The organism is Pseudomonas sp. B2021, from assembly GCF_018135665.1.
In the GTDB taxonomy this organism is placed as follows: domain Bacteria; phylum Pseudomonadota; class Gammaproteobacteria; order Pseudomonadales; family Pseudomonadaceae; genus Aquipseudomonas; species Aquipseudomonas lactis.
In genome coordinates this window covers 1,587,608-1,645,278 of record NZ_SMOF01000001.1, presented here as the reverse complement: position 1 = coordinate 1,645,278, position 57,671 = coordinate 1,587,608, and the positions used below count along the sequence as shown (strand labels likewise).

The following is a 57,671-nucleotide window of genomic DNA, read 5'->3' as shown; positions in this document are numbered from 1 at the left end:
CCGCCCCCGGCGAAGGTATCCTGCGCTGGCGCCTGGGCCAGGACATCAACCTGCAAACCCTGGCCTACGGCGAACGGTTGGTGCATCACGGCGTGACCTTAAGTTTTCATCCGGCCGGGCATGTACTGGGTTCGGCCCAGGTACGCCTGGAATACCAGGGCGAAGTCTGGGTGGCGTCCGGCGACTACAAGGTCGAACCCGATGGCACCTGCGCGCCCTTCGAACCGGTGCCCTGCCACACCTTTATCACCGAATCCACCTTCGGCCTGCCGATTTACCGCTGGCAGCCCCAGGCGCAGATTTTTGCCGGGATCAATGACTGGTGGCAGGCCAATATCGCCAGCGGCAAAGCCAGCGTGTTGTTCTGCTACTCCTTCGGCAAGGCCCAACGCATCCTCCATGGGCTGGACGCCAGCATCGGCCCGATCCTCAGCCACGGCGCCGTCGAGCCGTTGAACCGGGTGTACCGCGAAGCGGGCATCTACATCCCCGAGACGCTGTATGCCGGCGACTTCAAAAAGACCGACCCACTGCTGCGCCAAGCCCTGATCATCGCCCCGCCCTCTGCCGGTGGCAGTACCTGGATGCGCCGCTTTGGCGACTACAGCGACGCCTTCGCCAGCGGCTGGATGCGCCTGCGCGGTACACGGCGGCGGCGCGGTGTGGACCGTGGTTTCGTGCTTTCGGACCACGCCGACTGGCCTGGCTTGTTGTGGGCCATCGAACAAACCGGCGCACACCGGGTGATGGTCACCCATGGTTCGGTGGGTGTGTTGGTACGTCACCTGCGGGAAAAGGGCTTGGATGCCCAAGGCTTCAGCACCGAATACGGCGATGACGAAGAAGAGGTCACGGCATGAAAGCCTTCGCCGAGCTGTACGCCAACCTCGACGCCACCACTTCCAGCAATGCCAAGCTCGCCGCCCTGCAAGCCTACTTCCTGCAGGCGCCGCCGGCCGATGCGGCCTGGGCTGTGTACTTTCTTAGCGGCGGGCGGCCCCGGCAATTGGTGCCGACACGTCTGCTACGGGACATGGCCACCGAAGCGGCCGGTATCGAACCCTGGCTGTTCGAAGAGAGCTACCAGTCGGTGGGAGATCTGGCCGAGACCATCTCCCTGCTCCTGCCAGAATCCCCCTACACTTCCGAAGACGGCTTGGCCGTATGGCTGGAAGAAAAACTCCTGCCCCTGCGCGGTCTGCCGCCCATGGACCTGGCAGACCGGCTGCCAGCGCTGTGGGCGCAACTGGACCAACCGAGCCTGATGGTGTGCATCAAATTGATCACCGGCAGCTTCCGCGTCGGGGTGTCCAAACTGCTGGTGACCCGCGCCCTCGCTGCCATGGCCGACCTCGACAGCAAGCGCGTGGCGCAGCGGCTGGTGGGCTACACCGACCTGTCGAACCGTCCGACAGCCGAAGGCTACCTCAAGCTGATCGCCGCCGAATCATCCGACGAACACGCGCAACGTGGCGGGCAGCCCTATCCGTTTTTTCTGGCTCACGGGCTGGCGCAACCGGTGGAGCAATTCGACACCCTGCTCGGTTCGCCCGCCGACTGGCAGGTGGAATGGAAGTTTGATGGCATTCGCGCACAACTGGTCAAGCGCGAGGGGCGCCTGTGGGTCTGGTCTCGCGGTGAAGAGTTGCTGACTGAACGTTTCCCTGAACTCCACAGCCTGGTCAGTGGCCTGCCCGACGGTACGGTGATTGATGGCGAAATCGTGGTGTGGAAAGACTCGGTGCAACCCTTCGCGCTGCTGCAACAGCGCATTGGCCGCAAAACCTTGAGTAAAAAAGTGCTAGAGGATGCGCCAGTGGCGGTGCTCGCCTACGACCTGCTGGAATATCAGGGCGACGACTGGCGCAACCACACCCAGGCCGAACGTCGTACCCAATTGGAACAGGTGATCGCGGGGTGCAACCAACCGGTGTTATTGCCCTCGCCCTTGCTGGAAGGCAAGACCTGGGCAGCCTTGGCCGCGCAGCGCGAAGCCTCTCGCAGCCTGGGGGTGGAAGGCATGATGCTCAAGGATCGCAAGGGCCTCTACGGCGTGGGCCGCACCAAAGACATGGGCCTGTGGTGGAAGTGGAAGGTCGACCCCTTCAGCGTCGACGCCGTGTTGATCTACGCCCAGCGCGGCCATGGTCGGCGCGCCAGCCTCTACAGTGACTACACCTTCGCCGTATGGGACGGCCCGCCGGGCAGCGAGCGCACCCTGGTGCCGTTCGCCAAGGCGTATTCCGGGCTGACCGACGAGGAAATGCGCAAGGTCGACGCCATTGTGCGCAAAACCACGGTGGAGAAGTTCGGCCCGGTCAGCAGCGTGACGCCGAGCATGGTGTTTGAGCTGGGTTTCGAAGGAATTGCCCTGTCCAAGCGGCACAAGAGCGGGATTGCGGTGCGGTTTCCGCGGATGCTGCGCTGGCGCCAGGATAAGGCCGTGGAGGAAGCGGACAACCTGGCCACGCTACAAGACCTGCTGACCTGATCCAGCCCCTTGTAGGAGCTGGCTTGCCTGCGATGACGGTGAGTCAGCTACCCCATGTAACAACTGACCCACGCTATCGCAGGCAAGCCAGCTCCCACCTTTTGATCAGCGACAGTTCCACAATGGTGCGCTGGAAATTCCATGCCCACTTTCGGGCACCGCCTACACTTGAAACGGCCTTATCCCACCTTTTAAAAAGCCCATCCGGAACTATGGTGCAGAAATTGCTACTTGTGATGGGTCTGACACCGTTCAGTAACAGTCCTAATCGCGCCACAAGCGCTTATCTTGGTTTCCAGGGATTACCTAATGAAAAAAGCATTGCTGACCCTTTCTGCACTGGCTCTGTGCATGGCTGCTGGTGTTGCTACAGCCAAGGAATACAAGGAATTGCGTTTTGGTGTCGACCCTTCCTACGCACCGTTCGAATCCAAGGCCGCCGACGGCAGCCTGGTGGGCTTCGATATCGACCTGGGCAATGCGATCTGCGCGGAGCTGAAGGTCAAGTGCAAGTGGGTCGAAAGTGACTTCGACGGCATGATCCCGGGCCTGAAAGCCAATAAATTCGATGGCGTGATTTCGTCGATGACCGTGACCCCAGTGCGCGAGAAGGCCATCGACTTCTCCTCCGAGCTGTTCTCCGGCCCGACTTCACTGGTGTTCAAGAAAGGCGCTGGCTATTCGACGCCAGACTCTCTCAAGGGCAAATCCGTCGGCTACGAGCAAGGCACCATCCAGGAAGCCTACGCCAAGGCTGTGCTGGATAAAGCCGGGGTGACCACCAAGGCTTACGCCAACCAGGACCAGGTGTACGCCGACCTGACCTCCGGGCGCCTTGACGCTTCCGTGCAGGACATGCTGCAAGCCGAACTGGGCTTTCTCAAGTCGCCAGCCGGTGCCGGCTATGAAGTGAGCGCCGCGATTGACGACCCGCTGCTGCCGTCGAAAACCGCGGTCGGTATCAAAAAAGGTAACACCGAACTCAAGGCGCTTTTGGATAAAGGTATCAAAGCGTTACACGATGATGGCACCTACGCCACTATCCAGAAGAAACACTTTGGCGATCTGAACCTGTACAGCGGCAAATAATGCCTGGGGCGCCCTGCTTCGGGCGGGGCGCTTTTTTATCGCCATAGGTCCTGATTTATGTTCGAAGATCTGTTGCAAACCCTCGGGCTGAGCGCATTCAGCCTAAAGGGTTTCGGCCCGCTGTTGCTGCAAGGTACCTGGATGACCATCAAGTTGTCGGTGCTGTCCCTGGCCGTCAGCGTCTTGCTGGGCCTGCTCGGCGCCAGCGCCAAACTGTCCAGCCTGGCCATTGTGCGTATCCCCGCCCAGCTCTACACCACCCTGATTCGCGGGGTACCGGACCTGGTGCTGATGCTGCTGATTTTCTACAGCCTGCAAACCTGGCTCAGCGGCTTTACCGACTTTATGGAATGGGAATACATCGAGATCGACCCGTTCAGCGCCGGGGTGATCACCCTGGGCTTTATCTACGGGGCGTATTTCACCGAAACCTTTCGCGGCGCGATTCTCGCCGTGCCCCGCGGCCAACTCGAAGCCGCCACCGCTTACGGGCTCAAGCGCGGGCAGCGGTTTCGCTACGTGACCTTCCCGCAGATGATGCGCTTTGCGCTGCCGGGCATCGGCAATAACTGGATGGTGATGCTCAAGGCCACCGCACTGGTGTCGATCATCGGCCTGGCAGACCTGGTAAAAGCCGCCCAGGACGCTGGCAAGAGCACCTATCAACTGTTTTATTTCCTGGTGCTGGCGGCGCTGATCTACCTGTTGATCACCAGCGCCTCAAACTTTGTCTTGCGCCGACTTGAACGTCGCTACTCCGCAGGCGCCCGGGAGGCAGTGCGATGATCGAGCTATTGCAGGAATACTGGCGCCCCTTTCTTTATAGCGACGGCCAGCACATCACCGGCCTGGCCATGACCTTGTGGTTGCTCAGTGCCTCGCTGGTGATCGGCTTTCTGGTGTCGATCCCACTGTCCATCGCCCGCGTTTCGCGCAAGCGCCTGGTGCGTTGGCCCGTGCAGTTCTACACCTACCTGTTTCGCGGTACGCCGCTCTATATCCAATTGCTGATCTGCTACACCGGCATCTACAGCCTTGCCGCCGTGCGGGCACAACCGGTGCTGGATGCGTTCTTTCGCGATGCGATGAACTGCACCCTGCTCGCCTTCGCCCTCAACACCTGCGCCTACACCACGGAGATCTTCGCCGGGGCGATCCGCAGCATGGCCCACGGCGAAGTCGAGGCGGCCAAGGCTTACGGCCTCAGCGGCTGGAAGCTGTACGCCTATGTGATCATGCCTTCGGCGTTGCGACGCTCGTTGCCCTACTACAGCAACGAAGTGATCCTGATGCTGCACTCAACCACGGTGGCCTTTACCGCAACGATCCCGGACATCCTCAAGGTTGCGCGGGACGCCAACTCCGCCACCTTCATGACCTTCCAGTCATTCGGCATTGCCGCACTGATCTATCTGACGGTGACCTTCGCCCTGGTCGGTCTGTTTCGCCTGGCGGAACGTCGTTGGCTGGCCTTTCTCGGGCCGAGCCACTAAGGAGTTTGCATGCGCCATCAGCTACATGACCTGATCGCGCCGGTGCCCGGCACGGCGCGGCAGATCCACAGTTTTCACTTCGGCCCGCAGCAGCCCGAAGGCAAGGTGTACATCCAGTCCTCCCTGCATGCCGATGAATTGCCGGGCATGCTGGTGGCCTGGCACCTGAAGGCACGCCTGGCAGAACTTGAAACGGCCGGGCGCTTGCGCAGCGAAATCGTGCTGGTGCCGGTCGCCAACCCGGTGGGCCTGGAACAGGTGTTGATGGACATCCCCTTGGGCCGCTACGAACTGGAAAGCGGGCAGAACTTCAATCGCCTGTTCGTCGATCTCAGCGAAGACGTCGGCAACCAGGTCGAAGACCTGCTGGGCGATGATCCCCAGCGCAATGCCCAATTGATCCGCAGCGCACTGTCCCACGCCTTGGCCGCGCACACCGCTCAGACCCAGTTGCACTCCCAACGCCTGGTGTTGCAACGCCTGGCCTGTGATGCCGACGTGGTGCTGGACCTGCATTGCGACTTCGAAGCCGTGGCGCACCTGTACACCACGCCCGAAGCCTGGCCACAGGTAGAGCCGTTGGCGCGCTACCTGGGCTCGGAGGCCAACCTGTTGGCTACCGATTCCGGCGGGCAGTCTTTTGACGAATGTTTCACCCTGGTGTGGTGGCAATTGCAGCAACGCTTCGGCGAACGCTACCCGATCCCCATGGGCAGCTTGTCAGTGACCGTCGAATTGCGCGGCCAGGGCGATGTCAATCACGGCCTCGCCGCGCTGGACTGCCAGGCCATCATTGATTATTTGATCCACTTCGGCGCCATTCACGGCGATGCAGCCCCCTTGCCTGCCCTGGCCTACCCGGCTACGCCGCTGGCGGCGGTGGAGCCGGTGACTACCCCGGTGGGTGGCTTGCTGGTATTCAACGCTCTGCCAGGCGAATACCTGGAGGCCGGGCAATGGGTCGCCGACATCATCGACCCCATTACAGACCGCGTAACGCCTGTGCACTGCCAGCACGCCGGGCTGCTTTACGCCCGCTCGCTACGCCGCATGACCACGGCCGGCATGGTGATCTGCCATGTCGCCGGCACACAGGTCTACCGCAGCGGTTATCTACTTTCGCCTTGAGGATGCACGCCCCATGTACAAACTGACCGTTGAAGGCCTGCACAAAAGCTATGGCGACAATCAAGTGCTCAAAGGTGTGTCGCTCAAGGCCAAGACCGGTGATGTGATCAGCTTGATCGGCGCCAGTGGCTCAGGCAAGAGTACCTTCCTGCGCTGTATCAACTTTTTGGAAACCCCCAACGATGGCGCCATGACCCTGGACGGCCAAGCGATCCGCATGGTCAGCGACCGCCAGGGTATGCGCGTGGCCGACGATGCCGAGCTGCAACGCCTGCGCACGCGGCTGGCGATGGTGTTCCAGCACTTCAACTTGTGGAGCCACATGAGCGTGCTGGAAAACATCACCATGGCCCCTCGGCGTGTGCTGGGTTGCAGCAAAAAGGACGCTGAGGACCGCGCCCGCCGCTACCTGGACAAAGTCGGGCTGCCGGCGCGCGTGGCCGATCAATACCCGGCGTTCCTGTCAGGTGGCCAGCAACAACGCGTCGCCATCGCCCGCGCCCTGGCGATGGAGCCGGAGGTGATGCTGTTCGATGAACCCACATCAGCCCTGGACCCGGAGCTGGTGGGCGAAGTGTTGAAGGTGATCCAAGGCCTGGCCGAGGAAGGCCGCACCATGATCATGGTGACCCACGAGATGAGCTTTGCGCGCAAGGTCTCAAGCCAGGTGCTGTTCCTGCATCAGGGCCGGGTGGAGGAGCAAGGCCTGCCAGAGGATGTGCTGGGCAATCCGAAGAGCGAACGCCTGCAACAATTTTTGAGCGGCAACTTGAAGTAGGAGCGAGCTTGCTCGCGAAAATCGTCAACGATAACGCCGGCAACCTGGAGAAACACGGTGCCTGGGCCTTTTTCGCGGGCTAGCCCGCTCCTACAGTTGAACGTCGGCGGTGCCTGAAGGGTCTTTGAACTAACCCCTCCAGAGCGTCCGCTGCCGCATGGCAAAAAACCCCGACTTCGCCAAGCAATGGTTTGCCACCCAAGGGTGGAAGCCATTCGCCTTTCAGAAAGAGGTATGGGCCGCGGTCAAGGCCGGCCAGTCGGGGTTACTGCATGCCAGCACTGGGGCGGGTAAAACCTATGCCCTCTGGTTTGCCGCCCTCAATCGTTTCGCCATCACCCGCCCGCCCGTCACAGGCAAACGCAAACCGCCTGCCGAGCCGCTGACCGTGCTGTGGATCACGCCGATGCGCGCCTTGGCCGCCGACTCCGCACGCGCCCTGCAAGCCCCACTGGAGGCGTTGCAGATTCCCTGGAGCGTGGGCCTGCGCACCGGTGATACCAGCAGCAGTGAACGCGCGCGCCAGACCCGTCGCCAACCCACCGCCCTGGTCACCACCCCGGAAAGCCTCACGTTGATGCTGGCCCGCGCCGACAGTGAGACCAGCCTGGCGCACCTGCGCATGGTCATCGTGGATGAATGGCATGAACTGATCGGCAATAAGCGTGGCGTGCAGTTGCAACTGGCGCTGGCACGCTTGCGGCGCTGGCACCCTGAGTTGATGGTGTGGGGTATTTCCGCGACGCTGGGTAATCAGGCCCACGCTTTGGAAGTACTGGTCCCACAGGGCGACGGCATTAATGTACAGGGGCAAACGGCCAAGGCACTGAAGGTCGACACCTTGCTGCCGCCCGTCACCGAGCGCTTTCCTTGGGCCGGGCATATCGGTTTGAAGATGTTGCCGCAGGTGGTCGCCGAGGTAGAGGCCAGCAGCAGTTGCCTGGTATTTACCAATACTCGGGCGCAATCGGAGATCTGGTACCAGGCGATTCTGGACGCGCGTCCGGACTGGGCCGGCTTGATTGCCCTGCACCACGGTTCGTTATCGCGCGAGACCCGCGACTGGGTGGAGCGGGCGTTGAAAGACGGGCAACTCAAGGCGGTGGTGTGCACCTCCAGCCTCGACCTGGGCGTGGACTTCCTGCCGGTGGAACGGGTGCTGCAAATTGGTTCCGCCAAGGGCGTAGCGCGGTTGATGCAACGCGCCGGGCGTTCCGGCCACGCGCCAGGGCGGCCCTCACGGGTAACGCTGGTGCCCACCCACAGCCTGGAGTTGGTGGAAGCCGCGGCCGCCCAGGATGCGATCGCCCAACGGCACATCGAAGCGCGGGAATCACCTTACAAGCCGCTGGATGTGCTGGTCCAACACTTGGTCAGCATGGCCTTGGGCGGCGGGTTTACTCCGGCAGCACTGTTGGACGAAGTGCGCGGCGCCTGGGCCTATCGCGACCTCACCGAAGCGGATTGGGCCTGGACCCTGGGGTTTGTGCGCCATGGTGGCCTGTCACTCACCGCTTATCCGGATTACCGCCGCGTGGAGCCCGATGAGCACGGCATCTGGCGTGTCCCGGATGCACGCCTCGCACGCCGCCATCGCATGAGCGTCGGCACCATCGTCAGTGATGCCAGTATCCAGCTCAAGTTCTGGAGCAAGGGCGGCGGCGGCAAGAACCTGGGCAGTGTCGAGGAAGGGTTTATTGCAAGGCTCAAGCCGGGGGATGGGTTTCTGTTCGCCGGACGCTTGCTGGAACTGGTGCGCGTGGAAACCATGACCGCCTATGTACGTCGCAGCACCGCGAAAAAAGCCGCCGTGCCACGCTGGAATGGCGGGCGCATGCCCCTTTCCAACGAACTGGCCCAGGCGGTAGTCGAGCGTTTTGATGCCGCCGCCCATGGGCAGTTCGACGGCCCGGAGATGCAGGCGGTGCAACCGTTGCTGCACACCCAATTGCGCTGGTCCGGCCTGCCGACCCGTGAGCATTTGCTGGCTGAAACCCTGCGTTCGCGGGAAGGCTGGCACCTGTTTCTGTACCCCTTCGCTGGCCGCCAGGTACACCTGGGCTTGGCCAGTTTGCTGGCCTGGCGGGTCAGCCAACAGCAGCCGCTGACCTTCTCGATTGCGGTGAATGATTATGGCCTGGAGCTGTTGAGCGCCACCGAGGTGCAGTGGCCCCAGCTGTTGAACGCTACGTTGCTGAGCCCCCAAGACCTGCTGGCTGACGTGATCGCCAGCCTCAATGCCGGCGAACTGGCCCTGCGCCGCTTTCGCGAGATTGCGCGAATCGCCGGGCTGGTATTTGCCGGGTATCCCGGCGCGCCGAAAAGCACGCGACAAGTGCAGGCTTCCAGCGGCTTGTTCTTTGAGGTGTTCAAGCAATATGACCCGCAGAACCTGCTGCTGGCCCAGGCCGGTGAAGAAGTTCTGCGTGATGAATTGGATATTCGCCGGCTGGAACACACGCTGAATCATCTGTCGACGCTGAGGCTGGACCTGCACACGATCCAGCGGCCCACACCCCTGGCCTTCCCGCTGCTGGTAGAACGGATGCGCGAAAGCATGAGTTCGGAAAAGCTTTCGGAGCGCATCGCGCGGATGGTCAAGGACCTGGAAAAAGTCGCCGACAAAGGGCAAGGCTGATGCATTACCCACTGATGCTGGAAGGCGAAGAGCTATGGCTATTGCCGGACAAGGCCGTGTATTGGCCCGCACGTCGATGCCTATTGATTGCCGACGCGCATTTTGGCAAGGCGTCGGCCTATCGCAGCCTGGGGCAGCCGGTGCCACAGGGCACGACTACGGCCAACCTGGAACGCCTGGACAAGCTGTTATCGGCCCTGCCGTGCGCGCAGTTGATCTTTCTCGGCGATTTCCTGCACGGCCCTGGCTCTCACGCCAGCGGCACCCTGAACGCCATCAGGGCCTGGCGTGAGCGCAATCGCCCACTGGCCTTGACCTTGATTCGCGGAAATCACGACAAACGCGCCGGCGACCCACCGCTGGATTTGGCCATTGAGGTGGTCCCCGAGCCCCTGCTAATGGGCCCTTTCGCCTTGCAGCATGAGCCAGAGGCACACGTCAGCCACCATGTACTGGCGGGGCATGTGCATCCGGTGTACCACCTGCGAGGCAAAGGGCGCCAACGGCTGCGCTTGCCGTGCTTCCAGATCGGCGCTCAGGTTAGCCTGCTGCCAGCCTTTGGCGCGTTTACAGGGGGTTATGCCGTGGAGCAGGCCCAAGACCAGCGAATCTTTGTGATCGGCGATCACCAAGTCTGGCCGATTCAATGAATCGATAAGGCCCGCTCAGGTATCAGGCAACAGGCGCGGGTGGTGGCTCGTCCGGTAAGGTCGGCTCACCCGGCTCGGTAGGCTGCGGGTAATCAGGTTCAGGTTGACCGGGGATGCCGCCCCCGTGCGCGGGGTTGGCCATCAGGGACCAGGCCAGAACACCAATCTGGTTGGGTTCAAGCCGGGCGAGTTCTGCGCTGATTCGCGGGTCGATCTTCATAGGGTACTCCTCAAGTATGGCCCGGCGCGTTTCACACGCGCCGAAGCAGTACACCTAGATAGAGTCACTTTCTGCAGACAAATTCCCTTTGCCCGTAGGAGCTTTAGATCAAGCGCGTGGGAGAGTGACGCCGCGTTGGCCCTGATACTTGCCCGCACGGTCTTTGTAGGACACTTCACAGGCCTCGTCGGACTGCAAGAACAGCATTTGTGCCACGCCTTCGTTGGCGTAGATTTTCGCCGGCAAAGTGGTGGTGTTGGAGAATTCCAGGGTCACGTGGCCTTCCCACTCAGGCTCAAGCGGCGTGACGTTGACGATAATGCCGCAGCGGGCGTAGGTGCTTTTACCCAGGCAGATGGTCAGCACGTCGCGAGGAATACGGAAGAACTCCACGGTGCGCGCCAGGGCGAAAGAGTTGGGCGGGATGATGCACACGTCGCTCTTGACGTCGACGAAGCTCTTTTCGTCGAAGTTTTTCGGATCGACGATCGCCGAATTGATGTTGGTGAACACCTTGAATTCATCGGCGCAACGCACGTCGTAGCCATAGCTGGAAACGCCGTACGAAATCACGCGCTCGTCGCCTTCGCCACGAATCTGGCGTTCGACGAACGGCTCGATCATGCCGTGTTCCTGCGCCATGCGGCGAATCCACTTGTCCGATTTGATGCTCATGGCGGTGTCCTGAATAGCGAGGCGAAAAAAATCTGTGGGCCATCTTACCGGGGCCGGCGTTGGGGTTCAAAGGCCGCACGGGTTTTCTTGATGAATGCACCGCCAGCTATAAGCCGCAGCCAGCGTAGCCGGGGCCCGGATGGCCGGCATCAATGACTGTAAATACCACCGCCAGTCACGAAAATAGAGAAACCTTCGGAAATACCATTGGCACGTTCCGGAAAAAGGGTTAAGGTGGCGCCACTGTGCTGCTTGTGTCACTGAGAATCTCTACACGATATGTTGAATTTCGATCCAACCATCTCCAAGAATTTTTCCTGCTCTTTGCACTCAGTCTCGGCCAGGGCTTTTCCTGAGTCGCAGTTAACTTTGTCCAAGGAGATACACCATGTCTAATCGCCAAACTGGTACCGTTAAGTGGTTCAACGATGAAAAAGGCTTCGGCTTCATCACTCCACAATCCGGTGACGACCTGTTCGTTCACTTCAAAGCTATCCAATCCGACGGCTTCAAAAGCCTGAAAGAAGGCCAACAGGTTTCTTTCATCGCTACCCGCGGTCAGAAAGGCATGCAAGCTGAAGAAGTTCAAGTTATCTAACTTGTACTGACTTAGTCGAAAAAACCCCGCCCTTAAAAGCGGGGTTTTTTTATGCCTGGATTTCGGGATGCCTGATCGTTCCCGCGCTCTGCGTGGGAACGCCTCTTGTGACGCTCGGCGTCGCGCTTTGGGACGCCGAGCGTCCAGGGCTGCATTCCCACGCAGAGCATGGGAACGATCAGGGCACAGCAAAACGCCCGGTGCATTCACATGCATCGGGCGTTTTGTCATCGCTGCCCTACCAATCGTTATTGGAACAACGACTCACTCGACAAGCCATTCTTCTCCAGGATCTCGCGCAAGCGCTTGAGGCCCTCTACCTGGATCTGCCGCACCCGCTCACGGGTCAGGCCAATCTCCAGGCCCACATCCTCCAGGGTGCTGCTCTCATGGCCGCGCAGGCCGAAGCGGCGAATCACCACTTCACGCTGCTTGTCCGTGAGCTCTGACAGCCACTGGTCAATACTTTGGGAAAGATCATCGTCCTGCAACAGCTCGCAAGGATCCGTCGGACGGTCATCGGTCAGGGTGTCCAGCAGGGTTTTATCCGAATCCGGCCCCAGCGAGACATCCACCGAAGACACACGCTCGTTAAGGCCTAGCATGCGCTTGACCTCCCCTACCGGTTTTTCCAGCAGGTTGGCGATCTCTTCAGGCGAAGGTTCATGATCGAGTTTTTGCGTCAGCTCACGCGCTGCCCGCAGGTAGACGTTGAGCTCCTTGACCACATGGATCGGCAACCGGATCGTGCGGGTCTGATTCATGATCGCCCGTTCGATGGTCTGGCGAATCCACCAGGTGGCATAGGTAGAGAAACGGAAGCCCCGCTCAGGGTCGAACTTCTCCACAGCCCGGATCAAGCCCAGGTTGCCCTCCTCGATCAGGTCCAGCAGGGACAGCCCACGATTGACATAGCGTCGGGCGATTTTCACCACCAGGCGCAGGTTGCTTTCAATCATGCGCTTACGCCCAGCCGGATCGCCCTTCTGCGACAGACGCGCAAAATGGACTTCTTCTTCGGGGGTCAATAGAGGGGAAAAGCCGATTTCATTGAGGTACAGCTGGGTCGCGTCGAGCGCCCGCGTGTAGTCAACGTACTTGTGCTGCTTCAATGCGGCAGCATTCTTGGATTTGGTGCGAACTGAAGGTGGTGATACCCCTTCATTATCTGACATCGTTTCCAAATCGATACCGGCCTCCATAAGGAGAACCTCATCGTCGATGTCAAACTCCGGCACTTCTTTACTGAGAGCCATTGTTATAGTCCTTTGGTGAGTTCGACCTCAAGCTCAAGCGACGCCTCTATCCTTGGCAACGCTGGAGCCTGTTCCTTCTACGTGAGGGAACAGGCTGTGCAACACATCAACGACGGGGCAGGAATTGCAGCGGATCTACAGGCTTCCCTTGGCGGCGAATCTCAAAGTGCAGTTTCACCCGGTCTGTGCCCGTTGACCCCATTTCGGCAATCGTCTGTCCGACCTTGACCTGCTGCCCCTCCCGAACCAACAACCTGCGGTTATGACCGTAGGCACTGACGTAGGTATCGCTGTGTTTGATGATGACCAGCTCGCCGTAGCCCCGCAAACCACTCCCGGCGTACACCACTGTCCCATCAGACGCAGCTAAAACAGGCTGTCCCAAATCCCCGGCGATATCAATGCCTTTATTCAAACTACCGTTTGAAGAGAATTTTCCAATCAACACTCCGTTTGAGGGCCATCCCCAACCGGTCGGCGCAGGCCCGGCAGGTGGCAACGGCGCGGGTGCCGGCTTGCTCGCAACCGTAGGCGTGGCGCTGCCTGCAGGCCGAGTGATGATGGTGGTCTTGCTCGAGGACGATGGCGAAGAACCCGACTTTGTCACAACTGCCGTAGGTGCAGAACCTGAGCGACCATCGAAACGAATGGTCTGCCCTGGATGGATCGTATACGGCACAGGAATGTTGTTACGGGCGGCCAGCGCCTTGTAGTCCCAGCCATAACGAAAGGCAATCGAAAACAGGGTGTCGCCTTTGCGCACCACGTATTGACCGGTGGTCACCGTGGGCCTTTGGGGGGTTGCGTTGGTACGGTCAACGACCCGCGCACCGCCGGATGGCGTGCTCGAGCAGGCTGCCAATAAGGAACTCAAGACAAGGCCAAGCACCAGTCGCTGAAAGCTTGTTTTACTCATTCGCTGCGCAGGACCTGTGAGACTCACCCGCCGCTCCCTTTGTGGTGGCTGAACGTTAACGCCTGGATCAGGCTTGAAATATGACGCAAGTATAACTGGGCATTGGCTTTTTACTGGCACATGACTGAAAGGAAAAATTCATCATGTTTAATCGTGGCTGCCAGGCATGTTGATTCAATAGACCCCGCCGTAAGACACATCCCCGCTTACAGAATTCACTGCGCGCGAATAAATGATCAGGCCAGCGGGCCGTTGAGCAAGGGTACGAAACGCACGGCACCGAGTACATGCCGGGAAAAGCCTTCGTCCTCACGGATAATAAGCATCAACTGTTGCACTTCGCCGGAGCCCACCGGGATGACCAGCCGCCCGCCAGGTGCCAATTGATCCAGCAAGGCTTGCGGCACATCGGTGGCCACGGCGGTGACGATGATACCGTTGTAGGGCGCCAGCGCCGGCCAGCCCTCCCAGCCATCGCCCCAGCGAAATACCACGTTGCGCAGGTTCAGCTCCACCAGACGCTCTTTGGCCCGGTCCTGCAGCACCTTGATGCGCTCGACCGAAAACACCCGCTCTACCAATTGCGACAGCACGGCCGTCTGGTAGCCGGAGCCGGTGCCAATCTCCAGCACCTTGTCCAAAGGCCCCGCCGCCAGCAGCAGCTCGCTCATGCGCGCGACCATGTAAGGCTGAGAGATGGTCTGGTTGTGACCGATGGGCAACGCCGTGTCTTCATAGGCACGATGCGCCAGGGCTTCATCGACAAACAGGTGCCGCGGCGTGCGCCGGATCACTTCCAGCACCTGCGCGTTGGACAAGCCTTCTTCATACAGGCGCTGGATCAACCGCTCCCGGGTGCGCTGGGAGGTCATCCCGATGCCACGGCGCAACAGGTCGTCTTGTTCACGAGCCATCAACGCAGTCCCTCCAGCCAGCCATCAAGGCCACTGAAGGCATCACTGAAGGTGCGATCAAACAGCAACGGGGTAACGGAGACATAGCCTTGCATCACCGCATGAAAGTCCGTGCCCTCGCCGCCATCTTCGGCGTCGCCGGCCGCGGCGATCCAATAGCCTTCCTTGCCGCGTGGGTCGACCAGCTTCAAGGGCGCCGCCGCACGGGCGCGATGGCCCAGGCGCGTGAGTTGGATGCCGCGAATATGGTCGAGGGGCAGGTTGGGGATATTGACGTTGAGTACCGTACGCGGCGGCAGGTCCAGGGAAGCATGGGCCTCCACCAACTTGCGCGCGTAGTAGGCCGCCGTCGCCAGGTTATCCAGTTGCCGCGAAGCAAAGGAAAAGGCAAAGCCGGTTCGGCCCAGGAAGCGCCCTTCGAGGGCCGCCGCCACGGTGCCGGAATACAGCACGTCATCGCCCAGGTTGGCGCCCAGGTTGATCCCCGAGACCACCAGGTCTGGCTGGTGCTCCAGCAAACTGTTGATTGCCAGGTGCACGCAGTCGGTGGGGGTTCCGTTGACGCTGATAAAGCCATTGGCCAGGACCCGCGGGTGCAGCGGACGGTCGAGCGTCAGCGAACTGCTGGCGCCGCTCTTGTCCTGGTCGGGGGCAACCACCACGCACTCGGCGTAATCCTGCAGCGCAGCATGGAGCGCGGCAAGACCGGGTGCGGTGGCACCGTCATCGTTTGATATCAGAATACGCATGGGCTGTCCGTCTGCCCCACCGGCACCAGATCAACAAGCTCGCGCACCAAGACAGTGGCGAAGCATCCGGCCGGCAGGACGAATTCCAATTGCAGAATGTCAGGCCCGGGATAATGCCACGTCAACCCGCCAATGGGCAGTCGCAGAATGCGACGTTCCTGGCTCATTCCCGCCTTCACCAGCCAATCACGTAGGTCTGCTTCGCCAGCGACGACAGATTGTTCCAGCTCGTACGTAAGACCTTTCGCCGGCGAATCACCTTCGCCCCACTGCGGGCCGGTGGGATGCAGGTCCAGGATCGCCAGGCGCGGGTCACTGCACTCAGCTTCCCCGGCCGGAAAAAAACTGCGACTGTCGGTAAACGCCAGCAGATCGCCGACTTGGGCTCGCTGCCATGAACCGTCGGCGACGCGGGCCGCCAACACTTTGTTGAACAGGTAACTGCGAGCCGTGGACAGCAAGCGCGAGCGCACGTTGCGCTGCTCGGGCAGGGCCTTGCGGGCAGCCCACTCGCGAGCATCCACCACGTTGCCGCCGTTGTGGCCAAAACGCTGGGTGCCGAAGTAATTGGGGATGCCGTGCCGCGCAATCAACTGCAGACGTGCGTCGATGGCAGCGGTGTCGCCGGCCAGTTGGGTCAGGCGCAAGGTGAAGCCGTTGGCCGAATGGGCACCGCGCTGCAACTTGCGTTTGTGACGCGCAGTTTTCAGGATCTTGAGGGTGTCGTTTTCTGCGCCGCTCATGTCCGGGTCGGCCTTGCCGGGCAATTGCACGCTGAACCACTGACGGGTCAGGGCTTGACGGTCCTTGAGCCCGGCATAGCTGACGGTGCGCAACGGTACGCCAGCAGCCTTGGCGATACGCCGTGCGGCCTCCTCGGTGTTCAAGCCGCGTTTTTCCACCCACAGCCACAGGTGCTCGCCGTCGCCGGTCAGCGGGATGTCCAGCACCTCATCAACCTGGAAGTCTTCGGCCGTGGCCTTCAGTACCGCGCTGCCCAGGGCCTCGCCATAGGCCCGCGGGCCCAGCAGTTGCAGGTCGTTCATGCGCGCAGCAACAAGGCGACGGAGTGCACTGCGATGCCCTCTTCACGACCGGTAAACCCGAGCTTTTCGGTGGTGGTGGCTTTCACGTTGACTTGATCCAATTCAATTTGCAGGTCTGCGGCGATCGCTGTGCGCATCGCTTCGATATGGGGGGCCATTTTTGGCGCCTGGGCGACGATGGTGTTATCGACGTTGCCGACCTTCCAGCCCTTGGCGTGGATCAGGCCGACCACATGGCGCAGCAACACACGACTGTCCGCGCCCTTGAAGGTGGGATCGGTGTCCGGAAAGTGCTTGCCGATATCGCCCAATGCCGCCGCGCCGAGCAAAGCATCGCTCAAGGCGTGCAAGACCACGTCGCCGTCGGAATGAGCCAGCAACCCATGGTGGTGTGCAATGCGCACACCGCCCAGGGTGATGAAATCGCCTTCAGCGAAACGGTGCACATCGTAGCCGTGGCCAATACGCATAAAAAAACGCCCCGATTTAATTCAGGGCGTGATTCTACCTACTTTTGCCTCGGATTAACCGAGCAAAGCACGACCATGATGGCGCAAATGGTCTTCGATGAAGCTGGCGATGAAGAAGTAGCTGTGGTCGTAGCCAGGCTGCAGGCGCAGTTCCAGCGGATGGTTGGCTGCTTTGGCCGCTTGCTGCAAGGCTTCGGGCTTGAGCTGAACCGCGAGGAAATCGTCGCGATCGCCTTGGTCCACCAAGAGCGGCAACTTTTCCGAGGCTTCGCTGATGAGCACGCAGGCATCCCATTCGCGCCATTTCGAACGCTCTTCCCCCAAATAACGGGAAAAGGCTTTCTGGCCCCACGGGCAGTCCATCGGGTTGTTGATCGGCGAAAACGCCGACACCGACAGGTAACGTCCAGGGTTGCGCAATGCGCAGACCAGCGCACCGTGACCGCCCATGGAGTGGCCGCTGATACCGCGCTTATCGGAGGCAGGGAAATGCGCCTCTACCAATGCCGGCAATTCCTGCACCACGTAGTCATGCATCCGATAGTGCTTGGCCCAGGGTTCCTGGGTGGCATTGAGGTAGAAGCCCGCGCCGAGGCCGAAGTCCCAGGCATTGTCCGGGTCGCCCGGCACGCCGAGGCCGCGGGGGCTGGTGTCCGGCGCGACGATGATCAAGCCCAGTTCGGCGGCCATGCGCTGGGCGCCGGCCTTCTGCATGAAGTTTTCGTCAGTACAGGTCAACCCGGACAGCCAATACAGCACCGGCAGCTTGCCGCCCTGCTCTGCTTGCGGCGGCAGGTAGACGGCAAAGGTCATGTCGCAACCCAGCACATCGGAATGATGCTTGTAACGTTTATGCCAGCCGCCGAAGCTCTTCTGGCATGACAGGTTTTCCAGACTCATGGCCGACCTCAGAAGTGAATGACGGTACGAATGCTCTTGCCTTCATGCATCAGGTCAAACGCTTTGTTGATATCTTCCAGGCCCATGGTGTGGGTGATGAAGGTATCCAGCGGAATTTCGCCGGTCTGGGCCATTTCCACGTAGCTTGGCAATTCGGTACGACCGCGCACGCCACCAAACGCTGAACCACGCCAGACGCGCCCGGTGACAAGTTGGAACGGACGTGTAGCGATCTCCTGGCCAGCACCGGCCACACCGATGATCACCGATTCGCCCCAGCCTTTGTGGCAGCACTCAAGAGCCGCACGCATCAGTTGCACATTGCCAATGCACTCGAAGGAAAAGTCCACGCCGCCATCAGTCAGGTCGACAATCACGTCCTGGATCGGGCGATCGTAGTCTTTCGGGTTGATGCAATCAGTGGCGCCCAGTTGCTTGGCGATTTCGAACTTGGCCGGGTTGATATCAATGGCGATGATGCGACCGGCCTTGGCCTTGACCGCGCCGATAATCGCCGACAGCCCAATGCCGCCCAGGCCGAAGACGGCCACGGTATCGCCCGGCTTGACCTTGGCGGTGTTGATCACCGCACCGATGCCGGTGGTGACACCGCAACCGAGCAGGCAGACTTTTTCCAGCGGCGCTTCTTTAGGAATCTTGGCCACGGAGATTTCCGGCAGCACGGTGTACTCGGAGAACGTCGAGGTGCCCATGTAGTGGAAAATCGGCTGGCCCTTGTAGGAGAAACGCGTGGTGCCATCCGGCATCAAGCCCTTGCCCTGAGTCGCGCGAATGGCCTGGCACAGGTTGGTCTTGCCACTCAGGCAGAACTTGCACTTGCCGCATTCCGGGGTGTACAGCGGGATCACGTGATCGCCCACAGCGACCGAGGTCACGCCCTCGCCGATGGCTTCCACCACTGCGCCGCCTTCATGGCCCAGGATCGACGGGAAAATGCCTTCCGGGTCTGCACCCGACAAGGTGTAGGCGTCGGTGTGGCACACGCCGGACGCGACCACCCGCAGCAGCACCTCGCCAGCCTTGGGCATGGCGACATCCACTTCAACAATCTCAAGGGGCTTCTTGGCTTCGAAGGCTACGGCGGCGCGGGACTTGATCATCCGGGTTTCTCCATCGGGTTAAAAACTGAGGCCGTGAGTGTAAAACATCGCCCATTGATGAATAATCCAGGCAAAAGCAAAACATTATTGCCATATAGGGACAATCAGCATGCTGGAGAACCGCTGGGAAGGCATTGACGAGTTTGTCGCGGTGGCCGAATGCAGCCAGTTCACGGCGGCGGCCGAGCGACTGGGGGTATCGTCCTCCCACGTCAGCCGGCAAGTGGCGCGTCTGGAAGAACGCCTGCAAACCCGATTGCTGTACCGCAGCACACGCAAGGTGACGCTGACCGAAGCCGGCCAGACCTTCCTGCAACACTGCCAACGTCTGCAGGACGGTCGCGAGGAAGCGCTGCGGGCGGTGGGCGACCTGACCAGCGAACCCAAGGGCATGTTGCGCATGACCTGCGCCGTGGCTTATGGCGAGCGTTTTATCGTGCCGCTGGTGACACGCTTTATGGCGCACTATCCGCAACTGCGCGTGGACATCGAGTTGACCAATCGCTCACTGGACCTGGTCCACGAAGGCCTCGACCTGGCCATCCGCCTGGGACGTTTGCAAGACTCACGCATGGTTGCCAGCCGCCTGGCACCTCGACGCATGTACCTGTGTGCGTCGCCCTCCTACCTCAAACGGTACGGTCGGCCACACAGCTTGTCGGAGTTGAGCCGGCATAACTGCCTGATTGGCAGTTCGGATATCTGGCAAATGGCCCAAGACGGGCGGGAATTTTCCCAGCGCGTGCAAGGCAATTGGCGCTGCAACAGTGGGCAAGCAGTGCTGGATGCGGCGTTGCAAGGCATGGGCTTGTGCCAGTTGCCGGATTACTACGTCCTGGAGCATCTGCACAGTGGGGCGTTGGTGTCGTTGCTGGAGGCTCATCAACCGCCGAATACTGCGGTGTGGGCGCTGTATCCGCAGCAGCGGCATTTGTCGCCGAAGGTGAGGAAGCTGGTGGATTTCTTGAAGGTGGGGCTGGCTGAGAGGCCGGAGTACAAGCATTGAATTGAGGTGGTCTGCACCGGCCTCATCGCGGCATAGGTATCTACACAACTTCGAGGCGACGCTGGACCTGTGGCGAGGGAGCTTGCTCCCGTGACGGCCTGACAGCCGAAGCTGATCTAGCTGACGCACCGCGATCCAAATGTGGGAGCTGGCTTGCCTGCGATGAAGCGGTTACCGCCGGTTAGCCCAGCGCAACTTCAACCACTCCAGATCTTCCGGCCGAGTCACCTTGATATTGTCCGAACGCCCTTCAACCAGACGCGGCGCCTGCCCGGACCACTCCATGGCCGAGGCTTCATCGGTGATCAGCGCATCGGCCACCAAGCTGTCCGCCAAGGCGCGATGCAAGGCGCCCAGTCGGAACATCTGTGGTGTGTAGGCCTGCCAGATCAGGCTGCGATCAATGGTGTCCACCACACGGCCATGCCTGTCAACACGCTTGAGGGTATCGCGCGCGGGCACTGCCAGCAGGCCGCCTACCGGATCATCGGCCAGTTCCGCCAGGAGCTTGTCGAGGTCATCACGGCTCAAATTAGGCCGCGCAGCGTCATGCACCAACACCCAGTCTTCATCACTGGCGCCCAGGGCATTGAGTTGCAGCAGCGCATTGAGAACCGAGCCGGAACGTTCCGAGCCGCCGTCGGCACGCTGGATACGCCGGTCATTGGCGCATGCCAAGCTGGGCCAATAAGGATCGTCAATTGCAAGACTGACCACCAGGCCCTTGAGGCATGGATGGTCGAGAAAACAGCCGAGGCTGTGTTCAAGAATAGTGCGCCCGCCCAGTTGCAGGTATTGCTTGGGACGGTCCGCAGCCATACGGGCACCGACGCCCGCGGCAGGAATCACGGCCCAGAAGGCCGGTAAATCGTGGCTCATTGGGCCAACTGGTAGAGGGTCTCGCCCTCCTTGACCATGCCCAGTTCATGGCGAGCCCGCTCTTCAACGGTCTCCGTGCCTTTTTTCAGCTCAAGCACTTCAGCGTCGAGGACACGGTTGCGCTCCAGCAGGCGTTCGTTTTCGGCACGCTGGTCGGCAATTTGCTGGGTCAACTCTTCCACCTGCGCAAAGCTGCCATTACCGACCCATAGGCGGTACTGCAGGCCAGCCAGCAACAAGAGCAAGACGAGGAACAACCAATTGGGACTGCGCATCGAAATCCGGGTATCCAGTGAAAAAAGACAGTCATGCAAACCTTTTGCAGCAACTGATAGCACAAAGCCTGGTAAAACCAGGCTTGCGCTTGTCAGTCAGCAGATTAGCGCCGAAATTCACATTTTCGTGAGATTTCTGACGCAATCCGCCGACTTTTTACCATTTACTGCTTAGCCGCGAAACTCGCCGCGACCGTTGTACTTGGCTTTACCTGCCAATTGCTCTTCGATGCGCAGCAATTGGTTGTACTTGGACACGCGATCGGAACGGCACAGGGAACCGGTCTTGATCTGGCCCGCCGAAGTACCCACGGCCAGGTCGGCAATGGTGGAATCTTCGGTTTCGCCGGAGCGATGGGAGATCACGGCGGTGTAGCCCGCAGCCTTAGCCATCTGGATGGCTTCCAGGGTTTCGGTCAGGGTGCCGATCTGGTTGAACTTGATCAGGATCGAGTTGGCGATCTTCTTGTCGATGCCTTCTTTCAAGATCTTGGTGTTGGTCACGAACAAGTCGTCGCCCACCAGCTGGATTTTCTCGCCGATCTTGTCGGTGAGAATTTTCCAACCATCCCAGTCGGACTCGTCCAGGCCGTCTTCGATCGAGATGATCGGATAGCGCTGGGTCAGGCCCTTGAGGTATTCAGCAAAACCTTCGGAGTTGAACACCTGGCCTTCGCCGGACAGGTTGTACTTGCCGTCTTCATAGAATTCGCTGGCAGCGCAGTCCAGGGCCAGGGTCACGTCGGTGCCCAGCTTGTAGCCCGCGTTGGCCACGGCTTCGGAGATGACTTTCAGTGCATCTTCGTTGGAGGCCAGGTTCGGCGCGAAACCACCTTCGTCACCCACGGCAGTGCTCAGGCCACGGGCCTTCAGTACAGCCTTGAGGTGATGGAAAATCTCGGTGCCCATGCGCAGGCCTTCAGAGAAGGACTTGGCGCCAACCGGCTGCACCATGAACTCCTGGATGTCGACGTTGTTATCCGCGTGCTCGCCACCGTTGATGATGTTCATCATCGGTACCGGCATCGAGTAGACGCCCGGGGTGCCGTTCAGGTTGGCGATGTGCGCGTACAACGGCAGGTCCTGGTCCTGCGCAGCCGCCTTGGCAGCCGCCAGGGACACGGCGAGGATGGCGTTGGCGCCGAGGCTGCCTTTGTTTTCAGTGCCGTCGAGCTTGATCATCGCGTGGTCCAGGGCTTTCTGGTCCAGCGGGTCCTTTCCCAGCAACAGGTCACGAATCGGACCGTTGATGTTGGCTACAGCCTTGAGTACACCCTTGCCCAGGTAACGGCTCTTGTCGCCATCACGCAGTTCCAGCGCTTCGCGCGAACCGGTGGAAGCACCGGACGGCGCGCAGGCGCTGCCGATGATGCCGTTATCGAGAAGCACGTCGGCTTCGACGGTGGGGTTGCCACGGGAGTCGAGAACTTCACGACCTTTGATGTCGACGATTTTTGCCATTGTTGTAAACACTCCAAAGTTGACGAAAACGACGCAGCTGAAGGAAATCTTTTGACCGACCGCAAGGGTGGAACAACGGGGCAGGCTTGCAGACGACAAGGCTCAGGCCCGGGGGCCTGAGCGTAAAGCGTGGGAAATTCTACCGGAGAAATGCCAGTTACGCGGTCTCTACCGTCGGAAAACTCTTGACCAGCTCGTCCAACTGCTTGAGCTGGGCCAAGAATGGCTCCAGCTTGTCCAGGCGCAGGGCGCATGGGCCATCACATTTGGCGTTGTCCGGATCTGGGTGAGCTTCAAGGAACAGGCCCGCCAGCGACTGGCTCATGCCCGCCTTGGCCAGGTCCGTCACCTGGGCACGGCGCCCGCCAGCGGAGTCCGAACGACCACCGGGCATTTGCAGCGCGTGGGTGACGTCGAAGAACACGGGGTATTCGAACTGTTTCATGATGCCGAAACCGAGCATGTCCACCACGAGGTTGTTGTAGCCGAAGCTTGAACCCCGCTCGCAGAGGATCAACTGGTCGTTACCCGCTTCCACGCACTTGCTCAGGATGTGTTTCATCTCCTGGGGCGCAAGGAACTGGGCTTTCTTGATATTGATCACAGCGCCGGTCTTGGCCATGGCGACCACGAGGTCGGTCTGGCGCGACAAAAAGGCCGGCAACTGGATGATGTCGCACACCTCGGCGACCACGGCAGCCTGCTCAGGCTCGTGGACGTCGGTGATGATCGGCACGCCGAAGGCTTGCTTGATGTCCTGGAAGATCCGCATGCCTTCTTCAAGGCCCGGGCCGCGATAGGAGGTGACGGACGAACGGTTGGCCTTGTCGAAGCTGGCCTTGAAGACGTAAGGGATACCCAGTTTCTGGGTGACCCGAACGTACTCCTCACACACCTGCATCGCCATGTCGCGGCTTTCCAGCACGTTCATGCCGCCGAACAGCACCATGGGCTTGTCGTTGGCAATCTCGATGTCGCCTACGCGAATGATCTTCTGGGCCATCTGGTTTACGCCTTCTTCTGGTGTTGCGTCAGTGCTGCTTTGACGAAACCACTGAACAACGGGTGACCGTCGCGCGGCGTCGAGGTGAACTCCGGGTGGAACTGGCAGGCCACGAACCACGGATGATCCGGTGCCTCGACCACCTCAACCAGCTTGCCATCACCGGAGCGACCGGAGATTTTCAGGCCAGCTTCTTTGATCTGCGGCAGCAGGTTGTTGTTCACTTCGTAGCGGTGACGGTGACGCTCGACGATCACGTCCTTGCCATAGCAGTCGTGTACCAGCGAGCCGGCCTCCAGCAGGCAATCCTGAGCACCCAGGCGCATGGTGCCGCCCAGGTCGGACGTTTCGGTACGGGTTTCAACGGCGCCGGTGGCGTCTTCCCACTCGGTGATCAGGCCCACGACCGGGTGGCCGCTGGAGTGATCGAACTCGGTGGAGTTGGCGTCTTTCCAGCCCAGCACGTTACGGGCGAACTCGATAACGGCCACTTGCATGCCCAGGCAGATACCCAGGTACGGCACCTTGTTTTCACGGGCGTACTGCACGGCAGTGATCTTGCCTTCCACGCCACGCAGGCCGAAACCGCCGGGAACGAGGATCGCGTCAACACCTTCGAGCAGCGCAGTGCCCTGGTTCTCGATGTCTTCGGAGTCGATGTAGCGCAGGTTGACCTTGGTACGGTTGCTGATACCGGCGTGGCTCATGGCTTCGATCAGCGACTTGTACGCGTCCAGCAGCTCCATGTACTTACCGACCATGGCGATGGTGACTTCATGCTCAGGGTTGAGCTTGGCGTCGACAACCGCTTCCCACTCGGACAGGTCGGCACCGCCGCACTGCAGGCCGAAACGCTCGACCACAAAATCATCCAGCCCCTGCGAATGCAGGATGCCCGGGATCTTGTAGATGGTATCGGCGTCTTCCAGGGCAATTACCGCACGTTCTTCAACGTTGGTGAACTGCGCGATCTTGCGGCGCGAGGAAATGTCGATCGGGTGATCGGAGCGGCATACCAGCACATCCGGCTGCAGGCCGATGGAACGCAGTTCCTTGACCGAGTGCTGGGTAGGCTTGGTTTTGGTTTCGCCGGCAGTGGCGATGTAGGGCACCAGTGTCAGGTGCATCAGCATCGCGCGCTTGGCGCCAACTTCGAAACGCAACTGGCGGATGGCTTCGAGGAACGGTTGGGACTCGATGTCACCCACGGTGCCACCGATCTCGACCATCGCCACGTCGGCATCGCCTGCACCCTTGATGATGCGGCGCTTGATTTCGTCGGTGATGTGCGGGATCACCTGGATGGTTGCACCCAGGTAATCACCACGGCGCTCTTTGCGCAGCACGTGCTCGTAGACACGGCCGGTGGTGAAGTTGTTGTTCTGGGTCATGGTCGTGCGGATGAACCGCTCGTAGTGGCCCAGGTCCAGGTCGGTCTCGGCGCCGTCGTGGGTGACGAACACTTCACCGTGCTGGAACGGGCTCATGGTGCCCGGGTCAACGTTGATGTACGGGTCCAGCTTGAGCATGGTGACCTTAAGTCCCCGCGCCTCCAGGATGGCCGCCAATGAAGCGGAGGCAATGCCTTTCCCCAATGAAGAAACAACACCGCCCGTGACGAATATGTAGCGCGTCATGAAAAACCCTAGAAGTCTGCGTTAAAGCGGTCCGAGCCGCCGGGGAAAGCGAAGGAAGGCCGAAGCCCCCGATCACCTGCATTAATCACAGTGCACCTTTCAAAAAAACCGCCGCGTTGTGACAGACCAGCAATGAAACACCGGTACGTTGATCGCTACACATTTTTTGGAATCGCCCAGCAAAGACTGCTTGGTAATCGGCAACGACTGCGATTCAGGCGAATCCACAGAAGTTGTATCAAGAAGGGAGCGTAGTCTACCGGAAAGGCGCTATCAGCTCAAACCTTGATCGCAGCTCTGTGGCAACCAATCCAATTGCACCTCACCCACCGACCGGGCCCATGCCCCCGCAACGCTTGGCACAGCCAGCAATTGCTCGCCCCGATAGACCAGCGGCAATCTGCCACGGACGAAGCCCGGCATGCCGCTTTCATTCAGCAGACGCTTGAGATCACGCCGGCCTCGGCCCGGTACGTCGATGATTTCGCCACCCTGGCGATATCGGATCACTAGCGGGCCTTCGGGAGCCTCGCCAATAAACTTCAGTTGGCCATTGCCCGTTAACTCTAGTGGATTTTGCGGATCGGGCCAGCTCACCGATGCGTCGGAAAACTCCGACCAAGTTGAAGGTAACCACCAGATGCGTTCACCGCTACGCTGCATTTGGCCGTCGGCCAGGCGCCACAGAGGCTGTGCGTCCCCCTTGGCATCGCGCAGGGCATGCCAACCAGCCCAGTGGTCGCTGTCCGGTAAACCGGTCAGTGGTATCAGCCAATGCCGCAGGGCGTTACGCTGGCGGGCATCGGATAGTTCACGCAATGGCTCAAGCGCCAGAGACGGCAGCGGTAACCAGGGAAACGTAGAAGGCTGATCGGCGCGCTGCAGGTCCATCAGCGCCAACTCGTCGAGCAGCCCTTGCGCCTCAGCCATGTGTTCAGCCGTGCGAGCCAGGTGGGTGATCGCCTGGGGCCAGCGTTCCGTCAGGGTTGGGAATACGCGGTGACGCAGGTAATTGCGGGAAAACCGTGGATCAGCGTTGGAGGGATCTTCGATCCACTGCAACTGATGCTGATGGGCGTAGGCTTCCAGCTCGCTACGAGAGAATGCCAGCAACGGCCGCACCAAGTGGCCCTGCGCTAAGGGGCGATGCTCAGGCATAGACGCCAACCCTCGCACGCCGGCGCCACGCAGCAGGCGAAACAGCAGGGTTTCGGCTTGATCGTCGCGATGCTGGCCAGTGAAAAGCACCTCCCCTGCCTCCATGACTTGCATGAACGCTTGGTAGCGCGCCTCGCGGGCCGCGCGTTCAAGGCTCGCACCGGGACTGACCTGCACGCGCATGACGCGCAAAGGTACGCCCAGGGCGTCGCAGACCGATTGGCAATGAGCAGGCCATGCATCGGCAGCAGCTTGCAGACCATGGTGGACATGAACGGCGCTGACAGGAGGCAGGTTTTCGATTTTGGCCAGTGAGGCCAGGAGGTGCAGCAGGACGGTGGAGTCGAGACCACCGGAGAACGCGATATGCCAGGCCGGCGCGTTGCGCCAGGGGGCCAGGGTGTGCAGGAGTGTGGCCGGCAGGGTTGGTTTCATCACACGTCACCGCCGCAAAGCTTGAATACGTTCGTCAGCATACACAAAGCAAATGTGGGAGCCGGGCTTGCCCGCGATGCAGGCACCTCGGTGTATCAGTGATACCAAGGTGATGCTATCGCAGGCAAGCCAGCTCCCACACAAGCCGGCTCCCACATTGGGTACAGCGTCGGCTTAGAGGCCGTAGCTCATCAGGCGCTCATAACGACGAGCCAGCAGCGCTTCGTTATCCAGCTTCTTGAGCATCGCCAGTTGCGAACCCAACTCGGCACGGATGGTCGCAGCGGCGGCAGCCGGGTCACGGTGGGCGCCGCCCAGTGGCTCGGCGATAACCTTGTCGACGATACCCAGGCCTTTGAGGCGATCGGCGGTGATGCCCATGGCTTCGGCAGCGTCCGGCGCCTTTTCGGCGGTTTTCCACAGGATCGAGGCACAACCTTCCGGCGAGATCACTGCGTAGGTCGAGTACTGCAACATGTTCAGTTGGTCGCAGACACCAATGGCCAGCGCACCGCCAGAACCACCTTCACCGATCACGGTGGCGATGATCGGGGTTTTCAGGCGGGCCATGACGCGCAGGTTCCAGGCAATCGCTTCGCTCTGGTTGCGCTCTTCGGCGTCGATACCCGGGTAGGCACCTGGCGTGTCGATGAAGGTCAGGATCGGCATCTTGAAGCGCTCGGCCATTTCCATCAGGCGGCACGCCTTGCGGTAGCCTTCCGGGCGCGGCATGCCGAAGTTGCGGCGTACTTTCTCGCGCACTTCACGGCCTTTCTGGTGACCGATCACCATCACCGGCTGGTCGTCCAGGCGAGCGATGCCGCCCACAATAGCCGCGTCGTCGGAGAAGTGACGGTCGCCGTGCAACTCATCGAACTCGGTGAAGATGTGCTCGATGTAGTCCAGGGTGTAAGGACGGCGAGGGTGGCGAGCCAGGCGCGCGATCTGCCAGCTGGTCAGCTTGCCGAAGATGTCTTCGGTGAGCGTGCTGCTCTTGTCTTGCAGGCGAGCGATCTCATCGCCGATATTCAGCGAATTGTCATTGCCGACCAGGCGCAGCTCTTCGATCTTGGCTTGCAGGTCAGCGATCGGCTGTTCGAAATCAAGAAAATTCGGGTTCATAAGCGTCCGTCTTGGGTCGACGGCCAAGGGGTGCCTGGCCAGCCGGTTGTCTATTCGCGCCCTACCTTAAGGGAGAGGCGCGTTTAGGTCGAGATTAAATGTTTAGTCGAGATCAGACTCATCTGACCGTCAACGGTATTGGAGGAAGACGTTGTCTCGCCCGAACTGGTCACGCAAAGCTTGAATCAAGCCATCAGCGGGATCAATTCGCCACGTCTCGCCAAACTGCAACATGGCCTTGGCATCGCTGCCCGTGTATTCCATGGTCACCGGGCATGCGCCACGGTGGCGTTTGAGCAAGTCCCCCAACCAGCGTAGCTGATCGCCTTTAAGCGCTTCGGTCTTGACCTTCAGGCGCAGGCTCTCGGCCAGGTTGGTACGGGCATCTTCCATGCTCATCACCCGCTTGATACGCAGGCGCAGGCCACCGGAGAAGTCGTCATTGCTGACCTCCCCTTCCACCACCACCATGGCGTCGGTCTGCAGCAGTGACTGGGCGGAGTGGAACGCGTCGGCAAACAATGACGCTTCGATGCGGCCCGAGCGATCATCAAGGGTGATGAAGCCCATCTTGTCGCCCTTCTTATTTTTCATCACCCGCAGGGCGATGATCATGCCGGCGACGGTCTGGGTATCCCGCGCCGGTTTCAGGTCGATGATGCGCTGACGGGCGAAACGGCGGATTTCGCCTTCGTACTCGTCAATCGGGTGACCGGTAAGGTACAGGCCCAAGGTGTCTTTCTCACCTTTCAGGCGTTCCTTGAGCGTCAGCTCCTTGGCCTTGCGATGGTTGGCGTAGACATCGGCATCTTCTTCGACGAACAGCCCGCCAAACAGGTCGGCGTGGCCGCTGTCATGGGTACGGGCAGTCTGTTCGGCAGCCTTGATCGCCTCTTCCATGGCGGTCAGCAGCACCGCACGGTTGCGGTCGATATTGGCCTGGTAAGCCTTCGGCTCATCATGGAAGTACGGGCCAAGACGGTCGAGTGCGCCGCTGCGGATCAGGCCATCGAGGGTACGCTTGTTGATGCGCTTGAGGTCCACCCGCGCACAGAAATCGAACAGGTCTTTGAACGGCCCGTCCTGACGCGCCTCGGTAATGGCCTCCACCGGGCCTTCGCCCACGCCCTTGATCGCGCCGAGGCCATAGATGATGCGGCCTTCGTCGTTCACCGTGAACTTGAACTCCGAAGCGTTCACGTCCGGCGCATCGAGGCGCAGCTTCATGGTGCGCACTTCCTCGATCAAGGTCACGACCTTGTCGGTGTTGTGCATATCCGCCGAGAGTACCGCCGCCATGAACGGCGCCGGGTAATGGGCTTTCAGCCAGGCGGTCTGGTACGACACCAGGCCGTAGGCGGCGGAGTGGGATTTGTTGAAGCCATAACCGGCGAATTTTTCTACCAGGTCGAAGATGTTACCGGCCAGGTCGGCATCGATGTTGTTAGTCGCGCAGCCTTCAATGAAACCGCCGCGCTGCTTGGCCATTTCCTCGGGCTTTTTCTTACCCATGGCGCGGCGCAGCATGTCCGCACCGCCGAGGGTGTAGCCGGCCATCACCTGGGCGATCTGCATCACCTGTTCCTGGTACAGGATGATGCCGTAGGTCGGCGCCAGTACGGGCTTGAGGCCCTCGTACTGGTAGTCGGAGTGCGGGTAAGCCAGCTCGGCCCGGCCGTGTTTACGGTTGATGAAGTCATCCACCATGCCCGATTGCAGCGGGCCCGGACGGAACAGGGCCACCAGTGCGATCAAGTCTTCCAGGCAGTCGGGCTTGAGCTTTTTGATCAGCTCTTTCATGCCCCGGGATTCAAGCTGGAACACCGCGGTGGTTTCGGCTTTTTGCAGCAGGCTGTAGGTCGGTTTGTCGTCCAGCGGGATAAACGCGATATCCAGCGGTTCTTCGCCGATCTTGGCACGGTCGCGGTTGATGGTCTTGAGCGCCCAGTCGATGATCGTCAGGGTGCGCAGGCCGAGGAAGTCGAACTTCACCAGGCCGGCCGCCTCCACGTCGTCCTTGTCGAACTGGGTGACCAGGCCGTCGCCTTCTTCATCGCAATAGATCGGCGAAAAGTCGGTGAGCTTGGTCGGCGCGATAACCACACCGCCCGCGTGTTTACCGACGTTACGCACCACACCTTCGAGCTTACGCGCCATGTCCCAGATTTCAGCGGCTTCTTCATCGACCTTGATAAAGTCGCGCAGGATTTCTTCCTGCTCGTAGGCTTTTTCCAGGGTCATGCCGACTTCGAACGGGATCATCTTCGACAGGCGGTCGGCCAAACCGTAGGACTTGCCCTGCACCCGCGCTACGTCGCGGATTACCGCTTTGGCGGCCATGGAACCGAAGGTGATGATCTGGCTTACCGCGTTGCGGCCATATTTTTCGGCCACGTATTCAATCACGCGGTCACGGCCATCCATGCAGAAGTCGACGTCGAAGTCGGGCATGGAAACCCGTTCCGGGTTCAGGAACCGTTCGAACAGCAGGTCATATTCCAGCGGGTCAAGGTCGGTGATCTTCTGTACATAGGCCACCAGCGAGCCAGCACCTGACCCCCGGCCCGGACCTACCGGTACGCCGTTGTTTTTGGCCCACTGGATAAAGTCCATCACGATCAGGAAGTAACCAGGAAATCCCATCTGGATGATGATATCCAGCTCGAAATTCAACCGGTCGACATACACCTGGCGCTTGGCTTCGTAGTCTTCGGTGGTGTCCTTGGGCAGCAGGACGCTGAGGCGTTCTTCCAGGCCATCGAACGACACTTTGCGAAAGTATTCGTCGATGGTCATGCCATCGGGAATCGGGAAGTTGGGCAGGAAGTGCTTGCCCAGCTTTACTTCAATGTTGCAGCGCTTGGCGATCTCGACGGAGTTCTCAAGGGCCTCGGGCAAATCGCTGAACAACTCCGCCATTTCATCGGCGCTTTTGAGGTATTGCTCTTCGCTGTAGTTCTTCGAGCGGCGCGGGTCATCCAGGGCCCGGCCCTCGCCGATGCACACGCGGGTTTCGTGGGCTTCGAAATCTTCTTTCTTGATAAAGCGCACATCGTTGGTCGCCACCAGCGGCGCACCCAGCTTATCGGCCAGGGCTACAGCGGCGTGCAAATGCTCTTCATCGTTGGGGCGATTGGTGCGCTGCACTTCCAGGTAGAAACGGCCCGGGAATACCTGCATCCACTCGCGCGCCAGCACCTCGGCTTCCTGGGGGTTGCCGCCCAGCAGCGCGATACCGATTTCACCCTCTTTGGCCGCCGAGAGCATGATCAGGCCTTCGCTGGCTTCGGCCACCCACTCGCGCTCGATGATGATCGAGCCGTTGCGCTGGCCATCGATAAAGCCACGGGAAATCAGTTCGGTGAGGTTGCGGTAACCCACGCCGTTCATCGCCAGCAGGCTGATGCGGCTCAGGGGGTTATCCGGGTCTTTGTTGGACAGCCACAGATCGGCGCCGCAGATCGGCTTGATGCCGGCGCCCATGGCGTTCTTGTAGAACTTGACCAGGGAACACATGTTGTTCTGGTCGGTAACCGCGACCGCAGGCATGTTCATGCCCACCAGGGTTTTGACCAGCGGTTTGATCCGTACCAGGCCGTCGACCAGGGAGTACTCAGTGTGCAGGCGCAGATGAACGAATGAAGCCGGCATAGTGATCCTGTCTTGATACATGAAAACAACAAGGCCCGGATTGTACCGGGCCTGGGTAAAAACATCAGCCTTGCTGCTAAACCTCGATCAGACTTTCACGGGCCTCATAAGCCTGGCGTACCGGGGCAAACGAGCGGCGATGGATCGGGGTGGGGCCGAGCCGAGCCAGGGCTTCCAGATGAACGGGCGTCGGGTAGCCTTTATGGCCACCAATGCCGTAGCCGGGGTAGATCAATTCGAACGCGGCCATCTCACGGTCACGGCTGACCTTGGCCAGGATCGAGGCAGCGGCAATGGCGGGAACCTTGCTATCGCCCTTGACCACCGCTTCGGACGGCATCGTCAGCTTGGGGCAGCGGTTGCCGTCGATCATCGCCATTTTCGGGGTGATGTGCAGCCCTTCCACAGCGCGCTGCATCGCCAGCATGGTGGCGTGCAGGATATTCAGCTCGTCGATCTCTTCGACTTCAGCCCGGGCGATATGCCAGCTCAGGGCTTTTTCACAGATCTCGTCATAGAGCTTTTCACGACGGGCTTCGGTGAGCTTCTTCGAATCGTTGAGCCCCAGGATCGGGCGGTTCGGATCAAGGATCACCGCCGCCGTGACCACTGCGCCACACAACGGGCCGCGCCCTACTTCGTCAACACCTGCCACCAACTCGTGGGCTTGGGCGACGAGGCTGAAATCCAGGCCCATTTGCGTGGTCATAAGGCTTCCTGTTTATGGCCGATCAAGGTCAGCACGGCATCGGCCGCCTGGTTCGAGGCATCACGGCGCAACGTGCGGTGGATGTCGTCGAAACCACGGGTCTGCTCTTCGCCGCCGTCAATCAAGGGTAGTAGGGTTTTTGCAAGCGCTTCGGGCGTTGCATCGTCCTGCAACAACTCCGGCACCAGCAGGCGCTGGGCCAGCAGGTTGGGCAAGGAAATGTAAGGGCTCTTGACCATGCGCTTGAGGATCCAGAAGGTCAGTGGCGCCAGGCGATAGGCGACGACCATCGGGCGCTTGTACAGCAAGGCCTCAAGCGTGGCGGTGCCCGAGGCGATCAACACCGCATCGCAGGCTGCCAGGGCCAGGTGGGACTGGCCATCGAGCAGGGTCAACGGCAGGTTGCGACCTTCCAGCAGCGTTTCGATCTGCGCACGGCGTTGTGGGCTGGCGCAAGGCAGCACAAAGCGGATTCCCGGCTTTTGCGCCTGGAGACGTTCGGCGGCATCAAAAAACAGCGCTCCCAAACGTCCTACCTCGCCGCCACGGCTCCCTGGCATCAACGCAACCAAGGGGCCATCGGGCAAGCCCAGCTCGGCACGTGCAGCCGTACGATCAGCTTGCAAGGGAATGGCGTCAGCCAGGGTGTGGCCGACAAAGCGCACCGGCACGCCCTTCTCTTCGTAGAACCGGGCTTCGAATGGCAGCAAGGTCAACATCAGGTCGCAGCCTTCGCGGATTTTCAACACGCGCTTCTGGCGCCACGCCCACACGGATGGGCTGACGTAGTGCACGGTCTTGATCCCGGCCTGGCGCAACTTGAGTTCGATATTGAGCGTGAAATCCGGCGCATCGATGCCGATAAAGACGTCAGGCTTTTCTTCGATCAGCGTCTTGATCAGCAGCTTGCGGCGAGCCAGCAGCTCACGCAGGCGCCCCAAGACTTCCACCAGCCCCATGACTGACAGGCGCTCCATGGGGAAGTAGGAGGTCAGGCCTTCGGCCTGCATCAACGGGCCACCGACGCCGATAAATTCCACCGCCGGATGCTGGGCCTTGAGCGCCCGCATCAAGCCAGCACCCAGGATATCGCCGGAAGCTTCACCGGCCACGAGCGCAATACGCAAAGTGGCCATGATCAGCGGGTGATGCCGCGAGTCGAGGTTTGGATAGAGTCACGGAACACCGCGACTTCCGGGAACTGCGTAGCCGGCTCGGCCAGTTCGGTCAGGGCCTGTTCGACGGTCAACCCTTGGCGGTAAACCGTCTTGTAGGCACGGCGCAAGGCGTGGATGGCCTCTTCACTGAAACCGCGACGACGCATGCCTTCAAAATTCATGCTACGGGCTTCGGCAGGGTTGCCGAATACCGTCACGAACGCCGGGACATCCTTGCCGATGGCGGTGCCCATGCCGGAAAAGCTGTGGGCGCCGATATGGCAATACTGATGCACCAGGGTAAAACCGGAGAGGATCGCCCAGTCATCAACGTGCACATGGCCTGCCAACGCAGTGTTGTTGACCAGGATGCAATGGTTGCCGATCACACTGTCATGGCCGATGTGCGCATAGGCCATGACTAGGTTGTGATCACCCAAGGTGGTTTCAGCGCGATCCTGCACGGTGCCGCGGTGAATGGTGACGCCTTCACGAATGATGTTGTGGTCACCGATGACCAGGCGTGTTTCTTCACCCTTGTACTTCATGTCCGGGGTGTCTTCGCCTACCGAGGAGAACTGGTAGATACGATTGTGTTTGCCAATACGGGTCGGACCTTTAAGGATCACGTGTGGCCCGATGACAGTCCCCTCGCCGATTTCCACACCTGCGCCGACGATCGACCAAGGGCCGACCTCAACGTCGGCGGCCAGTACGGCCGACGGATCGATGATTGCGCGAGGGTCAATCAAACTCATAGTTTGCGTTCCGCACAGATGATCTCGGCAGAGCACACCGGCTTGCCATCTACCGAGGCCTGGCATTCGAACTTCCAGATCTGGCGCTTGCAACTGATGAACTTGGCTTCCAGGATCAACTGGTCACCCGGGGTGACCGGGTTGCGAAAACGCAGCTTGTCGGAACCCACGAAATAGTAAAGCGTGCCGTCGGCAGGCTTGAGGTCGAGCATTTTGAAACCAAGGATACCGGCAGCCTGGGCCATGGCTTCGATGATCAACACACCCGGCATGATTGGATGCGCAGGAAAGTGACCGTTGAAGAATGGTTCGTTGATGCTGACATTCTTGTAGGCACGAATGCGCTTTTCCTCGACGTTGAGGTCCACTACGCGGTCCACCAGCAGGAACGGGTAACGGTGAGGCAGGTATTCGCGAATCTCGTTGATGTCCATCATTTCGGGGGGAAGCCTGTAATAAAGATTGGGGGCGGGCGCACCAGGCGCACGCCCCGCTAGCAAATCAAGGAGGCCGTCTAGCGGCTGCGCACACTTGATATGGAAATGGTATCAGCCTTCTGATGAAGCATTACCGCCGGGGGTCACGTCCCCGACACGCTTTTCAAGCTGTTTGATACGTCGTGCCATGTCGTCGATCTTCCTCAAACGCGCGGCACTCTTGCGCCATTCGGCCGCAGGTTGCATCGCGGTACCGGACGAATAGGCCCCTGGCTCTGTGATCGAGTGGGTCACCATGGTCATGCCGGTGATGAAGACGTTGTCGCAAATATCGATATGCCCCACCAGCCCTACGCCACCGGCGAGCATGCAATGCTTGCCGATCTTGGTGCTGCCGGAAATCCCCACGCAGGCGGCCATGGCGGTGTGATCGCCAATCTGCACGTTGTGGGCGATCTGGATCTGGTTATCGAGCTTCACACCGTTACCGATCACGGTATCGGCCAGGGCCCCGCGATCCACAGCAGTGTTCACGCCGATCTCCACATCATCGCCGATCAATACGCCACCGACTTGGGCGATCTTGTGCCAGATGCCCTTGGCATTGGCAAAGCCGAAGCCCTCACCGCCGATCACGGCGCCCGACTGGATGACCACACGCTGACCGATACGCACATCGTGGTACAGGGTTACGCGAGGAGCCAGCCAGCCATCGGCACCAATTTCGCAGCGCGCGCCGATGAAACAGTGGGCACCCACGGTGACGCCTGCACCAATACGCGCTCCACTCTCGATCACGGCAAACGCGCCGATGCTGGCCGTCGGGTCAACCTGGGCATCATCGGCGATCACGGCAGACGGGTGAATACCGCCGGCCGCCTTCGGCTTGGGATCGAACAGGTGCGACGCCTTGGCGTACGACAGGTACGGGTCGGCCACCACCAGCGCATCCCCGATAAACCCTTCGGCGTCAGCGGCCTTCAGCAACACGGCTGCGGCCTGGCAGTCGACCAGGTATTTACGGTATTGAGGATTTGCGAGGAAGCTCAACTGAGCTGGGCCAGCCTCCTGCAAGGTGGCTAGCCCAGTGATTTCTTTCTCCTTGGAGCCACGCAAGGTGGCCCCCAGGAACTCGGCCAACTCGCCGAGTTTGATAGTCGCTGTCATGGTTTACTTCAGCTGGTTCATGCGCTCGATCACCTGGCGGGTGATGTCGTATTGAGGCTTGACGTCGATCACGGCGCCACGCTCGAACACCAGGTCAAAGGCACCCTTCTTGATGACTTCTTCCACAGCGCTGTCCAATTTAGGCTTGAGCTGCTTGAGCATTTCGCGGTCGGCCACAGCCTTGGCTTCGTTCAGCTCCTTGGATTGGAACTGGTAGTCACGGGCCTTTTGCTTGAATTCAAGCTCCAGACGCTCGCGCTCGCCTTGCTGCATCTTGTCGCCACCGGCTACCAGGCGGTCCTGGATGCCTTTGGCGCTGCTTTCCAGTGTCTTGAGCTTGGTCAGTTGCGGACCGAACTTCTTCTCGGCATCCACGGCGTATCGCTTGGCCGCATCGGATTCCAGCAGGGCCATCTGATAGTTCAGAACGGCGATTTTCATTTCGGCGAAGGCCGGGGTGGTGACCAGCACAGTGGCCAGCAAGACCAATTGAGTCAACTTACGCACGATGTACTCCTACAGAATCCGTTGTCGTTATCTTAGGTCAGACGCTTAGAACGTCTGGCCGAGGGAGAATTGGAAAATCTGGGTTTCAGCGTTATCCGGTTTCTTGATCGGCATGGCCAGAGCAAAGCTCAACGGGCCCAGCGCAGTCACCCAGGTCACACCCACGCCCACGGAGCTTGCCAGGTTGCTGAGGCTCACGTCGTTGCATTGAGTATTGGACTTCAAGCCACTTGGGTTCTTGATCTGTTCGCACTTGGAGTCGAACACGTTACCCACGTCCCAGAAGACCGAAGTACGCAGGGAACGCTGGTCCTTGACGAACGGCAGCGGGAACAGAATCTCCGCACCACCCTGGATCAGCACGTTACCACCGAATGGCAGCGGGTCGTTGTCCGAGTCAGCGACAGTGCCCTGGTTACCAGTGCGATCAACACCACGGCTCGGCGTACCACGCGGACCCAAGGTGCTGTCCTTGAAGCCACGTACCGAGTTGAAACCACCTGCATAATAGTTTTCATAGAACGGCAAGCCATCGGTCGAACCATAACCGTCGCCATAGCCCAGCTCTGTGTGCAGGCGCATGGTGTAGTTATCGCTCAACGGCTGGAACAACTGACCGCGGTAGTCGAGCTTGAAGAACGACAGGTCGCTGCCCGGCGTGGTGACTTCCGCAGTCAGGCTCTGGGAGTGGCCGCGGGTTGCCAGTACACCTTTGTTCAGGGTCGACTCGGACCAGCCGGCAGACGCCTTGAAGTTCAGGAACTTGTCGCCTTCACGACGGGTGAAGTCGAAGATTTCGTCCACGGTGTACACACCGGTCTTGATCTCATCCTGCTGGGCGGTGAGGCCGAAGGTCAGGCGCGAGGTCTCGCTGATCGGGTAACCCACGTTGACACCGGCACCCAGGCTGTCGATCGCATAGCTTGCAACGTCAACATCGAGGTCTTTGTAGTCAGTGGTGCGGTAGAAGGCGTTGTAGCCCAGGCTCACACCGTCTGCAGTCCAGTAGGGGTCGGTGTAGCCGAAGTTGTATCGGCTTTGGTATTCGCTGCGGGTCAGGCCGATGGACACACGGTTACCGGTACCCAGGAAGTTGTTCTGCGTGATGGAACCACCCAGGATCAAACCGGCGCTCTGGGCGAAACCGACGCTGGCGGTGATCGAGCCCGAGGCTTGTTCTTCAACGGCGTAGTTCACGTCAACCTGGTCATCCACACCCGGTACGGCCGGGGTTTCGACGTTGACTTCCTTGAAGAAGCCCAGGCGCTCAAGACGGGTCTTGGATTGGTCGATCAGGTAGGTCGAAGCCCAGCCACCTTCCATCTGACGCATTTCACGACGCAGCACTTCGTCCGCAGACTTGGTGTTGCCACGGAAGTTGATGCGGTTGACGTAGGCACGCTTGCCCGGATCGACGACGAAGGTGATGTCCACGGTGTGGTCTTCATCATTCGGGGTCGGCACGCCGTTGACGTTGGCGAAGGTATAGCCTTCGTTACCCAGGCGACGGGTGATCAGTTCGGAGGTGGTGGTCATCAGCTTGCGCGAGAACACCTGGTCCTTCTGCACCAGCAACAGGGACTTGACCTGGTCTTCAGGCACTTTCAGGTCGCCACTGAGCTTGACGTCACGAACCTTGTACTTCTCGCCTTCGTTGACGTTGACGGTGATGTAGACGTGCTTCTTGTCCGGGGTGATGGACACCTGGGTCGAAGCGATGTCCATGTTGATATAGCCACGGTCCAGGTAGTAGGAGCGCAGGCGTTCCAGGTCACCGGAGAGTTTTTCACGGGCGTACTTGTCATCGTTCTTGAAGAACGACAACCAGTTGGTGGTCTTGAGTTCGAACAGGTCGACCAGGTCTTCATCAGGGAACTTGGTGTTGCCCACGACGTTGATGTGCTGGATGGCGGCCACGGTGCCTTCGTTGATGTTGACCTTCAGGCCCACACGGTTACGAGGCTGGGGGATCACTTCGGTTTCCACGGTCGCGGAGTAGCGGCCCTGGGCAACGTACTGGCGTTGCAGCTCGTTACGCACACCCTCAAGGGTCGCGCGCTGGAAGATCTCGCCCTCGGCCAGGCCCGATTGCTTCAGGCCCTTCATCAGGTCTTCAGTGGAGATGGCCTTGTTACCTTCGATCGCGATACTCGCGACGGAAGGTCGCTCGACGACCGTGATGACCAGGACGTTGCCTTCGCGACCCAGTTGGATATCTTGAAAGAACCCGGTTTTGAACAGCGCACGAGTGGATTCCACCAGGCGACGATCATCCGCCTGTTCCCCGACGTTCAACGGCAAGGCACCAAAGACGCTACCCGCGGAAACCCGCTGGAGGCCGTTGACGCGAATATCGGAGATGGTGAAGGACTCGGCGTGAACTTCGGCGATCATCAATACGGTGAGAACCGCAGTTAGCAGCAGACGTTTCATGAAGTCCTTTCTTATTCCAACTGGCAATAAACAAACTGCCGCAAAATGCGGCAGATTCGCAATTCAGCGAAGCGTTACAGACGTCCCAAATCGTTGACCAGGGCTAACAACATCACCCCGACCACCAAACTGATACCGATCTGTATCCCCCAACCCTGCACCCGATCCGACAAGGGGCGACCACGCACCCACTCGACCAGATAAAACAGCAGATGCCCCCCATCCAATACTGGAATGGGCAGCAAATTCAGAACCCCAAGGCTAATACTCAGATAAGCCAGGAAATTCAGGAAATCCGCGACACCCGACTGGGCAGAAGCGCCCGCCACTTTAGCAATGGTTATCGGTCCACTCAAGTTTTTTACCGAGAGCTCACCGAACAACATTTTCTTGAGGGATTCGAGGGTCAGCACGCTCATGGTCCAGGTGCGTTTCGCACCCTCGCCAATCGCGGCCAAAGGCCCGTAGCTGACCTCTCGCACCATCGATGGCGGCCACTCGACACCTTTGACCCCGGCACCCAGGTAGCCCCCGGCTGCCTTGGCTTCGCCTCGCACCGACAAGGTCACGGGGACGTCGATTTGAGCACCCTCGCGCTCAACTTTCAGCACAATTTTGGTATCAGGGCGTACACGCACCAGGTCGACCACCTGCTGCCAGTCACCCAGCGCCTGGCCATCGAGGGCCAGCAAGCGATCACCGGTTTTCAGGCCAGCAGCCTGGGCCGGGCCTTTCGGATCGAGCTCGGCCAGCACCGGCGGCAAGGCCGGACGCCAAGGGCGGATCCCCAGGGACTTGATCGGATCGGGCTCATCAGCGCCCTTGAGCCAATGGTCCAGCGCCAATGCCCGCGGGGTTTCGGCGCTGGAATCCTGGTCGCGCACCACCACATTGACGGTGCCGCTCTCGCCCAGGCGACGCACCAACTGCAAGTTGACCGCGCCCCAGCCCGTGGTGGGTTCGCCATCAATGGATACAATTTCCTGCCCAGCCGTCAGGCCAGCCTTGGCCGCGATGCTGTCCGCTTCGACCGCGCCAATGACCGGGCGCACCTGCTGGCTGCCCAGCATGGCCAAGACCCAGAAGAACACCATCGCCAACAGAAAGTTGGCAATCGGCCCCGCCGCAACAATCGCAATACGCTGACGAACGGTCTTGCGATTGAAGGATTGGTCCAACTGGTCTGCAGGCACTTCGCCTTCGCGCTCATCGAGCATCTTGACGTAGCCGCCCAACGGGATAGCAGCAATCACAAACTCAGTGCCGCGGCGGTCATGCCAGCGCAACAACGGCATGCCGAAACCGACGGAAAAGCGCAATACCTTGACGCCGCAACGACGCGCGACCCAGAAGTGGCCGAATTCGTGGAAGGTCACCAACACACCCAGAGCAACCAGGGTGCCGACAATCATGTAGAGCGCACTCATCTAATTTCTCCGCATCTCAATCCAATGCCTGAAGACTCAAACCTTAACGCGCATTGCGTTCCAACCATTGCCCAGCCAGGGCTCGGGCCTTGGTGTCGGCTTCAAACACCGCCTCCAGGTCATTCACCGCCACCACTGGCTCAAGCGCCAGGACGTCCTCGATGATACTCGCGATCTGCGGAAAGCGGATGCGCCGTTCAAGAAACGCGGCTACGGCCACCTCATTGGCCGCGTTAAGCATGGCCGGGGCACTGTTACCCGCCTCGGCCGCTTGCCGCGCCAGGCGCAAACACGGGAAACGCTGCTCGTCCGGGGCTTCGAAGTCCAGGCGCGCGATTGCAAACAAGTCCAACGGCGCCACGCCCGAATCAATGCGCTCCGGCCAGGCCAAGGCATTGGCGATCGGTGTGCGCATGTCCGGATTACCCAACTGCGCCAACACCGAACCATCCACGTAATCGACCAGGGAATGGATCACACTTTGTGGGTGAATCACCACCTCAACCTGGTCAGGCCGCGCATCGAACAACCAGCATGCCTCGATCAATTCCAGGCCTTTGTTCATCATGCTCGCCGAATCCACGGAGATTTTGCGCCCCATGGACCAGTTCGGGTGAGCACACGCCTGCTCGGGTGACACATGCTCAAGCTCGGCCGACGGAGTCTGGCGGAATGGCCCGCCAGATGCCGTCAGCAGAATCCGGCGCACGCCGACCTGACTCAAGCCGCGGGCAAAATCACCGGGCATGCACTGGAAGATGGCGTTGTGCTCGCTGTCCAGAGGCAGCAACACCGCGCCGCTCTTGCGCACCGCTTGCATAAAGAGAGCACCGGACATGACCAAGGCTTCTTTATTGGCCAGCAGGATTTTCTTGCCAGCATCGACCGCCGCCAAGGTCGGGCGCAAACCTGCTGCACCGACAATCGCCGCCACCACGGTATCCACGTCAGCATCGGCCGAGACCTGGCACAACCCTGCCTCGCCGACCAATACCTGAGTGGCCAGCCCGGCAGCGCGCAGATCATCCTGCAGACGGCGAGCCGCAGCCGCCTCTGGCACCACGGCAAAGCGCGGCGAGTGTCGCACGCACAAGGCCAGCAGCTCGCGCAAACGCGTGAAGCCGGTCAGGGCGAAAACCCGATAGCGATCGGGGTGACGCGCAATGACGTCCAGGGTACTGAGCCCGACCGAGCCGGTCGCGCCCAGCACCGTAACCTGCTGCAGGCGGCTCACGAAGCGATCATCCACAACAGCACGGCAAAAATCGGCAGCGCGGCGGTGAGGCTGTCGATACGGTCAAGCACACCGCCATGACCTGGCAGCAGGTTACTGCTGTCCTTGATGCCAGCCTGACGCTTGAACATGCTCTCGGTAAGGTCGCCCACCACCGAGATGAACACGACGATAGCCGCCCCCAGCAAGGCCAGGAGTACTTCCTTTACCGACCAGTCACGCACCACACCGACCACCAGGGTGATCAGCAGCGTCAAAGCCAGGCCGCCGTATACGCCTTCCCAGCTCTTGCCTGGGCTGACGGCCGGGGCCAGCTTGCGCTTGCCAAAGGCTCGACCCGAGAAGTAGGCACCAATGTCAGCGCCCCATACCAACACCATCACCGCCAGGATCAACTCGTTGCCAAGAGGGTAACGCTTGATCTCCACCAACCCTTGCCAGGCCGGCAACAGGATCGCCAGGCCAATCACCAGCTTGCAGGCCACGCTGGACCATTGGCCACTGGTGCGCGGATAGGTGAGCACCAGGAAAGTCGCCAGCGCCCACCACAACACGGCAGCCCCCAGCACCCAGGGCGCGATGTCCGGCAGGATGTACATGAAGAACAACAACAGCGCGACCACAGCGGCGTAGACCACACGCGGCAATTGGTTGACGAAGCCTGCCAGGCGCGCCCACTCCCAGGCCCCAAGAGTCACGACCAGGCCGATGAACAGCGCAAAGCCGGAACCGTCGAGCAGGAAAAAACCGCACAAGGCAATCGGCAGCAGGATCAGCGCCGTGATGATTCGTTGTTTAAGCATTTAAACCCGGGCTCCAGCTTCGATCTGCTCGCTCGTTTTACCGAAGCGACGCTGACGGGAAGCGAAATCGGCCAGTGCATTACGCATGGCATCGTGTTTGAAGTCCGGCCAGAACAGGTCGGAGAAGTACAGTTCGGTGTAGGCCAACTGCCACAGCAGGAAATTGCTGATGCGATGCTCGCCACCGGTACGAATACACAAGTCCGGCAACGGCAGGTCGCCGGTCACCAGGCAGGTTTGTAACAGTTCGGGCGTGATGTCGTCCGGGCGCAGATGACCGGCCTGCACTTCGCGGGCAAGCCGCTGCGCAGCCTGGGCGATATCCCACTGGCCGCCGTAGTTGGCTGCGATCTGCAACACAAAACGGTTACTGCCGGCAGTGATGGCCTCGGCTTCGCGCATGGCCGTTTGCAGTTCCGGATGGAACCGCGAGCGATCACCAATGATGCGCAGACTGATGTTGTTGTCATTGAGGCGCTTGGCCTCACGACGCAGGGCCTTGAAGAACAGGTCCATCAAGGCACTGACCTCATCGGCGGGCCGCTGCCAGTTCTCACTGGAGAAGGCGAACAAGGTCAGCACTTCGACCTTGGCCTCGGCGCACACCTCAATCACCGCCCTTACCGCGTCAACACCCGCTTTATGCCCGGCAACACCCGGCATAAAGCGTTTTTTCGCCCAGCGATTATTCCCATCCATGATGATCGCGACATGGCGCGGCACCACGGAGGGCACAGTCTGCTTGGTCTTTTCCATGAAGGCGTCCTGACCCCTTATACGGCCATCAGGTCCTTTTCTTTTTCTTCGGTCGCCTTGGTGATCTGGGCTTCGGCGTCCTTGGTCAGCTTGTCGATATCAGCGACGGCACGGCGCTCTTCGTCTTCGCTGATTTCCTTGTCCTTGACCAGCTTCTTCAGGTCGCCCAACGCATCGCGGCGGATGTTACGCACGGCAACGCGCGCATCTTCAGCGGCACTGCGCGCCTGCTTGGTGAAGCCCTTGCGGGTTTCTTCGGTCAGGGCAGGCATGGAGATCAGCAGCAACTCACCCAGGTTGGTCGGGTTGAGGTTCAGGCCGGCGCTCTGGATAGCTTTGTCGACGGCAGCGAGCATGCTGCGCTCAAAAGCCACAACTTGCAGGGTACGCGAATCCTTCACGGTCACGTTGGCCACACCACTCAGCGGGGTGTCAGAACCGTAGTAAGGCACCATCACGCTGCCCAGGATGCTTGGGTGCGCCTTGCCAGTACGGATCTGGCCAAAGGCGTGGCTCAAGGATTCCAGAGATTTCTGCATACGCGCCTGGGCGTCTTTCTTAATTTCGTTGATCATTGTTGGCCTTCCTCGATCAGAGTCCCTTCTGCGCCGCCGTGTACGATATTCAGCAGGGCGCCGGGCTTGTTCATGTTAAATACGCGCAGCGGCATCTTGTGGTCGCGGCACAGGCAGATAGCGGTCAGGTCCATGACACCCAGCTTGCGATCCAGTACTTCATCGTAGGTCAGATGATCGAACTTCTCGGCATGCGGGTCTTTGAATGGGTCTGCAGTGTATACGCCATCCACCTTGGTCGCCTTCAGCACCACGTCGGCATCGATTTCGATAGCACGCAGGCATGCGGCCGAGTCAGTGGTGAAGAACGGGTTACCGGTGCCGGCGGCAAAGATCACCACTTCCTTGGAGTTCAGGTGGCGCATGGCTTTGCGGCGATCATAGTGATCGGTCACGCCAACCATGGAAATAGCCGACATCACGATGGCCGAGATGTTGGCGCGCTCCAGGGCGTCGCGCATGGCCAGGGCGTTCATCACAGTGGCCAGCATGCCCATGTGGTCGCCGGTAACCCGGTCCATACCGGCAGCACTGAGTGCCGCACCGCGGAACAGGTTGCCACCACCAATCACCAGGCCGACCTGCACGCCGATACCGACCAATTGGCCGACTTCCAGCGCCATGCGGTCAAGCACCTTGGGGTCGATCCCGAACTCTTCCGAGCCCATCAGGGCCTCGCCGCTGAGCTTGAGTAGAATGCGTTTATAGCGAGCCTGATAACCACTGCCCTGCTGAGCCATTGCGAATCTCTCCTGCGGCGTATTTTTTAAAAATTCTTGGCGAGCCGTTTTACGGCTTGCGTTCACTCTAGCTGGACGCTGTCACAGCGCCATCGGAACACGGCTTTGTAAGCCAGTTCCGAGAGGAAACCAAATAAAATTGGCCTTCCCATTTGAAAAGAGGCTGCGCGCGTGAGCGGGCAGCCTCTTTCGGCGACAGTTTGGAACTGTCTTATTGCTTGGCGGCAGCCAGCTGGGCAGCAACTTCTTCAGCGAAGTTGTCGACCGGCTTCTCGATGCCTTCGCCTACTTTGAAGTAGGTGAAGGAAACGATTTCAGCACCGGCTTTCTTGGCCAGTTCGCCAACCTTGATTTCAGGGTTCTTGACGAACGCCTGCTCAACCAGGCTTGCTTCAGCCAGGAACTTGCTGATGCGGCCTTTGATCATGTTTTCAACGATGTTCTCTGGCTTGCCGGCGATCTTGTCGGCGTTGAGGCTCAGGAACACAGCTTTTTCACGTTCGATTGCGTCGGCAGACACTTCCGAAGGCAGCAGGAACTCAGGGTTGCTTGCAGCAACGTGCATTGCGATGTCTTTAGCCAGCTCAACGTCGCCGCCTTTGAGAACAACTGCAACACCGATCTTGTTGCCGTGCAGGTAACCACCAACCACATCACCTTCAACGCGAACCAGGCGACGGATGTTGACGTTTTCGCCAACCTTGCCGACCAGTACCAGGCGATCAGCTTCTTGAGCTTCGATCAGCGGAGCGGCGTCAGTCATTTTCTCGGCGAACGCTTTTTCAACGCTGGCAGCAACGAATGCCTTGAAGTCGTCCTGCAGAGCCAGGAAGTCGGTCTGGGAGTTCACTTCCAGCAGAACGGCGGATTTGCCGTCTTCTTTCAGAGCGATAGCGCCTTCAGCAGCCACGTTGCCTGCTTTCTTGGCAGCCTTGATGGCGCCGGAAGCACGCATGTCATCAATGGCTTTTTCGATGTCGCCGCCGGCCTTGGTCAAGGCCTTTTTGCAATCCATCATGCCTTCGCCGGTACGCTCACGCAGTTCTTTAACCAACGCTGCAGTAATCTCTGCCATTTCAAAATCCTCTTGGATAGGTTTTCAACCATTCCACCCGATCAAACGGGCGATCAATTCTTCCCGAATCTCCGTTGTAGGCCGCTGCACGTTACAAATGATGTAGCTGCGCTGCCGACAAATGGTTTTCGAGGTGGCAAAAAGGGGGCCAAGCCCCCTTTTTGCTTACTGAGTCAACGCCAGGGCGTCAATTACTCAGCGGCAGCTACCGGAGCTTCTTCAACGAACTGCTCGGTACCACCAGCAACGTGGTTGCGACCACGGATTACAGCGTCAGCCATCGAACCCATGTACAGCTGGATAGCGCGGATTGCGTCATCGTTGCCTGGGATGATGTAGTCAACGCCTTCCGGGCTGCTGTTGGTATCGACTACGCCGATAACCGGGATGCCCAGCTTGTTGGCTTCAGTGATCGCGATGCGCTCGTGATCAACGTCGATAACGAACAGTGCGTCAGGCAGACCGCCCATGTCCTTGATACCACCCAGGGAACGATCGAGCTTTTCCAGGTCACGGGAGCGCATCAGCGCTTCTTTCTTGGTCAGCTTGGCGAAAGTACCGTCTTCGGCTTGTACTTCAAGGTCACGCAGACGCTTGATGGAAGCACGGATGGTTTTGAAGTTGGTCAGCATGCCGCCCAACCAGCGGTGATCGACGTACGGCGAACCGCAACGTGCTGCTTCTTCAGCAACGATCTTGCCAGCGGAACGCTTGGTGCCGACGAACAGGATCTTGTTTTTGCCCTGGGCCAGACGCTCTACGAAAGTCAGTGCTTCGTTGAACATTGGCAGGGTTTTTTCAAGGTTGATAATGTGAATCTTGTTACGCGCGCCGAAAATGTACTTACCCATTTTCGGGTTCCAGTAACGGGTCTGGTGACCGAAGTGCACACCGGCCTTCAGCATATCGCGCATGTTGACTTGGGACATGATAGTTCCTTAATAAGTCGGGTTTGGCCTCCACGTATCCCAATGACCAACCAGCGGCATCAAGGCCTCCGGCACCCAGGTCATCGTGTCGACACGTGTGTGGATTTAAGCTTTGCGGGGTATCCCCGGAAAGCGGCGCATTTTATACCACAGCATCGGCAAAAACGAAACCCGCAATCACACTTGCCGGTCGTCGTCTTTGCGTAAGCCCTTGAATACAGCCAACATGCCTCTACCTCATAGAGAGAAGCGATCACCAGATGCGCATGATTTGCCAGCATCGTCTGTTAGAATCGCGTTTTTTGGGACTTGCGCGAATGCTGTAACCCTTTGTCGCGCCCCCGTGAACCGTATTGATTTCAGCGCGTCGCGCTAGAGAGAGCCTGTATGACCGTTACCTTGAAAACCGCCGAAGACATCGCAGGCATGCGCGTTGCCGGCAAACTGGCTGCCGACGTGCTGGAAATGATCGCCGAACACGTCAAGCCCGGCGTCACCACCGAAGCGCTGGACCGCATCTGCCACGACTATATAGTCGACGTGCAAAAAGCCATCCCTGCCCCGCTGAATTACAAAGGCTTCCCCAAGTCGATCTGCACCTCGATCAACCACGTGGTCTGCCACGGCATTCCCGGTGACAAGCCACTGAAGGACGGCGACACCCTGAACATCGACGTCACGGTGATCAAGGACGGCTACCACGGCGACACCAGCCGCATGTTCCACGTCGGCAATGTACCGGTGTGGGCCGAGCGCCTGTCCCAGGTCACCCAGGAATGCATGTACAAGGCCATCGAAATCGTCAAGCCCGGCTGCCGCCTGGGTGACATCGGTGAAGTGATCCAGAAGCACGCGGAAAAGAACGGTTTCTCGGTGGTGCGCGAATTCTGCGGCCACGGTATCGGCAAAGTGTTCCACGAAGAGCCGCAGATCCTGCACTACGGCCGCGCCGGCACCGGCATGGAACTCAAGGCAGGCATGACCTTCACCATCGAGCCGATGATCAACCAGGGCAAGGCCGACACCAAGGTGCTGGGCGACGGCTGGACCGCCATCACCAAGGACCGCAAGCTCTCGGCCCAGTGGGAACACACCCTGCTGGTCACCGACACCGGCTATGAGATTTTCACCCTGCGCGCCGACGACACCATCCCACGCGTTTCGGCCTGAAGGTTGCCCAGGTTTTCCCACAGCGTGTTGTGACTGACTGATAGATAGAAAGGAAAGCCGATCGATGCCCCAGGTGGATCCCGAACTCTTCGACCGTGGCCAGTTCCAGGCCGAGCTGGCATTGAAGGCAAGCCCTATCGCGGCCTTCAAGAAGGCCATCCGCCAAGCCCGCGAGGTTCTGGATGCGCGCTTTCGCAGCGGCCGGGATATTCGCCGCCTGATCGAAGACCGCGCCTGGTTCGTCGATAACATCCTGCAAAAGGCCTGGGAGCAGTTCAACTGGAGTTTCGACGCCGATATCGCCCTGGTGGCGGTCGGCGGCTACGGTCGCGGCGAACTGCACCCCTACTCCGACATCGACCTGCTGATCCTGCTGGACCAGGCCGATCATGAGACCTTTCGCGATTCCATCGAGCGCTTTCTGACGTTGCTGTGGGACATCGGCCTGGAAGTCGGCCAGAGCGTACGCTCGGTGGACGAATGCGCCGAAGAGGCCCGTGCCGACCTGACGGTGGTCACCAACCTGATGGAAAGCCGCACCATCTGCGGCCCCGAGCGCCTGCGCCAGCGCATGCTCGAAGTCACCAGCACCGCACATATGTGGCCGAGCAAGGAGTTCTTCCTGGCCAAGCGCGCCGAGCAAAAAGCCCGGCACCACAAGTACAACGACACCGAATACAACCTGGAACCCAACGTCAAAGGCTCACCGGGCGGGCTGCGGGATATCCAGACGATTTTGTGGGTGGCGCGCCGTCAATACGGCACGCTGAACCTGCGCGCCCTGGCCGGCGAAGGCTTCCTGGTGGAGAGCGAAAACACTCTGCTGGCTTCGTCCCAGGAGTTCCTGTGGAAGGTGCGCTACGCCCTGCACATGCTGGCCGGGCGCTCCGAAGACCGCCTGCTGTTCGATCACCAGCGCTCTATCGCCACCCTGCTGGGCTTTGAGGGCGAAGACGCGAAGACCAGCATCGAAAGCTTCATGCAGCAGTACTACAGGGTGGTCATGAGCATTGCCCAGCTCAGCGACTTGATCATCCAGCATTTCGAAGAAGTGATCCTGGCCCCCGAAGACGAAGCACCGCCGCAGCCGATCAATGCGCGCTTCCAACTGCACGACGGTTATATCGAAGCACGCAACGACAACGTGTTCCGCCGCACGCCGTTCGCCATGCTGGAAATCTTCGTGTTGATGGCGCAGCAGCCGGAAATCAAAGGCGTGCGCGCCGATACCATCCGCCTGCTGCGGGAAAACCGTCACCTGATCGACGACGACTTTCGCAACGATATTCGCAATACCAGCCTGTTTATCGAGCTGTTCAAGTGCCGCATCGGCATCCACCGCAACCTGCGGCGTATGAACCGTTACGGCATTCTCGGGCGCTACCTGCCGGAGTTCGGTTTTATCGTCGGGCAGATGCAACACGACCTGTTCCACATCTACACCGTCGATGCCCACACCCTGAACCTGATCAAACATCTGCGTAAGTTGCAGTACACCCAGGTATCAGAGAAATTCCCGCTGGCCAGTAAGCTGATGGCCAAGCTGCCCAAGCCCGAGCTGATTTACCTCGCCGGCTTGTACCACGACATCGGCAAGGGCCGGCATGGCGACCACTCGGAGATCGGCGCGGTGGATGCCGAAGCCTTCTGCCAGCGCCACCAACTGCCGTTGTGGGACAGCCGCCTGATTGTCTGGCTGGTGCAGAACCACCTGGTGATGTCGACCACGGCCCAGCGCAAGGACTTGTCCGACCCACAGGTGATTCACGACTTTGCCGGCATCGTCGGCGATGAGACCCGTCTGGATTACCTGTATGTGCTGACTGTTTCCGACATCAACGCCACCAACCCGACGCTGTGGAACTCCTGGCGCGCCAGCCTGTTGCGCCAACTGTACACCGAGACCAAGCGCGCCCTGCGCCGTGGCCTGGAGAACCCGGTGGACCGCGAAGAGCAGATCCGCCGCACCCAAAGTGCGGCCCTGGATATCCTGGTGCGCGGCGGTAACGACCCGGACGACGTCGAGCAACTCTGGTCGCAACTGGGTGACGATTACTTCCTGCGCCACACCGCCGGCGACGTGGCCTGGCACAGTGACGCAATCCTGCAGCAACCCGCCGATGGTGGCCCGCTGGTCTTGATCAAGGAAACCACCCAGCGCGAATTCGAAGGCGGCACGCAGATCTTCATCTACGCGCCCGACCAGCACGACTTCTTCGCCGTGACCGTGGCGGCCATGGACCAGCTCAACCTGAACATCCATGACGCCCGGGTCATCACCTCCAGCAGCCAGTTCACCCTCGACACCTACATCGTGCTCGACACCGACGGCGACTCGATTGGCGACAACCCGGCGCGCGTGAAAAAGATCCGCGAGGGCCTCACCGAAGCCCTGCGCAACCCCGACGACTACCCCACCATCATCCAGCGCCGGGTGCCGCGCCAGCTCAAGCACTTTGCCTTTGCGCCCCAGGTGACTATTTCCAACGACGCCCAGCGACCAGTGACAGTGCTGGAGCTCAGCGCACCGGATCGCCCAGGGCTGCTGGCGCGTATCGGCGGGATTTTCCTGGAGTTCGATCTGTCGTTGCAGAACGCCAAGATTGCGACCCTGGGGGAGCGCGTGGAAGACGTGTTCTTTATCACCGACGCCGACAACCAGCCACTGTCCGACCCGGAGTTGTGCCTGCGCTTGCAAGCGGCGATCGTGGAGCAATTGAGCGTGAGCCAGGAACCCGGTGTCGAGCTGACCCGACTGACCATTTGAATTCTTAACTTTGTGAACAGGAGCCCTGTGGGAGCTGGCTTGCCTGCGATGCAGACACCTTGGTCCGTCAGGTAGACCGCAGTGATGCCATCGCAGGCAAGCCAGCTCCCACAGGTTCCGTGCTCACCGTGATAGAGGCTTATATGAACAACGCCCTTAACCAGTTGCAGCCCTACCCCTTCGAGAAACTGCGCGCCCTGCTCGGCAGCGTGACGCCGAACCCGGACAAACGCCCCATCGCCCTGTCCATCGGCGAGCCCAAGCACACCTCACCGGCCTTCGTTGCCGAGGCCTTGAGCCATAACCTCGATCAAATGGCGGTGTACCCCACCACCTTGGGTATTCCGGCGCTGCGCGAAGCCATCGGCGCCTGGTGCGAACGCCGCTTCAACGTGCCCAAGGGCTGGCTGGACCCGGCGCGCAACATCTTGCCGGTCAACGGTACGCGCGAGGCGCTGTTTGCCTTCACCCAGACCGTGGTCAACCGTGGCGACGACGCCCTGGTGGTAAGCCCCAACCCGTTCTACCAGATCTACGAAGGCGCCGCGTTCCTGGCCGGGGCCAAGCCGCACTACCTGCCATGCCTGGATAGCAACGGCTTCAACCCGGACTTCGATGCCGTCTCCCCCGACATCTGGAAACGTTGCCAGATCCTGTTCCTGTGCTCCCCCGGCAACCCGACTGGCGCACTGATCCCGGTCGACACCCTGAAAAAACTCATCGCCCTGGCCGACCAATACGATTTCGTCATCGCTGCCGACGAGTGCTACAGCGAGCTGTACTTCGACGAGCAAACCCCGCCACCAGGCCTGCTCAGCGCCTGCGTCGAGCTGGGCCGCGAGGACTTCAAGCGTTGCGTGGTATTCCACAGCCTGTCCAAGCGCTCCAACCTGCCAGGCCTGCGCTCAGGCTTTGTGGCCGGCGACGCCGAGATCCTCAAGGCCTTTTTGCTGTACCGCACCTACCACGGCTGCGCGATGCCAGTGCAAACCCAGCTTGCAAGCATTGCGGCCTGGCAGGACGAGGCCCACGTACTGGCCAACCGTGACCTGTACCGCGAGAAGTTCGATGCGGTGCTGGCGATCCTCAAGCCGGTGCTGGACGTGCAAAGCCCGGATGGGGGCTTTTACCTGTGGCCGAATGTGCAAGGCGACGACGCTGCCTTCTGCCGCGATTTGTTCGTGCAAGAGCATGTGACAGTGGTGCCGGGCTCTTACCTATCGCGGGAAGTGGACGGCTTCAACCCTGGCGCGGGGCGTGTGCGCCTGGCGTTGGTGGCGCCGTTGGCGGAATGTGTGGAAGCGGCTGAGCGGATTCGCAACTTTATCCAGCGCAAGCCATAAACATTTTAAATTCCGCACTGTGCAAGGCAGTGCGGTTTCCTTTGCCTATGGAACCAATCCCCGCTCGCTTTCCACTATTTGACACAATCCCATGAGTAGAGCGTATGAGCATAACTGCCCCCGGGTCGACCACTCACTCTTTCTATCCGCCTCACATTAATAACGATACTTCGGCTTCCGAACGTACAAGCAGAACCAAAAGGGGTATAGCGGACACAAGTAAGCGATGGCCTGACGGCATTGTTACCGTCGCACTGGATCTGAAAGACCAAAAAAGCAAAGCACTGGTAGTCGATGCGCTCAGGGAGTGGGCCCATCACACTCCCGGACTGCAATTCAGAGTCGTGGACGGTAAAGAAGGCGATATTCGAATCAGCGACGACGAAGGTTTCAATGGAAACTGGTCAGCGATTGGTACCGACGCTAAGAAAATACCGCTGCACGAACCAACGATGCACTTGAACAGGAGCGACGACTCAAAAGGATTTCGTCGAACAGCCTTGCATGAAATCGGGCATGCCTTGGGTCTTGAGCATGAACACCAGCATCCGGAACATGATATCAACTGGAAAGAAAGCTCTGTATATAAAGCCTTTGAGCAAGACGACAACTGGGATGAAGAGGATGTTTATAACAACCTGTTCAAACTGCCTACCGGAAACGACCTGCTGATCACGAGCTACGACAGACGATCCATCATGCACTACCTATACATCCAAGCGCAACTAAGGATAGCAGAGGCGTTCCGGCCAATGATTCACTCTCAGAGGGGGACAAAGAAATCATTCGCAAGCTTTATACCCCCAAAAGATTCCGAGGCTAATGCTCCGGATTCAGCGTGATAAACGCAGAATCACCCATTATCCAGGTTTCATCGTGCCTAAATTCGCCTCGCTCATATCCAACTCCGCCAACACCTCCCTCAACACGTCATCACCAATCTGGTGATGACGGCTCAAGCTATACAACTCCAACCGCTGAGCACGCAGGGCCTTGAGCCGCAACTTGCGCTCCAACTGGTCCATTTGCAGCGCCAGCGCCTGGGCTTCGGCCGAATCATTGAACACGTCCAACTGGTGACGATACTCCGCCATCAGCCGCGCCTTGAGCTCGGTGGCCAGTGCCGCTTGAGCGGCGTCCGGTGTTTCAGCTTCGGCGGGTTCTTGAGCCTCCAGTGCGTGAATCGCCGCCACCGCGGTCTTCTTCCAGGCCTCGCGCACTTCGTTGTGGCGCTTTTCATCCGGGCCTTTTTCGACGCCACGCAGCAGTAACGGCAGGGCGATGCAGGCAGCGACCAGCGACAGCAGGATCACCCCGGCAGCGATAAAGATCAGCAGGTCACGCTCAGGAAAATCCTGGCCCGGCGCCAGCAGCAAGGGCACCGACATCACACCGGCCAACGTCACCGCTCCGCGTACACCGCCGACGGTCAACAGCCAGCAGGAACGGGCCGTCGGCACCAGGGTCAGCGCGCTTTTGCCACGCAGCCGGCGCAGCAACCCCGACAGCCGCCAGATGCTCTGCACCCAGATAAAGCGCAGTACCACCAGCACCAGGAAGATCGCCACCACGTCCAGGCAGCGATACATCAAGGTGGGCCACAGTGTGGTTTCATGGCTGACCACGGCCTTGATGATGTCTGGCAGTTGCAGGCCCAGCAGCAGGAAGATCAAACCGTTGAAGGCAAACTCCAGCAACGACCACACGCTGCGGTTGAGCAGGCGCGTGCTGGTCTGGCGCGGCAGCAGGTCGAGCCAGCTTTGCATCATGCCCGCCGCCACCGCCGAGAGAATGCCGGACGCGCCCAGGCGTTCAGCCAGTACGTACGCAGCAAAGGGCAGCAGCAACATGAACACCACATGAGTGGCCGGGTCATCCCAGCCGCGCGCGATCATCCAGGCGCGCAGGCGGCCGACCAGCCAGCTCAACGCCACCCCGATCGCCAGCCCGCCCACTGCCACCAGCACAAACGTCAGGCTGGCATCTGCCAGGGAAAAGACCCCGGTCAACGCTGCGGCCAGGGCGAATTTGAAGGTCACCAGGCCAGATGCGTCATTCATCAAGGCTTCGCCTTGGAGCATGTGCATCAGCGGCTTGGGCAAACGGTTCTGGGAAATGGCCGACACCGCCACGGCGTCCGTCGGTGACAAAACCGCGGCCAGGGCGAAAGCCACCGGTAACGGGATGGTTGGCAATAACCAATTGATGAAATAGCCGGCGCCCACCACGGTGAACAGCACCAGCCCCACCGCCAATGTCAGGATCGGGCCACGCAGGCGCCACAACTCGCGCTTGGGCATGCGCCAACCATCGGAAAACAGCAGCGGCGGCAGGAATAGAAACAGGAACAGCTCCGGGTCCAGCGCCACGTGCAGCCCTAACGTGGGCCAGGCCAGCAAGGCGCCGGCGGCGATCTGCACCAGGGGCAACGGCAGTGGGATGACGCGCCCGACGAGGCGCGAAAGGCTGACCAGCATCAGCAGGATAAGGACGGTGTAGGCGGTTTGCATAACGCGGGTTTCCCGGACAATCGACTTGCAACGACACATCAGGCAACAACTGGCCGTTGAAGTGCCATATTACCTGGCTATGTTACTCGCCTAGGCTGCGCACCGGCTTTTGCACAAAAGTCGCACGCTGTTGACGAGCGGCGCCGAAACCCGCCGGTCGTGGCATAATCCGCGATCTTTCATTTTTCATGCGTCCAAAGGGGGGCAATTCCTTGACTGCTTCAAGCAAAACCTTGCACCTTTTCGGCATTAAAGCCTGCGACACCATGAAAAAGGCGCGCACCTGGCTCGATGAGCACGGGGTGAGCTATGAGTTCCATGACTACAAAACGGCCGGTATCGACCGCGAACACTTGACCCAATGGTGCAACGAGCACGGTTGGCAGGTGGTTTTGAACCGTGCGGGCACCACCTTTCGCAAACTCGAAGACGAACGCAAAGCCGATCTCGATCAGTCGAAAGCCATTGAACTGATGCTCGCACAACCCTCGATGATCAAGCGCCCGGTGCTCGATCTCGGTGACAGAACCCTGATTGGCTTCAAGCCAGATAGTTATTCGGCGGCCCTCAAGTAGGCCAGCCTTCCATTTTTGTAGAGGTAACAGCATGTCCAATTCCCTGTTCAGCCTGGGCTTCGGCGTCGGCACTCAGAACCGCCAAGGTGCTTGGCTGGAAGTGTTTTACGCACAACCCTTGCTCAACCCATCGGCTGAAATCGTTGCCGCCATCGCACCGATCCTCGGTTACACCGAAGGCAACCAGGCGATCACCTTCACCGTGAGCCAGGCCCTGCAACTGGCCGACGCACTCAAAGGCGTCGACACTGCCCAGGCCGCCCTGCTCAGCCGCCTGGCTGAAAGCCACACGCCGCTGGTCGCGACCCTGCTGGCCGAAGACGCCGCACTGACCTCCACGCCTGAGGCCTACCTCAAGCTGCACCTGCTGTCCCATCGCCTGGTCAAGCCCCACGGCCTGAGCCTGGCCGGTGTATTCCCGCAGTTGCCGAACGTGGCCTGGACCAGCCAGGGCGCCATCGACATCAATGAGCTGGCCGAGCGCCAACTGGAAGCGCGCCTGCGTGGCGACCTGCTGGAAGTGTTCTCGGTGGACAAGTTCCCGAAAATGACCGACTACGTCGTACCGGCCGGCGTGCGTATCGCTGACGCGGCACGTATCCGCCTGGGCGCCTACGTAGGCGAAGGCACCACCGTGATGCACGAAGGTTTCGTCAACTTCAACGCCGGCACCGAAGGCCCGGGCATGATCGAAGGCCGCGTATCGGCGGGCGTATTCGTCGGCAAGGGCTCGGACCTGGGCGGCGGTTGCTCCACCATGGGCACCCTGTCGGGCGGCGGCAATATCGTGATCAAGGTCGGCGAAGGCTGCCTGATCGGCGCCAACGCCGGTACCGGTATCCCATTGGGCGACCGCAACACCGTGGAGTCGGGCCTGTACATCACCGCCGGCACCAAGGTTGCCCTGCTGGATGAGCAGAACCAACTGGTCAAGGTGGTCAAGGCACGCGAGTTGGCTGGCCAGCCAGACCTGCTGTTCCGTCGTAACTCCGTAACCGGTGCCGTGGAGTGCAAAACCCACAAATCGGCCATCGAACTGAACGAAGCGCTGCACGCTCACAACTAAGCAGCCACTCGATGCCACTAGCGGGCCGCATCTTCGGGGCGGCTCGCTTATACGAGTCTTGATCACCATGCTTGTGCCCTCCCCCTGGCGCGCCGACTTCCCGGCCATCGCCACCCTGCAACGGCAGGACCAGACCTATCTGGACAGCGCCGCCACCACGCAAAAACCTCAAGCCCTGCTGGATGCCATCAGTCATTACTACGCCAATGGCGCAGCCAATGTGCACCGTGCCCAGCATTTGCCCGGGGCCCATGCGACCCAGGCCTTTGAAGACAGCCGCAGCAAGGTCGCGCAGTGGTTGAACGCAGGTGACAGCGGGCAGGTCGTGTTTACCCACGGCGCCACCTCTGCGCTGAACCTCCTGGCCTATGGCCTGGAGCACTTATTCAATGCGGGCGATGAGATTGCCATCAGCGCCCTGGAACACCACGCCAACCTGTTGCCCTGGCAGCAATTGGCCAAACGCCGCGCACTCACGCTGGTGGTCTTGCCCCTGGGCGATGACGGCGTGATCGACCTGGACGCCGCCGCCAGCTTGATTGGCCCACGCACGCGCCTGCTGGCGGTGAGCCAGTTGTCCAACGTGCTCGGTGCCTGGCAGCCGCTGCAAGCCTTGCTGAAGCTGGCCCAGGCATACGGCGCCCTAACGGTGGTGGACGGCGCCCAAGGCATCGTCCATGGCCGCCATGATGTGCAGGCCCTGGGCTGCGACTTCTACGTGTTTTCCAGCCACAAACTCTACGGCCCGGACGGCGTCGGCGTGCTGTATGGCCGTAATGAAGCCCTGCATCACCTGCGCCACTGGCAGTTTGGCGGCGAGATGGTGCAACAGGCGGACTATCACAGCGCCAGCTTTCGCCCCGCGCCGCTGGGTTTCGAGGCCGGCACTCCACCGATTGCCAGCGTGATAGGCCTGGGCGCGAGCCTGGATTACCTGAGCTCGCTGGATGCTTCGGCGGTGCTCGCCCACGAAGCCGCCCTGCATGACTACCTGCTGCGTGGGCTTAAGGCACGCAATGGCGTGCGCGTGCTGGGCTCGCCGCAAGTGGCGCTGGTGAGTTTTGTGGTGGAGGGCGTGCACAACGCCGACCTCGCCCACTTGCTGACCGAGCAAGGCATTGCCGTGCGGGCCGGCCATCACTGCGCGATGCCGCTGTTGAAGGCGATGAATCTGTCAGGCGCAATCCGGGTGTCCCTGGCGCTCTACAACGATTCCGACGACCTGGAGCGCTTTTTTGAAGCGCTGGACCAGGCACTGGACATGCTGCGATGAGCTTGCCGCTGGAAGCACAAGCCGCACTGGAAGCTTTCCAGGCCGTAGGCAGTTGGGAACAGCGCGCGCGGATGCTGATGCAATGGGGTGAACGCTTGCCCGCCCTGGCTGATGACGAAAAGGTCGACGCCAACCTGGTGCACGGTTGCGAAAGCCTAGTGTGGCTGGTGGGGCGTTTGCAGGACGGCCATTGGCAGTTTGCTGCGAGCAGTGAGGCGCGGATGATTCGGGGGTTGGTGGCGTTGCTGCTGGCGCGGGTCAATGGGTTGTCGACTGATGAATTGCAAGCAGTTGACCTGCCTGACTGGTTCAATCAACTGGGCTTGTCGCGCCAGCTATCGCCGTCGCGCAGTAATGGTTTGAATGCCGTACTGCAACGCATGCGAGACCTGACGCGTACATAGAAATTAATGTGGAAGCTGGCTTACCTGCGATGGCCATAGGTAACCGACGGTAACCACGATGCGAAGCGAGCCGCTCTTGATCTTGATCTGCTTTTGA

At 60.1% G+C, this 57,671-nt stretch carries 53 protein-coding genes (1 of these 53 cut by a window edge); 19 read left to right on the top strand and 34 right to left on the bottom strand.

The genetic code is table 11. From position 1 onward, the window contains the following. The 9 genes from E1K68_RS07360 to pdeM all read left to right on the top strand — a co-directional run. Positions 1–860, top strand: partial view of a ligase-associated DNA damage response exonuclease gene (locus E1K68_RS07360; RefSeq protein WP_003189232.1) — the 3' portion only. Its footprint begins 145 nt before the window's first position; the window shows 860 of its 1,005 coding nt (coding positions 146–1,005); its start codon lies off the left edge, out of view; its stop codon occupies positions 858–860. Next, a complete protein-coding gene (locus E1K68_RS07355) occupies positions 857–2,491 on the top strand; it encodes an ATP-dependent DNA ligase (protein ID WP_212613914.1) in 1,635 nt (544 codons plus the stop codon). The genes E1K68_RS07360 and E1K68_RS07355 overlap by 4 nt, the downstream gene beginning before the upstream one ends. 309 nt (positions 2,492–2,800) lie before the next feature. Then, positions 2,801–3,580, top strand: coding sequence for a transporter substrate-binding domain-containing protein (locus E1K68_RS07350; protein WP_137205003.1), 780 nt, complete (start codon positions 2,801–2,803; stop codon positions 3,578–3,580). Positions 3,581–3,637: 57 nt separating this feature from the next. Next, the gene (locus E1K68_RS07345) at positions 3,638–4,366 is read left to right on the top strand and encodes an ABC transporter permease (protein WP_003189227.1); all 729 of its coding nucleotides are present in this window, start codon (positions 3,638–3,640) and stop codon (positions 4,364–4,366) included. After that, on the top strand, positions 4,363–5,073 hold the full coding sequence (locus E1K68_RS07340; protein WP_003189226.1) for an ABC transporter permease: 711 nt from the start codon (positions 4,363–4,365) through the stop codon (positions 5,071–5,073). Before E1K68_RS07345 ends, E1K68_RS07340 begins: the two co-directional genes overlap by 4 nt. A gap of 9 nt (positions 5,074–5,082) precedes the next feature. Continuing rightward, complete coding sequence (locus E1K68_RS07335; protein ID WP_137205002.1) at positions 5,083–6,201, top strand: succinylglutamate desuccinylase/aspartoacylase family protein; 1,119 nt, start codon at positions 5,083–5,085, stop codon at positions 6,199–6,201. Between the two features lie 13 nt (positions 6,202–6,214). Further along, positions 6,215–6,979: an ATP-binding cassette domain-containing protein gene (locus tag E1K68_RS07330; RefSeq protein WP_003189223.1), complete on the top strand. Its 765-nt coding sequence runs from the start codon at positions 6,215–6,217 to the stop codon at positions 6,977–6,979. A gap of 157 nt (positions 6,980–7,136) precedes the next feature. Further along, positions 7,137–9,617: a ligase-associated DNA damage response DEXH box helicase gene (locus E1K68_RS07325; protein WP_094775055.1), complete on the top strand. Its 2,481-nt coding sequence runs from the start codon at positions 7,137–7,139 to the stop codon at positions 9,615–9,617. Continuing rightward, positions 9,617–10,267, top strand: coding sequence for a ligase-associated DNA damage response endonuclease PdeM (gene pdeM / locus E1K68_RS07320; protein ID WP_003189219.1), 651 nt, complete (start codon positions 9,617–9,619; stop codon positions 10,265–10,267). The genes E1K68_RS07325 and pdeM overlap by 1 nt, the downstream gene beginning before the upstream one ends. A gap of 22 nt (positions 10,268–10,289) precedes the next feature. On the opposite strand, the gene E1K68_RS07315 is transcribed toward pdeM, so the two are convergent. Both E1K68_RS07315 and dcd read right to left on the bottom strand, forming a co-directional pair. Then, a complete protein-coding gene (locus E1K68_RS07315) occupies positions 10,290–10,487 on the bottom strand; it encodes a hypothetical protein (protein WP_003189217.1) in 198 nt (65 codons plus the stop codon). 108 nt (positions 10,488–10,595) lie between these two features. Beyond that, positions 10,596–11,162, bottom strand: a complete 567-nt coding sequence (gene dcd, locus E1K68_RS07310) for a dCTP deaminase (RefSeq protein ID WP_003189215.1) — start codon at positions 11,160–11,162, stop codon at positions 10,596–10,598. A gap of 388 nt (positions 11,163–11,550) precedes the next feature. Between dcd and E1K68_RS07305 the strand changes: the two genes are divergently transcribed. After that, a complete protein-coding gene (locus E1K68_RS07305) occupies positions 11,551–11,760 on the top strand; it encodes a cold-shock protein (RefSeq protein WP_002554837.1) in 210 nt (69 codons plus the stop codon). Positions 11,761–12,008: 248 nt separating this feature from the next. Here E1K68_RS07305 and rpoS read toward each other — a convergent pair whose 3' ends face one another. From rpoS to E1K68_RS07265, 8 genes are all read right to left on the bottom strand, one after another. After that, entirely contained in the window at positions 12,009–13,016 is a 1,008-nt protein-coding gene (gene rpoS, locus E1K68_RS07300) for an RNA polymerase sigma factor RpoS (RefSeq protein ID WP_003189214.1), read from the bottom strand. Positions 13,017–13,122: 106 nt separating this feature from the next. Next, positions 13,123–13,959 carry a peptidoglycan DD-metalloendopeptidase family protein gene (locus E1K68_RS07295; protein ID WP_003189213.1) on the bottom strand — a complete coding sequence of 279 codons (837 nt, stop codon included), beginning with the start codon at positions 13,957–13,959 and terminating at the stop codon, positions 13,123–13,125. Positions 13,960–14,168: 209 nt separating this feature from the next. Next, a complete protein-coding gene (locus E1K68_RS07290) occupies positions 14,169–14,804 on the bottom strand; it encodes a protein-L-isoaspartate(D-aspartate) O-methyltransferase (RefSeq protein ID WP_169850588.1) in 636 nt (211 codons plus the stop codon). A 41-nt stretch (positions 14,805–14,845) separates the two neighbouring features. Continuing rightward, positions 14,846–15,595 carry a 5'/3'-nucleotidase SurE gene (gene surE, locus E1K68_RS07285; protein WP_212613913.1) on the bottom strand — a complete coding sequence of 250 codons (750 nt, stop codon included), beginning with the start codon at positions 15,593–15,595 and terminating at the stop codon, positions 14,846–14,848. Next, entirely contained in the window at positions 15,583–16,641 is a 1,059-nt protein-coding gene (truD, locus tag E1K68_RS07280; RefSeq protein WP_003189208.1) for a tRNA pseudouridine(13) synthase TruD, read from the bottom strand. The genes surE and truD overlap by 13 nt, the downstream gene beginning before the upstream one ends. Then, positions 16,638–17,111 (bottom strand): 2-C-methyl-D-erythritol 2,4-cyclodiphosphate synthase, encoded by a 474-nt coding sequence (gene ispF, locus E1K68_RS07275; protein WP_003189207.1) that lies wholly within the window; start codon positions 17,109–17,111, stop codon positions 16,638–16,640. The genes truD and ispF overlap by 4 nt, the downstream gene beginning before the upstream one ends. Positions 17,112–17,165: 54 nt before the next feature. Further along, complete coding sequence (fghA, locus tag E1K68_RS07270; protein WP_003189205.1) at positions 17,166–18,011, bottom strand: S-formylglutathione hydrolase; 846 nt, start codon at positions 18,009–18,011, stop codon at positions 17,166–17,168. 8 nt (positions 18,012–18,019) lie between these two features. Then, positions 18,020–19,132, bottom strand: coding sequence for an S-(hydroxymethyl)glutathione dehydrogenase/class III alcohol dehydrogenase (locus tag E1K68_RS07265; protein ID WP_003189203.1), 1,113 nt, complete (start codon positions 19,130–19,132; stop codon positions 18,020–18,022). Positions 19,133–19,241: 109 nt separating this feature from the next. On the opposite strand from E1K68_RS07265, the gene E1K68_RS07260 reads away from it, so the two are divergent. Further along, on the top strand, positions 19,242–20,138 hold the full coding sequence (locus E1K68_RS07260) for a LysR substrate-binding domain-containing protein (RefSeq protein WP_003189201.1): 897 nt from the start codon (positions 19,242–19,244) through the stop codon (positions 20,136–20,138). A gap of 171 nt (positions 20,139–20,309) precedes the next feature. On the opposite strand, the gene ispD is transcribed toward E1K68_RS07260, so the two are convergent. The 23 genes from ispD to rpsB form a co-directional block, all read right to left on the bottom strand. After that, the gene (ispD, locus tag E1K68_RS07255; RefSeq protein WP_137205000.1) at positions 20,310–21,017 is read right to left on the bottom strand and encodes a 2-C-methyl-D-erythritol 4-phosphate cytidylyltransferase; all 708 of its coding nucleotides are present in this window, start codon (positions 21,015–21,017) and stop codon (positions 20,310–20,312) included. Then, positions 21,014–21,292: a cell division protein FtsB gene (gene ftsB / locus E1K68_RS07250; protein WP_003189195.1), complete on the bottom strand. Its 279-nt coding sequence runs from the start codon at positions 21,290–21,292 to the stop codon at positions 21,014–21,016. Before ftsB ends, ispD begins: the two co-directional genes overlap by 4 nt. A gap of 171 nt (positions 21,293–21,463) precedes the next feature. Continuing rightward, positions 21,464–22,753 carry a phosphopyruvate hydratase gene (gene eno, locus E1K68_RS07245; protein ID WP_003189193.1) on the bottom strand — a complete coding sequence of 430 codons (1,290 nt, stop codon included), beginning with the start codon at positions 22,751–22,753 and terminating at the stop codon, positions 21,464–21,466. Positions 22,754–22,910: 157 nt separating this feature from the next. Then, positions 22,911–23,756, bottom strand: a complete 846-nt coding sequence (gene kdsA, locus E1K68_RS07240) for a 3-deoxy-8-phosphooctulonate synthase (protein ID WP_003189190.1) — start codon at positions 23,754–23,756, stop codon at positions 22,911–22,913. Positions 23,757–23,761: 5 nt separating this feature from the next. Beyond that, on the bottom strand, positions 23,762–25,393 hold the full coding sequence (locus E1K68_RS07235) for a CTP synthase (protein ID WP_003189189.1): 1,632 nt from the start codon (positions 25,391–25,393) through the stop codon (positions 23,762–23,764). Between the two features lie 273 nt (positions 25,394–25,666). Beyond that, complete coding sequence (gene tilS / locus E1K68_RS07230; RefSeq protein ID WP_003189184.1) at positions 25,667–26,986, bottom strand: tRNA lysidine(34) synthetase TilS; 1,320 nt, start codon at positions 26,984–26,986, stop codon at positions 25,667–25,669. Between the two features lie 174 nt (positions 26,987–27,160). Continuing rightward, a complete protein-coding gene (locus E1K68_RS07225) occupies positions 27,161–28,108 on the bottom strand; it encodes an acetyl-CoA carboxylase carboxyltransferase subunit alpha (protein ID WP_003189182.1) in 948 nt (315 codons plus the stop codon). Between the two features lie 129 nt (positions 28,109–28,237). Beyond that, positions 28,238–31,759 carry a DNA polymerase III subunit alpha gene (dnaE, locus tag E1K68_RS07220; protein ID WP_212613912.1) on the bottom strand — a complete coding sequence of 1,174 codons (3,522 nt, stop codon included), beginning with the start codon at positions 31,757–31,759 and terminating at the stop codon, positions 28,238–28,240. 76 nt (positions 31,760–31,835) lie between these two features. Next, a complete protein-coding gene (rnhB, locus tag E1K68_RS07215; RefSeq protein WP_032900444.1) occupies positions 31,836–32,468 on the bottom strand; it encodes a ribonuclease HII in 633 nt (210 codons plus the stop codon). Continuing rightward, positions 32,465–33,604: a lipid-A-disaccharide synthase gene (gene lpxB / locus E1K68_RS07210; protein WP_003189177.1), complete on the bottom strand. Its 1,140-nt coding sequence runs from the start codon at positions 33,602–33,604 to the stop codon at positions 32,465–32,467. The genes rnhB and lpxB overlap by 4 nt, the downstream gene beginning before the upstream one ends. Positions 33,605–33,606: 2 nt before the next feature. Further along, positions 33,607–34,383, bottom strand: a complete 777-nt coding sequence (lpxA, locus tag E1K68_RS07205; protein ID WP_003189175.1) for an acyl-ACP--UDP-N-acetylglucosamine O-acyltransferase — start codon at positions 34,381–34,383, stop codon at positions 33,607–33,609. Beyond that, positions 34,380–34,820 (bottom strand): 3-hydroxyacyl-ACP dehydratase FabZ, encoded by a 441-nt coding sequence (gene fabZ, locus E1K68_RS07200; protein WP_003172281.1) that lies wholly within the window; start codon positions 34,818–34,820, stop codon positions 34,380–34,382. Before fabZ ends, lpxA begins: the two co-directional genes overlap by 4 nt. Before the next feature lie 111 nt (positions 34,821–34,931). Then, the gene (gene lpxD / locus E1K68_RS07195; RefSeq protein ID WP_212613911.1) at positions 34,932–35,987 is read right to left on the bottom strand and encodes a UDP-3-O-(3-hydroxymyristoyl)glucosamine N-acyltransferase; all 1,056 of its coding nucleotides are present in this window, start codon (positions 35,985–35,987) and stop codon (positions 34,932–34,934) included. A 3-nt stretch (positions 35,988–35,990) separates the two neighbouring features. Next, positions 35,991–36,494, bottom strand: a complete 504-nt coding sequence (locus tag E1K68_RS07190; protein ID WP_003189173.1) for an OmpH family outer membrane protein — start codon at positions 36,492–36,494, stop codon at positions 35,991–35,993. A 45-nt stretch (positions 36,495–36,539) separates the two neighbouring features. Continuing rightward, positions 36,540–38,927 (bottom strand): outer membrane protein assembly factor BamA, encoded by a 2,388-nt coding sequence (gene bamA / locus E1K68_RS07185; protein ID WP_014717234.1) that lies wholly within the window; start codon positions 38,925–38,927, stop codon positions 36,540–36,542. A 74-nt stretch (positions 38,928–39,001) separates the two neighbouring features. Continuing rightward, a complete protein-coding gene (gene rseP / locus E1K68_RS07180) occupies positions 39,002–40,354 on the bottom strand; it encodes a sigma E protease regulator RseP (protein ID WP_003189170.1) in 1,353 nt (450 codons plus the stop codon). Positions 40,355–40,397: 43 nt separating this feature from the next. Further along, positions 40,398–41,588: a 1-deoxy-D-xylulose-5-phosphate reductoisomerase gene (gene ispC / locus E1K68_RS07175; RefSeq protein WP_212613910.1), complete on the bottom strand. Its 1,191-nt coding sequence runs from the start codon at positions 41,586–41,588 to the stop codon at positions 40,398–40,400. Beyond that, entirely contained in the window at positions 41,585–42,391 is an 807-nt protein-coding gene (locus tag E1K68_RS07170) for a phosphatidate cytidylyltransferase (protein WP_003189168.1), read from the bottom strand. Before E1K68_RS07170 ends, ispC begins: the two co-directional genes overlap by 4 nt. Beyond that, entirely contained in the window at positions 42,392–43,147 is a 756-nt protein-coding gene (gene uppS, locus E1K68_RS07165) for a polyprenyl diphosphate synthase (protein ID WP_003189167.1), read from the bottom strand. Positions 43,148–43,164: 17 nt separating this feature from the next. Next, positions 43,165–43,722 (bottom strand): ribosome recycling factor, encoded by a 558-nt coding sequence (frr, locus tag E1K68_RS07160; protein ID WP_212613909.1) that lies wholly within the window; start codon positions 43,720–43,722, stop codon positions 43,165–43,167. After that, positions 43,719–44,462, bottom strand: coding sequence for a UMP kinase (pyrH, locus tag E1K68_RS07155; RefSeq protein WP_003189161.1), 744 nt, complete (start codon positions 44,460–44,462; stop codon positions 43,719–43,721). The genes frr and pyrH overlap by 4 nt, the downstream gene beginning before the upstream one ends. A gap of 211 nt (positions 44,463–44,673) precedes the next feature. Beyond that, the gene (gene tsf, locus E1K68_RS07150; protein WP_003189160.1) at positions 44,674–45,537 is read right to left on the bottom strand and encodes a translation elongation factor Ts; all 864 of its coding nucleotides are present in this window, start codon (positions 45,535–45,537) and stop codon (positions 44,674–44,676) included. A 191-nt stretch (positions 45,538–45,728) separates the two neighbouring features. Then, positions 45,729–46,466, bottom strand: a complete 738-nt coding sequence (gene rpsB / locus E1K68_RS07145; protein WP_003189158.1) for a 30S ribosomal protein S2 — start codon at positions 46,464–46,466, stop codon at positions 45,729–45,731. A 387-nt stretch (positions 46,467–46,853) separates the two neighbouring features. On the opposite strand from rpsB, the gene map reads away from it, so the two are divergent. From map to E1K68_RS07125, 4 genes are all read left to right on the top strand, one after another. Beyond that, positions 46,854–47,636, top strand: coding sequence for a type I methionyl aminopeptidase (gene map / locus E1K68_RS07140; RefSeq protein WP_003189156.1), 783 nt, complete (start codon positions 46,854–46,856; stop codon positions 47,634–47,636). 64 nt (positions 47,637–47,700) lie between these two features. Next, positions 47,701–50,403, top strand: a complete 2,703-nt coding sequence (locus E1K68_RS07135) for a [protein-PII] uridylyltransferase (protein WP_034134914.1) — start codon at positions 47,701–47,703, stop codon at positions 50,401–50,403. 143 nt (positions 50,404–50,546) lie between these two features. Further along, entirely contained in the window at positions 50,547–51,746 is a 1,200-nt protein-coding gene (gene dapC / locus E1K68_RS07130) for a succinyldiaminopimelate transaminase (protein WP_003189152.1), read from the top strand. Between the two features lie 104 nt (positions 51,747–51,850). Further along, entirely contained in the window at positions 51,851–52,588 is a 738-nt protein-coding gene (locus tag E1K68_RS07125) for a M12 family metallopeptidase (RefSeq protein WP_244858782.1), read from the top strand. An 18-nt stretch (positions 52,589–52,606) separates the two neighbouring features. Here E1K68_RS07125 and E1K68_RS07120 read toward each other — a convergent pair whose 3' ends face one another. Continuing rightward, positions 52,607–54,256, bottom strand: coding sequence for a Na+/H+ antiporter (locus E1K68_RS07120; RefSeq protein ID WP_003189149.1), 1,650 nt, complete (start codon positions 54,254–54,256; stop codon positions 52,607–52,609). A 188-nt stretch (positions 54,257–54,444) separates the two neighbouring features. Here E1K68_RS07120 and E1K68_RS07115 point away from each other — a divergent pair, with 188 nt between their 5' ends. The 4 genes from E1K68_RS07115 (at position 54,445) to E1K68_RS07100 (ending at position 57,574) form a co-directional block, all read left to right on the top strand. After that, positions 54,445–54,831: an ArsC family reductase gene (locus E1K68_RS07115; RefSeq protein ID WP_171905475.1), complete on the top strand. Its 387-nt coding sequence runs from the start codon at positions 54,445–54,447 to the stop codon at positions 54,829–54,831. Positions 54,832–54,862: 31 nt separating this feature from the next. Next, positions 54,863–55,897 (top strand): 2,3,4,5-tetrahydropyridine-2,6-dicarboxylate N-succinyltransferase, encoded by a 1,035-nt coding sequence (dapD, locus tag E1K68_RS07110; RefSeq protein ID WP_094775063.1) that lies wholly within the window; start codon positions 54,863–54,865, stop codon positions 55,895–55,897. Between the two features lie 67 nt (positions 55,898–55,964). Further along, entirely contained in the window at positions 55,965–57,170 is a 1,206-nt protein-coding gene (locus E1K68_RS07105; protein ID WP_034134911.1) for a cysteine desulfurase, read from the top strand. After that, positions 57,167–57,574 carry a SufE family protein gene (locus E1K68_RS07100; protein WP_034134910.1) on the top strand — a complete coding sequence of 136 codons (408 nt, stop codon included), beginning with the start codon at positions 57,167–57,169 and terminating at the stop codon, positions 57,572–57,574. The genes E1K68_RS07105 and E1K68_RS07100 overlap by 4 nt, the downstream gene beginning before the upstream one ends. The last annotated feature ends 97 nt before the right edge of the window (positions 57,575–57,671 follow it).

Coding starts and splice junctions, on each gene's coding strand:
- pdeM (WP_003189219.1), top strand. CDS start 9,617: ATGCATTACCCACTGATGCTGGAAGGCGAAGAGCTATGGCTATTGCCG.
- E1K68_RS07315 (WP_003189217.1), bottom strand. CDS start 10,487: ATGAAGATCGACCCGCGAATCAGCGCAGAACTCGCCCGGCTTGAACCC.
- surE (WP_212613913.1), bottom strand. CDS start 15,595: ATGCGTATTCTGATATCAAACGATGACGGTGCCACCGCACCCGGTCTT.
- dnaE (WP_212613912.1), bottom strand. CDS start 31,759: ATGCCGGCTTCATTCGTTCATCTGCGCCTGCACACTGAGTACTCCCTG.
- E1K68_RS07125 (WP_244858782.1), top strand. CDS start 51,851: ATGAGCATAACTGCCCCCGGGTCGACCACTCACTCTTTCTATCCGCCT.
- tilS (WP_003189184.1), bottom strand. CDS start 26,986: ATGAAACCAACCCTGCCGGCCACACTCCTGCACACCCTGGCCCCCTGG.
- E1K68_RS07325 (WP_094775055.1), top strand. CDS start 7,137: ATGGCAAAAAACCCCGACTTCGCCAAGCAATGGTTTGCCACCCAAGGG.
- dapD (WP_094775063.1), top strand. CDS start 54,863: ATGTCCAATTCCCTGTTCAGCCTGGGCTTCGGCGTCGGCACTCAGAAC.
- E1K68_RS07330 (WP_003189223.1), top strand. CDS start 6,215: ATGTACAAACTGACCGTTGAAGGCCTGCACAAAAGCTATGGCGACAAT.
- E1K68_RS07105 (WP_034134911.1), top strand. CDS start 55,965: ATGCTTGTGCCCTCCCCCTGGCGCGCCGACTTCCCGGCCATCGCCACC.
- ispD (WP_137205000.1), bottom strand. CDS start 21,017: ATGAGCCACGATTTACCGGCCTTCTGGGCCGTGATTCCTGCCGCGGGC.
- ftsB (WP_003189195.1), bottom strand. CDS start 21,292: ATGCGCAGTCCCAATTGGTTGTTCCTCGTCTTGCTCTTGTTGCTGGCT.
- eno (WP_003189193.1), bottom strand. CDS start 22,753: ATGGCAAAAATCGTCGACATCAAAGGTCGTGAAGTTCTCGACTCCCGT.
- pyrH (WP_003189161.1), bottom strand. CDS start 44,462: ATGGCTCAGCAGGGCAGTGGTTATCAGGCTCGCTATAAACGCATTCTA.
- rnhB (WP_032900444.1), bottom strand. CDS start 32,468: ATGACCACGCAAATGGGCCTGGATTTCAGCCTCGTCGCCCAAGCCCAC.
- dapC (WP_003189152.1), top strand. CDS start 50,547: ATGAACAACGCCCTTAACCAGTTGCAGCCCTACCCCTTCGAGAAACTG.
- E1K68_RS07345 (WP_003189227.1), top strand. CDS start 3,638: ATGTTCGAAGATCTGTTGCAAACCCTCGGGCTGAGCGCATTCAGCCTA.
- E1K68_RS07225 (WP_003189182.1), bottom strand. CDS start 28,108: ATGAACCCGAATTTTCTTGATTTCGAACAGCCGATCGCTGACCTGCAA.
- E1K68_RS07355 (WP_212613914.1), top strand. CDS start 857: ATGAAAGCCTTCGCCGAGCTGTACGCCAACCTCGACGCCACCACTTCC.
- E1K68_RS07235 (WP_003189189.1), bottom strand. CDS start 25,393: ATGACGCGCTACATATTCGTCACGGGCGGTGTTGTTTCTTCATTGGGG.
- ispF (WP_003189207.1), bottom strand. CDS start 17,111: ATGCGTATTGGCCACGGCTACGATGTGCACCGTTTCGCTGAAGGCGAT.
- frr (WP_212613909.1), bottom strand. CDS start 43,722: ATGATCAACGAAATTAAGAAAGACGCCCAGGCGCGTATGCAGAAATCT.
- E1K68_RS07120 (WP_003189149.1), bottom strand. CDS start 54,256: ATGCAAACCGCCTACACCGTCCTTATCCTGCTGATGCTGGTCAGCCTT.
- rseP (WP_003189170.1), bottom strand. CDS start 40,354: ATGAGTGCGCTCTACATGATTGTCGGCACCCTGGTTGCTCTGGGTGTG.
- E1K68_RS07260 (WP_003189201.1), top strand. CDS start 19,242: ATGCTGGAGAACCGCTGGGAAGGCATTGACGAGTTTGTCGCGGTGGCC.
- E1K68_RS07335 (WP_137205002.1), top strand. CDS start 5,083: ATGCGCCATCAGCTACATGACCTGATCGCGCCGGTGCCCGGCACGGCG.
- E1K68_RS07340 (WP_003189226.1), top strand. CDS start 4,363: ATGATCGAGCTATTGCAGGAATACTGGCGCCCCTTTCTTTATAGCGAC.
- rpoS (WP_003189214.1), bottom strand. CDS start 13,016: ATGGCTCTCAGTAAAGAAGTGCCGGAGTTTGACATCGACGATGAGGTT.
- E1K68_RS07305 (WP_002554837.1), top strand. CDS start 11,551: ATGTCTAATCGCCAAACTGGTACCGTTAAGTGGTTCAACGATGAAAAA.
- bamA (WP_014717234.1), bottom strand. CDS start 38,927: ATGAAACGTCTGCTGCTAACTGCGGTTCTCACCGTATTGATGATCGCC.
- dcd (WP_003189215.1), bottom strand. CDS start 11,162: ATGAGCATCAAATCGGACAAGTGGATTCGCCGCATGGCGCAGGAACAC.
- map (WP_003189156.1), top strand. CDS start 46,854: ATGACCGTTACCTTGAAAACCGCCGAAGACATCGCAGGCATGCGCGTT.
- truD (WP_003189208.1), bottom strand. CDS start 16,641: ATGAACGACCTGCAACTGCTGGGCCCGCGGGCCTATGGCGAGGCCCTG.
- rpsB (WP_003189158.1), bottom strand. CDS start 46,466: ATGTCCCAAGTCAACATGCGCGATATGCTGAAGGCCGGTGTGCACTTC.
- uppS (WP_003189167.1), bottom strand. CDS start 43,147: ATGGAAAAGACCAAGCAGACTGTGCCCTCCGTGGTGCCGCGCCATGTC.
- E1K68_RS07100 (WP_034134910.1), top strand. CDS start 57,167: ATGAGCTTGCCGCTGGAAGCACAAGCCGCACTGGAAGCTTTCCAGGCC.
- E1K68_RS07265 (WP_003189203.1), bottom strand. CDS start 19,132: ATGATCAAGTCCCGCGCCGCCGTAGCCTTCGAAGCCAAGAAGCCCCTT.
- fghA (WP_003189205.1), bottom strand. CDS start 18,011: ATGAGTCTGGAAAACCTGTCATGCCAGAAGAGCTTCGGCGGCTGGCAT.
- lpxB (WP_003189177.1), bottom strand. CDS start 33,604: ATGGCCACTTTGCGTATTGCGCTCGTGGCCGGTGAAGCTTCCGGCGAT.
- lpxD (WP_212613911.1), bottom strand. CDS start 35,987: ATGACAGCGACTATCAAACTCGGCGAGTTGGCCGAGTTCCTGGGGGCC.
- fabZ (WP_003172281.1), bottom strand. CDS start 34,820: ATGATGGACATCAACGAGATTCGCGAATACCTGCCTCACCGTTACCCG.
- E1K68_RS07135 (WP_034134914.1), top strand. CDS start 47,701: ATGCCCCAGGTGGATCCCGAACTCTTCGACCGTGGCCAGTTCCAGGCC.
- tsf (WP_003189160.1), bottom strand. CDS start 45,537: ATGGCAGAGATTACTGCAGCGTTGGTTAAAGAACTGCGTGAGCGTACC.
- kdsA (WP_003189190.1), bottom strand. CDS start 23,756: ATGGCCCAGAAGATCATTCGCGTAGGCGACATCGAGATTGCCAACGAC.
- lpxA (WP_003189175.1), bottom strand. CDS start 34,383: ATGAGTTTGATTGACCCTCGCGCAATCATCGATCCGTCGGCCGTACTG.
- E1K68_RS07115 (WP_171905475.1), top strand. CDS start 54,445: ATGCGTCCAAAGGGGGGCAATTCCTTGACTGCTTCAAGCAAAACCTTG.
- E1K68_RS07350 (WP_137205003.1), top strand. CDS start 2,801: ATGAAAAAAGCATTGCTGACCCTTTCTGCACTGGCTCTGTGCATGGCT.
- E1K68_RS07170 (WP_003189168.1), bottom strand. CDS start 42,391: ATGCTTAAACAACGAATCATCACGGCGCTGATCCTGCTGCCGATTGCC.
- E1K68_RS07290 (WP_169850588.1), bottom strand. CDS start 14,804: ATGACCTCCCAGCGCACCCGGGAGCGGTTGATCCAGCGCCTGTATGAA.